Raw genomic sequence first — 41,592 nt, 5'->3', positions numbered from 1 at the left:
TGTGGACGCCCTCGTGAAGCGGTTTTTGGCTCGTCGTACCAGGCCTGGATAGCCGACTCATCAAGCCAGAATGTCAGTGAACCCCGATTGACGAGAGCCTTGTTGTAGGCGTTCCAGTTGGTGATCTTGAACTTTTGCTTTGCCACGGGAAACCGCTACAGGATCAGGAATGTGGTGATCTGATCCTGATTGCAGTTAGAAGTTCGATTTATTCAACAAAGCCCCTCTGAGGCCCTCAATAAATTCACCTTGCTTGTTGGCAGTGGGGCGCGATAGCTGCCAGCAATCTCCCCTGTTTATCTCAAAAAATAACAAGCGGCTGGATTAGCGGGCGTTTTTTGATTAGATTCACTGCTAATCATTGTCTCGCTTGTTAACAAGGGAATGTGGTCATGAACAGGGTTAGTGGTTTACTGGCGTTATGCCTGGTTTCTTTTTCTTCTCTGGCTGACTGCCAGCCCCTCCTTGCCGAGTTGGCTAAACCCTTCGCCGTCAAAACGACCATGAATACCGAACTCTCCACCTGCAAGGTGTGGCCCTATGCCCCGGACAAAACCATTGCGGTGCTGATGCTGGAGCCCAGGGAAGAGGCCCAACCCGACTTTACCGACTATGACGTTGTCGTTTTGGTGGTCGATAGCCAGACCGGCAAGGTGCTGGCCAGCAAATATCATCCCAAGGCGATTATGGATGACGCGATCTATACCAGCAGCGTGACCATCGACACTGCGCGCTACCAGCTGTCCCCCACGCTTCGTGCCTTCGGGGTGCGCTTTGATCACCGGGGATCCTCTTCGGTTAATCCCATCAGCATCGAACGACTTAACCTCTATACCCTGCAAGAGCAGCAATTAACTCTGGTGCTCAATAATCTCACCATGAATGAATATGGTGGTGAGTGGGATGGCCAGTGTGCCGGGGATTTCGTCGTGACCAATCGTGCATTGGCGCTTGGCAAGCGTGCGCACAACGGCTTCCAGGATCTGCAGATACAGACCTTGGCGACGCACAAGGAATCGAGCAAAAAAGGGCCGGATTGCGTGGAGCGCAACCAAATCGTTGCCAAGACCCGCATTGAGCTCAAGTTCGATGGTAAAGCGTATCCGGTCGAACAGGATAAGCTGCTCGATCATCGTTTTTAATCCGTGCCTGGTCGTTAGCAACCATGAAAAAATCTGCTTCTACGAACTGTCCTTTATCCGCCACGATCTCAACGCGCCCAGCGAAGGTAAGCTGCAGCCCCCTCAACGTACGCCACCGTGGATCAATCGCAGGCGGTGCTGCTGGGGATAATCGTCGTTGATGAGCCGCCGTTGCAGCAACCAGCTAAGATGTTCGCAGTCGTGCAGAACGGCGTCAAACAGCAACCCGACCACGCTGCCGCTGTGCGCCACGTTGAGGCCATAAATTCCGCTGTGTTCCACTATTGTCAGTAGATCGTCAAACCTGGGTTTAGGCAATAACTGCTGGCTGGCACGGGCGCTGAGCGTGGTGGCCTCACCCAGCTTGCTATGGTCGCGATCCTGCATCGCCTGAGAAAACAGCGCCCAGGACTGTGCCAAAGTGTCGGCATGGCCCAACAGGATTTGGCGACGGTCGCGGCGGTGGTAATCGGCCGTATTCAGCCATTGCGGGCTTTCCAGCAGCAGAATATCGATGTTTGGCAACCATGCGCCGGGGATTTGGGTGGCCGCCGTTTGATGATCGAACAGCGTCAGTTGCCGGAACAGCGTGCTGTCGGTGGGCTCCAGCCCGACGCACAGCGTGGCTAATGTGCTTTCATCCAGGTTGTAGCCGAAATGGCGCGCCGTGGCCTGGGCGGTTGCGGCAATATCGGCGGTGCTGCTGGCCATGCCTTTCGCCAGCGGAATGGTGGAGTCGAAATCAATGCGTAACCCCTTGGCCGCACTGGCGGGGATGCCAATATGTTGCAGCACGTTGAGCAGCATTTGGCGCATCAACGGGCGCTCATGGTCGCTGGGTTTACCGTCGCTAACGCAGACGTGGCTAAACCAGTTGATCGGGCAGGACACCAGCTTTTCACCGCCCAGGATCCACCCCTGGATCAGCTCACCGCAGGAGGCGGGGCATTTCGCCTCAGCCATCCGTCAGCACCTGTTGCAGCGCTGTGACCAGTTTACGGTTGGCCGCTTCGCTCTTGATCGCCACCCGATAATAATCGGCAGAAAGACCGGGGTAGTTGGCACAGTGGCGGATCAGGATGCAGTGCTGCAATAACGCCTGTTGCAGATCGCAGCCGGGGCGTAGGCAGCGCAGGAAAATATAGTTCGCCGCCCCTGGCCAGATACGCAATTGTGGCAAGGCTGCTAGCGCGTCAAACAGCCACGCTCGCTGCTCTGCCAGCCATTGGTGAGTTTGCTGGATGTAGCTGTGATCGTCGAGGATCACTTCACCCGCCAGTGCTGCATAGGCATTGATGGTCCAGGGTTCGCGCAGCTGTTTCATCTGTTGCAGAGCAGCGCGATCGCTGCTGACCAGATAGCCGAGCCGCAGGCCGGGAATGGCGAAAAATTTGGTCAACGAACGCAGGATATAGAGGCGGGAATACTCCGCCATTTGTGGGATCAGCCCCGGCGTATCCGGCATAAAATCGATAAAGGCTTCATCAACGATCAACGCAATATTGTGCTGGCGACAACAGGCGAGAATGGCCTGTAATAGCGTAGGGTCTGGCATCAGCCCGGTGGGGTTGTTGGGGGTGGCCAGGAACAGGCAGTCCGGCTGGCGCTCGGCCAGCACCTGCAATAGCCGCTCATCGGGTTGAAAACCACCGGCTTCATCCAGTGGGAAGTCTGCGATCTGGCAGTCAATCCGCTGCAAGGCCCGGCGGTATTCGGCAAATCCCGGCGTGAGGAGCAGCGCCGTGCGGGGGCGCAGCCGATTGACGATGGCGTAAATCAGCTCGGTGGCCCCGTTGCCTGCCATGATATTTTCCGGCAGGCAGTGATGAACCCGCGCCAATGCCGCATGTAGACGCCGGTATTCGACATCGGGATAGCATTCGGCGCTGTTCAAATGCTCGATAATCGCCGCCTTCAGGCTGGTAGGCATGCCCAATGGATTGATATTGGCGCTGAAATCAATGATCTCGCCTGGCTCCAGGCCGGTTTTCAACGCCATTTCCAGTACGTTACCACCATGTTCACTCACGGTTTTACTCTCCCCCCACTTCAAGTCTGCGTGCAGGATAACATTGCCAAGGGAATGGCGGTTAATCGCCGTCATTGAAGTCTATGCGCAGTGTTGGATTTTTTACTGTGTCTTGCCATTGACCACGATGCCGTTTTTATCTCAAAAATATGAAGTTACGCAGGCGAACCGTGTAATAAAAGCAACGCTAATTGTCTGAGATCAATGAACTCTCTGGAATGCTGCAATTTTTATGGTGGGCAATAAACTTGACCTTTTTTTATCAATTAACTGGCGTATATTCGGCATATTGTTAACAGCATTAAAACGATTATTGCCAACTGGATAACCTGCAACTTGACGAGACTCAGGTTGTGATTGGGAAGGGGGTGTAACTCCCCCGCAGCCCCCGCTGCTGTGATGCCGACGAGTTCACTGTGACCACTGATCTACGGATTGGGAAGGAGTGGATGAGGATGACGCTAAGCCAGAAGACCGGCCAGTTGGTTGGAACATTCAACTCCTTCGGTGGGAAGTGGGTTGTCATTGGATACGTGCGGCCATTGGCGCTGCACGGCCGTATCTTTTTGACGCCCAAAATCCCGACCGCCAGGCCGGGATTTTTTTATGCAATCAACGGGCAACAAGGCAGTGCTTATCGCGGGTACCGGCAGCGGTTGTGGCAAGACCACGTTGACGCTGGGCCTGTTGCGTGCGTTACAGCAGCGTGGCCTGCGCGTGCAACCCTTCAAGGTCGGCCCCGACTATCTGGATACCGGCTGGCATAGCGCAGTCAGCGGCGTGACCTCACGCAATCTGGATGCCTTTATGCTGCCTGCCGCTACGCTCAACGGTTTATACAACCAGCATATGCACCACGCCGATGTGGCGGTGATCGAGGGCGTGATGGGGCTGTACGACGGCTACGGCATCGATCCGAACTATTGCAGCAGCGCAGCGATGGCCAAGCAGCTGGGTTGCCCGGTGATCCTGCTGGTCGATGGCAAAGCCGTTTCGACCTCGGTGGCCGCGACCGTGCTCGGTTTTCGTCAGTTTGATCCCGCATTAAAACTGGCTGGGGTTATCGTCAACCGGGTCAACTCGGAAACGCATTACCAACTGATCCGCCAGGCCATTGAGGGCTATTGCGGGGTGCCGGTGCTGGGGCGTTTGCCGGTGCTGGAAGAAGTGGCTTTGCCATCCCGTCATTTGGGGTTGGTGCCCGCCCAGGAAAGCCTGACGGACGATCGGCGTTGGCAGCGATTGGCACAGCAGGTTGAGGCGTTTATCGATATCGATCGCCTGTTGGCATTGAGTGTCTGTGCGTCGCTACCGGCTGGTGAGCCACCACGGCTACCCGATCCCGCGTTAGCGCAAGGGTTGACCTTGGCGCTGGCGGAAGATGAAGCCTTCAATTTCTACTACCCGGATAACCTCGATCTGCTTGAGCAGGCGGGCGTACGCATTCAACGTTTCAGCCCACTGCACGATAGTCGTTTACCCGATTGCCAGATGATTTACCTGGGCGGTGGCTACCCCGAGGTGCATGCGGCCCGGCTGGCGGCCAATGTTGACATGCATAGCGCATTGCAGCTCGCCCACCATCAGCAAATCCCAATGTATGCCGAGTGCGGTGGCCTGATGTACCTCGGCAACGGCTTGACCGACAGCGCCGGAGTACGCCACCGGATGAGCGGTATCCTGCCAGGGGAAAGCCATATGGGTAGCAGCCTGACCCGTTTCGGTTATTGCCAGTGGCAAGCGCGTAGCGACACCCTGCTGGCGGCCCGTGGCGAAATGCTGCTTGGCCATGAGTTTCACTATTCCGACTTTACCACCGCACTGACCCCGGCGTTTGACTGTGCCAAATGGCGCGACGGAGTAGCCGTTCAGCGTTGGCAAGGGGGATATCAGCTTGAACAGACTCAGGCCAGCTACCTGCACGTGCATTTTGCCCAGCGGCCTGGATTACTCGACCGCTGGCTGATGGCCGCGAGGCGTGCGCTATGACGCTGCTGGCCTGGCTCGTTGCCTTTCTGCTCGACAGCCTGCTCGGCGATCCACCGCACTGGCCGCATCCGGTGCGCTGGATCGGCAACCTGATCGCCTTACTGCAACGGGCTATCCGCCGGGTATGTCATAGCGAACCGGCTCTCAAGTTTGGTGGTGGGGTGTTATGGCTGGCCGTTGTCGGGCTGGTCTGGCTGGTCAGTTGGGGCTTTTTAACGCTGATGGGGCATATTCATCCGTGGTTAGGTTGGCTGGCGGAAGTCTGGCTGATCTACACCTTGCTTGCGGGACGCTGCCTGGAACAGGCGGCGATGGAGGTTTACCGGGCGTTACAAAATGCCGATATCGCGGAGAGCCGCCAAAAGCTGTCGTGGATTGTCGGGCGCGACACCTCGCAGCTGGAAGAGCCGCAAATCGCCCGTGCGGCGGTGGAGACGGTGGCGGAAAACAGCGTGGATGGCGTGATTGCGCCGCTGTTCTTCTTGTTGCTCGGTGGAGCACCGCTGGCGATGGCGTATAAAGTGGTCAACACCCTCGACTCGATGGTGGGCTATAAAACGCCGAAATACCGCGCTATCGGCTATGTTTCGGCGCGGATGGATGACCTCGCCAACTGGCTACCGGCCCGGCTCAGTTGGCTGCTGCTGAGCTGTGCGGCCCGGCTGAACGGCTTGGACTATCGCCAGGCGCTGCGCATTGGCTGGCGTGATCGCTATCAGCATACCAGCCCCAACTGTGCCTGGTCGGAAGCCACGGTGGCCGGGGCGCTGGGAGTGCGGCTTGGCGGCCCCAATGATTACTTTGGTCAGCGGGTCGAAAAACCGTGGATCGGTGAGGCGCGCCGGGAGATCGCACTGGCAGATATTCCCCGCTGCACGCGCCTGATGATGACAACCTCGCTGTTGGCACTGCTGCTGTTTGCAGCGTTGCGCCTGCTGTGGCTTGGCGCTTGAAAGGGACAATCATGGACTACCTCAAACAACCACAACGTATTGAACAGCAAAGTTTCCAGATAATTGGCGAGATCATCGCCAATGAACGGCCAGACTACCGCTTTAGCGATGCCTGGCAGGAAGCGGTGATCAAACGGGTGATCCACACCACCGCCGATTTCGACTGGCTGGATATTCTCTGGTTTTCGCCACAGGTGATGCAGGCGTTAATCGATGGGCTACGCCGTGGCTGCACGCTGTATACCGACACCACGATGGCGCTATCCGGCATCAACAAAGCCCTGCTGCAAAAGCTGGGATGCGAATGCCGCTGCTATATCAGCGATCCGCGAGTGGTTGCGGCAGCTAAGGCTCAGGGGATCACACGCTCAATGGCCGCTGTGGATATCGCGCTGGCGGAAAGCGGGGAAAAGCTGTTTGTGTTTGGCAATGCGCCTACCGCGCTGTTCCGGTTGTTGGAACAGCAGGCCGAGCCGACGGCGATCATCGGTGTGCCTGTGGGGTTTGTTGGGGCAGCGGAATCCAAGGCGGCGCTGAAAAGCAGCGGTTTGCCCAGCATCGTTGCCTGTGGGCGTAAGGGCGGCAGTAACGTTGCCGCCGCTATTATCAATGCCACGCTGTATCACCTGCGGGAGGGGAGATGAATGCGGTAGAGCTGCAAGACAGCGTTTGGCACCAGGGCAAGCGTTATCGCAAAGGCTATACCACCGGCTCTTGTGCCACGGCGGCAGCGAAGGTGGCTGCGCTGATGGTGCTGCGCCAGCAGGTTATCCATCAGGTTTCGATCGTGACGCCTTCAGGTGTGACGCTCAATCTGAATGTGGAGCAGCCGTTGATTGAAGGGCAGCAGGCCACGGCGGCGATCCGTAAAGACGGTGGCGACGATGTGGATGCCACGCACGGCATGTTGATTTTCGCCCGCGTTAGCCTAACGCAAGATCATCAGCAGATCCTGCTACAGGGAGGCGAAGGTGTTGGTACCGTTACCCGTAAAGGGATTGGCCTGCCGGTAGGCAGTGCGGCCATTAACCGTACGCCGCGTCAAACTATCGAAGCTGCCGTGCGGGAAGCGATCGGCCCACAGCGGGGCGCACTGGTTGAGATTTTTGCTCCGGAGGGTATTGAGCGCGCCCGCAAAACCTACAACGGTCGATTGGGCATCCTCGGGGGGATTTCGATCATCGGCACTACCGGGATTGTCACCCCGATGTCGGAAGAGAGCTGGAAACGTTCGCTGGCGCTCGAACTGGAGATGAAGCGGGCGGCGGGGCAAGACCGGGTGATCCTGGTGCCGGGCAACCACGGAGAACGCTTTGTGCGCGAACAGTTGGGCCTGGACGGCCAGCAGGTGGTGACTATGAGTAATTTTGTCGGCTACATGCTGCAGGAGACGGTGCGGCTGGGATTCCGCCAGGTGCTGCTGGTTGGCCACCCAGGGAAACTGATCAAGGTCGCGGCAGGGATCTTTCACACCCATAGCCATATTGCCGATGGGCGAATGGAAACTCTGATCGCCCATTTGGCACTGATGGGGGCACCCGTTGAGCTGCTGCGGCAGGTGGAGCAATGCAATACCACGGAGGCGGCGTTGGAACTGATTAGCGAACAGGGTTGGCAGGAGGTGTTCCCGCGTATTGCACAACGCATATGCCAGCGGGTGCAGGAGATGCTGCGCTTTAGCTCTCATCTCCCTGGCTGCGATGCCATTCTGTTCTCGTTTGACCAACAGATCCTGGGCAGCAACCGGCCAGTGCAGGAGATTGTGGAGGCGATGCGATGATCACCGTGGTGGGCGTTGGCCCCGGCGAGAGTCACTTCCTGACGCTAGAGGCACAGGCGATTATTGCCGCCGCCGAGGTGCTGGTGGCGGGCGCTCGTCATCTGGACACCTTTGCGACTTCACAGCATAACACCCGGCGCCTGGATGCCGATCTGGCCGGACTGCTGGCCTGGCTACGTCAATCAATGGCACAGCGGCACATCGTGGTACTGGCCTCTGGCGATCCGCTGCTGTACGGCATTGGCAAGTGGCTGGCTGCTCATTTCTCACCCGCCGAGCTGCGCATTATTCCCGGGATCAGCGCGATCCAGTATCTGTGCGCGCAAATCCCCTTGGACATGAACGATATCTATCTCACCAGCAGCCACGGCCGCACGCCGGATTTTGACTGGCTGTTGCAGCACGACAAGGTGGCGATGGTGACCGATGCCATCATCGGGCCGCGAGCTATCGCAGACGCCATTTTGCAGCGCGGTTTGACGCGCCGCCTGATTATCGGTGAAAACCTTTCGCTGCCCACGGAACGTATTTATCGCCTACGACCCGAGGCAGTGGCGCAGTGCTATGACATCAACGCAGTGGTGATCCTCAATGAAAGATGACGTTTTTTTACGTGGTCAGCGGGTGCCTATGACCAAAGAAACGGTACGGCTATTGGCGTTGGAACGGTTGGAACTGGCCAACGCGCGGCACCTGATCGACATCGGCGCTGGCACAGGCAGTGTTGCTTTGGAGGCGGCGCTGCGTTTCCCTGCTTTGCAGGTCACCGCAATTGAACGTAACCCGGCTGCGTTGGCGTTGATTGCGGAAAACCGCCAGCGGCTGGGGTGTGAAAACGTCACCGTGGTGGCCGGTACGGCACCTATGACTCTGGAGGCCAAGGCCGATGCCGTGTTTATCGGTGGCAGCGGTGGGCAACTGACGGAGCTAATCGATTGGGCGTTGGCGCGCTTGCATCCCGGCGGCCGCCTAGTGTTGACGTTTATTTTACTCAACAACCTCAGCGAGGCGCTGGCCTGCCTGCAAACACGCGGTGTATCGGCGATAACCGGGGAGCAGATCCAGTACTCGGCCCTGACGTCGTTAGGCAGCGGCCACTACTTCAAACCCAACAATCCGACCTATCTCATCTCTTGCTACAAGGAAGGTAACGATGTCTGAGCAACCCCATTGGGACACACAGAAAGTCTGGTTTGTCGGTGCGGGGCCGGGGGATCGCGAATTGATCACCTTGAAGGGTTACCGGCTGCTGCAACAGGCGCAGGTGGTGATCTACGCCGGATCGCTGATTAATACCGAGCTGCTGGAGTATTGCCAACCCCAGGCCGAACTGCACGACAGCGCGGGGCTGACGCTGGAGCAGATTATCGCGCTGATGGTAGATGGCGTTCGCGCTGGCAAGCTGGTGGTCAGGCTGCAAACCGGCGACCTCTCGCTGTACGGCTCGATCCGTGAGCAGGGCGAGGTTCTGGGGGAACAGGGCATTGGCTTTGTCTCGGTGCCAGGTGTGAGCGCCTTCCTTGGTGCTGCCGCCCAGTTGGGGGTGGAATATACCGTTCCCGAAGTGGCGCAAAGCCTAATCATTACCCGTATCGCAGGGCGTACGCCGATGCCGCCGCTGGAGCAGTTGGCGTCCTTTGCCGCCCACCAGACCTCGATGGCGATTTTTCTTTCCGTGCAGGAAATAAATCGGGTGGTGGAACAACTGCTTGCTGGTGGCTATCCCCCGCAGACGCCGGTTGCGGTGGTTTATAAGGCCACCTGGAAAGAGAGCCAAACGGTGCGCGGCACGCTGACGGATATTGCCCAGCAGGTACGCGATGCCGCCATCCGCAAAACGGCGCTGATCCTGGTGGGCGCTTTTCTGGGGGAGGAATACCACTATTCCCGCCTCTACGATGCAGGGTTCAGCCATGAATATCGCCAAGCCTGAGTCCATCGCAGTTTTTTGCCTGACGCCGAACGGTGTGCGCTTGGCGCAACGTTTGCAGGCGCAACTGCCGCTCAGCTGTTTTACCAGTGAAAAGCTGCTGGTCCCCGGCTTCCTGCCGTTTAACGCCAGCTTTGGTGCGACGCTGCGTGAAGCATTCGGCCGCTATTCGGCGCTGGTCGTGATCGGTTCTACCGGCCTGACGGTGCGGGTGATTGCCCCGCTGATCCAGGACAAGCTGACCGATCCGGCGGTGGTGGTGATCGACGAGCGTGGGCAACATGCGATCAGCCTGCTGTCAGGTCATGTGGGTGGGGCCAATGCCCTGACGCTGAGGTTGGCGGGGCTGTTGGGGGCCGATCCGGTGATCACCACTGCCACCGATGTCAATCAGATGGCCGCGCTGGATACGCTGGCGGCGCAGTTAGATGCCGGGATGTCGGATTTTCGCCTGGCGGTGAAAACCGTTAACCAGCTGCTGGTTAGCGGGCAACGGGTTGGGCTGTGGTGGGATGAACCTTTGCGGGATGAGCCGGCGCGTTGCGATACCCGGGGTTTTGTCGCTGTTGCCGATCTGGAAGCGTTGCCAGAGTTGGATGCGTTGGTCTGCGTCAGCCTGCGCGATCGCTTACCTGAGCTACCGCTGCTGGTCTACAAGCTGGTGCCACGCCGGGTGGTGGTGGGCATCGGTTGTCGCCGGGGTACCTCGTTGGCGCTGCTGACTCAGCTATTGGAACGGCAGTTGGCAGACCAGCATTTTGACCCTCTGGCGCTGCGGGCGATCGGCAGCGTCACGCTGAAAAAAGACGAACTCGCCTTGCAGCAGTTGGCGCAAGCGCGGCGGATACCGTTCGAGCTGTTCAGTAGCGACGAGCTGCGCCAGCACGAACGGCGCTTTCCGGCCTCTGAGTTTGTGCGCGCCACGGTCGGCGTCGGTAGCGTTTCACAGCCGGTGGCCTGGCTGATGAGCGCAGGAAAACTGGTTGGCGATACCCTGCGTGAGCAAGGGATCACCATGACATTGGGAGTGTCACATTGATGTTAAGCGTAATCGGCATTGGGCCGGGCAGTGAAACGATGATGACTCAGGACGCCATTGAGGCGATCCGTGAAGCGGAAATCATCGTTGGATACAAAACCTATACCCATCTGGTGAAGTCCCTGACCGGGGATAAACAGGTGATCAAAACCGGCATGTGTAAGGAGATTGAGCGCTGCCAGACGGCGATCGATCTGGCTTTGGCTGGCCATAAGGTTGCCTTGATCAGCAGCGGTGACGCCGGCATCTACGGCATGGCCGGGCTAGTGCTGGAGTTGGTAGGTCAGCAGCAGCTGGATCTGGAGGTGAAGCTGGTGGCGGGGATCACAGCGAGCATCGCTGCGGCCTCTTTGCTGGGTGCGCCGCTGATGCATGATTTCTGCCATATCAGCCTGAGCGATCTGCTGACCCCATGGCCAGTGATCGAAAAACGTATTATTGCCGCCGCGCAGGCCGACTTTGTGATCTGCTTCTACAACCCACGCAGCCGTGGCCGGGAAGGGCATCTGGCCCGCGCCTTTGAACTGATGAAACCGCATAAATCCCTCGCTACGCCGGTTGGCGTGGTGAAAGCGGCGGGACGTAAAAAACAGGAGAAGTGGCTGACGACGCTGGGTGAGATGGACTTCACCCCGGTAGACATGACCAGCCTGGTGATCGTGGGCAACCACACCACCTATTGCCGCAACGGGCTGATGATCACCCCAAGAGGCTATGCCCTGTGATCCATATTTTCGGCGGCACCAGCGATGCCCGTGCAATCTGCCAACTGCTCGATGAAGCGGGGGAGCGCTATAGCCTGTCGGTGGCCAGTGAGGCAGGGCGGCAACTGGCGGGTAACATTCTCGGCGAAGTGGTGGTCGGGCGCATGGATAGCGACGAGATCGCAAACTATCTGCAACGGCACGCTATTCGCTGGGTGATCGATGCTTCTCATCCCTACGCAACGGCGCTGAGCGAGAACGTGCTGGCGGCCTGCCGTCGGCAAGGCGTGCGGTTGACCCGCTACCAGCGGCCCAGTGAAATTGATCGGTTATCCCATCCGTTATTACACAAGGTTGATGATGTTGCCCAAGCCTGCCAATTGGCCCAAAGCCTGGGACCGAGGGTGCTGTTGACCACTGGCAGCAAACAGTTGGCGGATTACCGGTATGGGCTGCCAGAAAAAGTGCTGCTGGTGCGGGTGTTACCCACTGCTGAGGTGCTGGCGCAGTGTGAAGCGCTGGGCCTAGGGGTCGACAACATTATCGCCCTGCGCGGCCCGTTCAGTGCGCAGTTCAATCGCGCGCTGTATGAGTTTTGCCAGCCGGACGTGGTGATCACCAAAGAGTCCGGGAATGAAGGCGGTTATCTGCAAAAGGTCGAGCCGAGCCTGGCTTTGAACATTCCCTGCATTGTCGTGCGCCGCCCGCAGCCGTTGGCAAGTGAAGGCTGGGGCGAACAGGTCAACTCGCTGCAAGCCTTTGCCCAGCGGCTGTCTGGCTGGCAACAATCACAAGGAGAAACAGGATGAAAAAAGCGCTGTTGGTGATCAGTTTTGGCACCAGTTACGAGAGTACCCGGCAAAAAAATATCGAAGCCTGCGAACAGCAGTTGGCCGCCAGCAATGGTGACCGCGACCTGTTTCGCGCCTTTACCTCTGAAATGATTATCCGCAAGCTGCGCCAACGCGATGATTTGTCGATCGACAATCCACAACAGGCATTACATCGCCTGGCGGCTGCGGGCTATCAGGATGTTGCCATCCAGTCGCTGCACATCATTAACGGCGATGAGTACGAAAAAGTGGCAAACCAGGTGCGCGCCTGTGGTCAGCTGTTCCAGCGACTGGTGCTGGGCAAGCCGTTACTCACCGGTTATGACGATTATCAGCAACTGCTGTTGGCGTTACGCGGGCAGATGCCACCGCTGGCCGCCGACGAGCGCGTAGTGTTTATGGGGCATGGGGCCAGCCATCACTCGTTTTCTGCCTATGCCTGTCTTGACCATCTGATGACGGCGCAGAACTTCCCGGCCTTGGTGGGGGCGGTTGAAAGCTATCCGGAAGTGGACGGGGTGATAGCCCGTTTGCAGCAACAACGGGTACGCAAGGTGCATCTGATGCCGCTGATGCTAGTGGCTGGCGATCATGCCATCAATGATATGGCCTCGGATGAGCCGGATTCCTGGCACTCACAAATTACGGCAGCCGGTATCGAGACTCAAAGCTGGCTGCAAGGATTGGGCGAGAACCCACTGATCCGCCAGATGTTTGCCGATCATCTGGCCGCAGCGCTGTGCCAGAGTGAGTTGGAGGCGGTGGAATGAGCGGAAAACTGTATGCCATGGGCGTCGGCCCTGGGGCCAGCGATCTGATCACCGTGCGTGCCGCCCGGCGGCTGGGGAAGCTGGATGTTTTGTATGCTCCAGCCGGTCGAAAAGGGGGCGACAGCCTGGCGTTATCGATCGTGCGGGAATATCTGCTGCCGCATACCGAGATCCGCACCTGCCATTTCCCGATGAGTGGCAATGACAGTGAAAAACAAGCGGTGTGGGATGAGGTGGCCCAGCAGCTTGAGGCGGAGGTCGCGCAAGGGAAACTGGTGGGATTTATCACCCTGGGCGACGCCATGTTATTCAGCACCTGGGTGTTTCTGTTGGCGCGTCTTGGCCGCCCGGAATGGCTGGAGATTGTGCCGGGCGTCACCTCGTTTGCGGCGATTGCTGCCCGTGCTGCGCTGCCATTAGCTATGGAATCGCAGTCGTTGGCCGTGATGTCTTGTACTGCGCCAGAGGCCGAGCTGGAGCAGGCGCTACTGACGCACGACAGCGTGGTGTTGATGAAGGTGTATGGCCGTCTGCCGCTGGTGCAGTCGCTGCTGGCTCGCCTGAACCTGTTTGAGCACGCGGTACTGATGGCGGAGGCCTCCTTGCCAGGGGAGCAGTGCTGGCGGCGGCTGAACCAGGTTGCTGCCGATCTGCCATTACCCTATTTCTCTACCGTGGTAGTGAACAAACATTGGCTCACCAAGGAGTAACAGATGGAAACACAAACCGGGAAGCTCTCGCTGCTAGGATTGGCATTCGCGCTGCTGATGATGGCGCTGCCACAAGACGCGTTTGCCATGCATATCATGGAAGGTTTTTTACCGCCGCTATGGGCGATGGCCTGGTGGCTGCTGTTTTTACCCTGCCTGTATATCGGCATGCGGCGGCTTAAACAGATCGTCAGCGACGACAGCAACCAGAAGGTGTTACTGGCGCTGTGCGCGGCGTTTATCTTCGTGCTCTCGGCGCTGAAGATCCCTTCGGTTACCGGCAGCTGCTCCCACCCAACCGGCGTCGGGCTGGCGGTGATTTTGTTCGGCCCAGGCGTCGTGGCGGTGCTGGGGGCGATTGTACTGCTGTTCCAGGCGCTGCTGCTGGCCCACGGTGGTTTGACTACGCTGGGCGCTAACGGTATGTCGATGGCGGTGATTGGCCCGGTGGTAGGCTATCTGGTGTGGCAACTGGCGTGCAAATCCGGGGTGCGGCGGGACGTGGCCGTCTTCCTGTGTGCGGCCATTGCCGATCTGGCTACCTACTTCGTAACCTCGATCCAGCTGGGGATGGCTTTCCCGGATCCACAGTTTGGCGTCTTCGGCTCCAGCGTGAAATTTATGGGGGTGTTCTGCCTGACACAGATCCCGATCGCCATTGCCGAAGGGCTGTTGACGGTAATGATCTATGACCAGTTAACCAAACGCCGGATCATACCGGCAGCGGGGCATTGAGATGAAAAAGACCCTAATCCTGTTGGCGATGGTGATCGCCCTGGTTATCCTGCCGTTCTTTATCGACCACGGCGGTGAGTATGGTGGCTCCGACGGTGAGGCCGAAGCTCTGATCCAGCAAACCGCCCCGGACTATACGCCGTGGTTTACGCCGCTGTATGAACCCGCCAGCGGGGAGATCGAGAGCCTGCTGTTCACCCTGCAAGGTTCGTTGGGGACGGCGGTGATTTTCTATATTTTGGGCTACTATCGGGGTAAACGCCGTGAGCCTGCTGGGGATTGATCGGCTCAGCGAACAAAGCCGCTGGCGGCAACGGGAGCCGATGGTAAAACTGCGGCTCTACGGCCTGTTTTTACTGTTGGCCATGGTGTTGTCGCCGCTCTATCAGGCGCTGTTGCTGCTGATGATTGCGGTATCGACCTGTTACCTGCTGCGCATTGGCCCGTTGCGTTATTTGCGCTGGCTGGCGATCCCGCTGTCGTTTCTGCTGATCGGCGTATTGACCATTATGGTTTCGCTAGCCCGCCAGCCGGATAGCCTGTGGTGGGGAGTGCAACTGGGAAGCTGGTGGTTCGGCATCGACAGGCTCGGGCTACACACCGCTAATCAGACGCTATGGCGCAGCCTGGCGGCCCTGGCGGCCACCTTCTGGTTTATGTTGAACACGCCGTTCCCCCAACTGATCCAACTGCTGAAACGTTGCCATGTGCCACGGCTGCTGACCGAACAGATCCTGCTGACCTGGCGGTTTATCTTTATCTTTGCCGAAGAGGCTGCGGCAATCCATCGCGCCCAGTCGCTGCGTTTTGGTTATATCTCGCTGGCGAGCAGCTATCGTTCGACGGCCCTGCTGGTGAGTATGCTGTTTACCCGCGTGATGATCCGCTATCAGCAAATGGTGATTGCGCTGGATACCAAACTCTACCAAGGGGAATTCCACCTGTAATGCTGACTACCCGACATTTGTGCTTCAGCTATCAAGATGAAGCGGTGCTACAGGATCTGACCCTGGATTTTAGCCAACATGCCGTAACCGGTCTGCTGGGGGCCAACGGCTGCGGTAAATCGACGCTGTTGATGAATTTGACCGGTATACTGCGCCCGCAGCAGGGCGCGGTATTATGGCAAGGGGAGCCGCTGTGCTACGACAAAGGCAGTCTGCGGGCACTGCGCCAACGGGTCGCCACCGTGTTTCAGGATCCGGAACAGCAAATATTTTATACCGATATCGACAGCGATATTGCGTTTAGCCTGCATAATCTCGGCCTGGATAAGCCGCTGATCGCTCAGCGGGTTGACCGGGCGTTGACGCTGGTGGATGCGCAGGGTTTTCGGCATAAAGCTATCCAACATTTAAGCCACGGCCAGAAAAAACGGGTAGCGATTGCCGGTGCGCTGGTGATGGAGGCGGAATATCTGCTGCTGGATGAACCCACCGCCGGGCTGGACCCGTCGGGCAGGCAACAGATGATCGCCATTATCGAGCGCATCGTGGCTGAGGGAAAACGGGTGATTATCTCCAGCCACGATATCGATTTGATTTACTCTATCTGCGATCACCTGTATGTGCTCTCCCATGGGCGGCTAGTCAGCTTAGGGGAACCCACCCAGGTGTTTATGCAACAGGAACAGTTAGCGGCCGCCGGGTTGGTACAACCCTGGTTGGTGAAATTACACGGCGAACTCGGTTTGCCGCTGTGCAAGACGGAACAACAGCTGTTTGCGCTGCTTCGCCAGCGTAACGCGGAGAAAATGTGATGAAACGGTGTGTCATGGTGCAGGGAACCGCATCCGATGTGGGTAAAAGCGTGCTGGTTGCCGGCCTGTGCCGGATCTTCATGCAGGATGGTTATCGCTGTGCGCCGTTCAAATCGCAGAATATGGCGCTCAACTCTGGCATTACCGCCCGTGGCGAAGAGATGGGCAGGGCGCAGATCTTTCAGGCTGAGGCCGCCGGTATTGCCCCCGATGTGCGGATGAACCCGGTGCTGTTGAAACCGACCAGCGACTGCAAGGCGCAGGTGGTGCTGATGGGTAAAGTGGCCTGTAATATGGACGCGGTCAGCTATCACGAGTACAAGCCACAGTTGCAGCAACAAATCAGCGAGGTGTATCACAGCCTGGCCAGCAGTTACGACATTATGGTGCTGGAAGGGGCCGGTAGCCCGGCGGAAATTAACCTGCGCGATCGCGACATCGTCAATATGGGCATGGCGGTGATCGCCGATGCGCCAGTGCTGTTGGTGGCCGATATCGATCGCGGCGGTGTGTTTGCCGCCATTTATGGCACGCTGGCACTGCTAGAGCCGGAAGAAAAAGCGCGGGTGAAAGGGGTGATCATTAATAAATTCCGTGGTGATATTGCCTTACTGTATTCGGGCTTGGAGCAGATTGAAGCGCTGACCGGTTTGCCAGTGCTGGGTGTGATGCCCTGGCTGAATATCGATCTGGAAGATGAAGATGGCGTGGCGTTGCAAAATGGCAAATATGCCCTGACAGGCATCAGCCATGAGCTGGATATTGCGGTGGTGCAACTGCCCTATATGTCCAATTTTACCGATTTTAATGCTTTGGCGGCCCAGCCAGACGTGGGGCTGCGCTATGTTTCGCACCCGGCGGCGCTGGCCGGCGCCGATCTGATTATCCTGCCAGGCAGCAAAAACACTCTGGGGGATCTGCAATGGCTGCAACAAAGCGGGTTGGCGACGGCGTTGCAGGCGCAGCACCGGGCCGGAGTGCAGATCGTGGGTATCTGCGGCGGCTACCAGATGCTCGGCAAGCACATTGTTGATGGCGTGGAATCAGGAATGGAACAGATGGCGGGTTTGGGATTGCTGGATGTCACCACCCACTTCGCACCGCAAAAAGTCACTACGCAGGTGACAGCGCAATGTCAGCCTGGGTTGCCCGGCCTCTGGTCTGGCTGTGGTGAGCAGGACGTTGTTGGCTACGAAATCCATATGGGGACCACCCAGCTTGGTTCGGAGGCTACGCCTTTTGCCCGCCTTTCCCTGCGTAATGGCCAGCCGGACAGCGCCTTTGACGGGGCAGTGAACCCCGCCGGTAACGTGTTGGGCAGCTATATTCATGGCTTATTCGACAGTGGGTCTTTTTGCCGAGTGTTGCTAAACGAGCTGCGTCAGCGTAAAGGGCTGGCGGTTTACGACGGCCCGGCTTTCGATTATGCCGATTACAAGCAGCAACAGTTTGATATCTTGGCCGATAAGATGCGGGAACATATTGATATGGGTAAGATTTATCGTTTGATGACCGAGCATCAGCAAGCGGTGGCCCAATGATCCTGATCACCGGCGGGGCACGCAGCGGCAAAAGTTCGCTGGCCGAAAGGTTAGCGAGCAGTGTCAGTGACCGGGTGTTGTACATCGCCACCTCGGTGGTCACCGATGAGGAAATGGCCGAACGGGTCAAGCTGCATCGCCAGGCCCGCCCTGCGCATTGGCGCACCTGGGAGGGGAGCCAGCAACTGGCCAGCGTGATCGACCAACAGGCGGCGGCGGGAGATGCGGTCATCCTGGAGTGTATTACCACGCTGATCGCCAACCTGATGTTTGAGCTGACCGGGGACACGCCGGTGGAAAGTATCGACTTTGCCATGGTTGAAACGGCGATCCATCAGCAGATCGATGAACTGCTGGTCGCCTGCGCCCGCAGCCCGGCGGCGATCTATCTGGTCACCAACGAACTGGGGATGGGCATTGTGCCGGAAAACCGTTTGGCACGGCACTTCCGTGATATTGCCGGGCGTGTTAACCAGCGCTTGGCCGCCGCCGCTGAGTCGGTGTTATTGGTGATTTCTGGTATTGAGGTCAAGATTAAATGAGTTTGCGACTGTTTTGGGCCACCCTGCAATTGATGACGCGTATCCCGCTGCCCGCCAGTTGGACACACGGGTTGGCGATGGATAATTACCAGCGCGGCATCGTCGGTTTCCCCTTGATTGGCCTGATCGTCGGTGCAATCGGTGGCACTGTCTTTACCCTATTGGCTCCTTGGTGTGGGGGGCCACTGGCGGCGTTGGGCTACGTGTTGGTGTTGGCTCTGGTTACCGGGGCCTTCCACCTCGACGGATTGGCCGATACCTGTGACGGCGTGTTCTCGGCCCGCATCCGGGAAAAAATGCTGGAGATCATGCGCGATAGCCGCCTTGGCACCAATGGTGGGTTGGCGTTGATCTTTATCGTCGTGGCTAAGGTGTTGGTGATTAGCGAGCTGGCACTGCGTGGAGTGCCGATGTTGGCCACGCTGGCCGCGGCAGGCGTGGTTTGCCGGAGCCTGGTGGTATTGATGATGTATCGCCAGCCCTATGCCCGTGAAGGTAACGGGCTGGGGAACCTTTATATTGGCAAGATTAGCGGCGGGCAAACGCTGTTCACCCTGGCGCTGGGAGCCGCTTTGGTCGCCTTGTTGGCACATGGACAGGGGCTGTTTGCGCTTGGTTGTGCGCTGATCGCCATATTGTTGCTACGGGCCTATCTGCGCCGCCGTCTGGGTGGACAAACCGGTGACACCCTGGGCGCGGCGATAGAAATTGCCGAGTTGGTCTTCTTACTGGCACTGCTGTGAGTGAGCGTGATGCGGCTATTTTTGGTACGACATGGGCAAACGTCGGCGAATCGGCAAGGCGTATTTTGTGGCATGACCGACTTGCCGTTGACCGAACAAGGTGAGCAGCAGGCACGGCAGGTCGCACAATGGTTGGCCGGGGTGCCTTTTACGCAGGCGATCAGCAGCGAGTTATTACGCGCCCGCCGTACCGCCGAGATCGTGCTTGGGCAGCGGGAGCTGGCGATCCAACCCGACGGCGGCTTTAACGAAATGAATTTTGGCGACTGGGAAATGTGCCATCACCAGGATTTGCAGCAGCAGGATAGTGCTGCCTGGGCCGACTGGGTGGCGGATTGGCAACTAGCCTGCCCGCCAGCGGGGGAGTCCTTTCCACTATTTTCGCAGCGCATCGGCCAACAGGCCCAACGTCTGCTGGACGAACAGGGCGATGGCGATCGTCTGCTGGTAGCGCACCAAGGCTCTCTGAGCCTGCTGCTTGCCGGGTTGCTGAAGCTGCCTGCCGCCGGGATGTGGCATTTCCCGTTTACCCAGGGAGCCTACAGCGTGGTGGAACTCAACCAGGGGTTTGTCACGCTAAAAGTATTTAACAGCCAGGCTCATTGGCAGCCTGCAAGCAGAGAATAAAGTTATGCAAACATTGTCATCGTTAATCGACCTGATTAAGCCGTTGGACGCGGCCGCCATGCAACAGGCAGCCGCAAAGATTGACGGCCTGCTTAAGCCACCGGGCAGCCTTGGCCGCCTGGAACAGTTGGCAACCCAGTTGGCCGGGATGCGCGGTTTTAGTGGGATGGTCGCCAGCCGCAAGCAAATTATCGTCATGATGGCCGATCACGGCGTTTATGCCGAAGGGGTGGCGGTGTCACCGCGTGAAGTGACGGTGATCCAGGCGCTGAATATGGTAAAAGGGAATACCGGCGTCTGTGTATTGGCGGCCAATGCCGGTGCCGAGGTGAAGCTGGTAGATGTTGGTATTGACAGCGAACCCTTACCGGGCCTGATCAACATGAAAATCGGGCGCGGTAGCGGCAACATTGCTCGCGGGGCGGCAATGACGCGCCAGCAGGCAGAAAAGTTACTGTTGGCCACGGCTCAACTGACGTTGGAACAGGCGGCGCTTGGGGTGAAGTTGTTTGGCGTTGGTGAGTTGGGGATGGCCAATACGACGCCAGCAGCAGCGTTAGTTAGCGTTTTTACCGGCCGCGATCCGCAGGAAGTGGTCGGCATGGGTGCCAATTTCCCCAGCGATCGTTTGCACCACAAAGTGGACGTGGTACGTCGGGCGATTGAGGTAAATCAGCCGGATACCCAAGACGCGCTGGACGTGTTGGCGAAGCTGGGTGGATACGATCTGGTGGGAATGGCTGGCGTGATGCTGGGGGCTGCGGCCGCCGGTTTGCCGGTGATCCTTGATGGTTTTCTCTCTTATGCCTCTGCGCTGGCGGTCTGTGGTATTGCGCCACAGGCTCGTGATTATCTGCTGCCATCACACTTCTCTGCGGAGAAGGGGGCGGCTGCAGCCCTTGAGCACCTGCAATTGGCGCCTTATCTGCATCTGGATATGCGGCTGGGTGAGGGCAGCGGTGCTGCCATCGCCATGCATATCGTGGATGCGGCCTGTGTGATGTTTAATCAGATGGGATCGCTGGCGGACAGTAATATCGTTATTCCCGGCCGCGCGAGCTGACCGGCTGATTATCTGAACGGGCGCAGCATGATTTGCTGCGCCCTTACGGGTTATGCGGTTTGCAGGCTGGTTGCCTGACCAAACAGGCGCTTGAACAACCAGTAAATTACGCTGGCCGCCAACAGTGAGTTAATGGTTGGCACGCCCCATTCCGTCACCAGACCGATTACGCTACCAACGATGCTGGCGATAATCGCTGCCCAACCGATCAGTGGCGTTTCCTGCGGCAGTTGGCCAAGCTGGCGGCTGGCGTCCAGAGCATCGCGGTGGCTGCGCAGCAGGAAATAGTCCACCAGCATGACGCCGAGGATTGGTGGGAATACCACGCCCAGCACGGTCAGGAAATCCACAAACCGATCCAGGATCCCCAGTACCGAAAGCAGCGTGCCTAACAGACCGATAATTACCGTGGTTGCGGTATATTTCAGCTTTTTACCGGTAATCCCTTCCACCGCATTCACCACGCCCAAGGACGACGAATAGAGATTCAGATCGTTAACGCGCAGGGTGGAGAATACCACAACCAGCAAACCGATACCGCCTGCGCTCTGGGCCATGATCGTCACCACATCTGCGGTGCCGAGCGTTTTGGCGATAAAAATGGCCAGGCCGTTAACCACGAATTCACCGGCAATAATGGTCAGCAGCGTAATGCCAAATACGTGGCGCTTGTTTTTGGAGTAGCGGGTCAGGTCTGGGGTCATCAGGCTGGCAACAATGGCGCCGCCGACCACGATGGTGATGCCCGCGCTGATGGTCAACGCTTCCCCTATCGGTGCCAGCAGAATGGCCTCATGCAGTTTCTGCCCGGAGAGGACGTGGTAGGAAATAAAGAACACCAGCAGGATAAACAGCGGCACCGCGATGCGTGCAGTGATGCGTAGCGCTTTAAAACCAAAAGCGACCAGCACCGTTAAAAACAGGCCCGACAGTGAGGCTGACAGGGGAAAGCCCAGGCGATCACCCAAGGCAAAGTTAAGCGATTTGGCAAAGATGGCGTTCTGAATGCCAAACCAGCCCAGCAGGCTGACGGCCACCACCAGGCCGATAAGCACCGAGCCTATGCGGCCAAAGCCACACCAGCGAGCCAGCAGGCTACCGGAAATGCCTTCTCGCATTCCTGCCAACCCAAGACCGAACGTCACGACCCCAAAGATCAGGCTGCCGATAAAGATGGCGATAAAGGCATCGGTCAGGGTCATTGAGTTGCCCAACACGGCACCCAACATAAACTGGTCCAAGGCCGTTAGCATACCCATATGCACGATGGCGACGCTGAGAAAGGAGACCCTCTTATCCTGTGGTACCCGGCTCAATGGGTAGTCTTCAATTTTAATCACGATAATCTCTCGTTAACGTTTAAATAAATTGGATGCCTTTTTCAATCAGGCGTACTGGAATGTAGCTGTCCAAATTCACCAGTTTGCAATACTCTTCGAACTGTTGGAGCGTATGCACATCGGCTTTTTGGTAGATGTTGTAGATTCTGTTTTCTATGGTTTTATTGCTGACGTCATATAGCCTGGCAATCTCTTTATTGGTATAGCGTTGCAGCATCAAAAATATGATATCCAGCTCCGACTGGGTAAAAATCTGGATGCTGACTTCGGTAGTCAATACGCTGGGTTTTTGCTGGTTGATATATTTTAACGGTGAAAAAGTGTCCAGCGGACGGGCGTTCCACATAGTGCCAACCAGCTCTTGCTTATCATTATAAATAGGCAGTTTTTCGCTGATAAAGGGGACTAAGGTGTCGCTACCGTACCAGAAGTGCGTTTCGATGACGGCTACGCGATCCCGCGCCCCTTCGGTTTTTCGATCGTGTTCTTGCAAGTCAGGGGCGAATTCTGCCCAATCGGCGGGGAATTCGCCATCAAGCTTGCCCGCAATATCGAAATTCAGAGGTGTGTTGGTATAAAGATAGGCCGCCTTATTCATATAAATATGGCGTGAGGATAAATCTTTAATGCCCCAAGGCTCATTTAAATGTTCCATCATGGTGATGAGACCTTTTAAATATAATTCATTGCTCTGCCAAAATGAATCCATTTGGAACCCCTCATACTCAGCGCTATCAGATGTTTTTCGCTAAATAGATGCGAGTATGGCGATGCGCATAGCCCGCCAGGTTGCCGTAAGGCTGATACCCCAGTTTTTCGTAAAACGCCTGCGCCTGAAAGCTGAAGGTATCGACATAGGCCATATGGCAACCCCGTTTCTGCGCTTCCTGCTCCGCTCGCAGCATCAGGTCACGGCCGTAGCCTTTTTTGCGATGCTCGTCACCCACCCACAGATACTGGACTTCTAATCCCCCCCACCAAGTTCTGGCGACCAGCCCGGCCACAATCTGCCCGTGATCGTCGGTGACGGTCAGGAATAACGGATGAATATCTACCGCATCATACTGATGGTTGTGCGCCCAGAGGCTGTCAATCACGAACTCTTCATCCTGCGGATTAGGGGTGTCCGTTACGTTAATTTTCATGGCCAACCTTTCCTTTTCATGCTAATAATTCAAGTGTTCATTAAAGTATTTGTATTGATTAGCTTTAGTTAACATTTATTGGAAATGATTACAAGGGTGTTTTTCACCTGTATCCCTGGTGGCAAAAAATGGGTATGTTGAGGGTAAGAGAAGGGAATAATTGTCCTTTCTCAAGAGTATACCGAATAGAAAATATTGTGCTTCACCAGGGAGTCGCCCTTTAGGGCAGAGGGGAGTGACTAGAGCAAGCTAACTTGCCAACAGCATTACGCCTCACTGAACATGTAGTAAGACTTATCATCACCTCGTAGTCATCGTTGCGCAAATTAGCGGATTAAACCCCGCTACTTTGCCGCACAATCCGTGCCGTTATCGTATAATTACCTGTTGAGCACCGCGTTTCGTGGTGTTCCTCGCTTCAAGTGGCTCCACTGAGGTATTATGGCTGACCGACCGATTTAGCGGCCAGCCTACAACAGGTGAGAAAGTATTGATGGCATTATGAAAACACGTAAGCCACGCCGCCCACATGGGAGGTGGATCTATTACATTCTGCATGAAGATATTCTGTGGCCATGCCCAGTCAAATGGGAGTGGGAGGAGAATTTCGAGGCTTGGTTGCCTTTTTACTACTCGCCCACCCTGGAGTTTGTGGCAGGCGATCCGGCGAAAGCCGTCAAGGTGACGAAACTCCAAACGCCCGGCTTGCAACCGAAACGCCTGGAGTACGCTTAATTCGTTCGGGGGGCGGTGGTTATTTAACTGTCATCTGAATGCCGATACTTGCCAAGCCATTCTTTCCGGTCTGAAACGACCTTTCCTACCCAATGTAAAGCCGTTTTTCTGGCAGAACTCAATTGAGTAAATCGTGAACGGTACGGCGCACGTAGTGGGTCATTTGTGCCAGGTCTTCAGGCGCGACCGGGCCACCGCCAGCCAAGACGACCTGTTGTTCGATCTGAGTGATCTCTTGTTCAACCCGGTTGGCGATTTGTACCTTGACGATCTTGTCTACCGATGACAGCAGTACCTTCAATACCACTTTCAGCGCAATGTTTTCGCAGAATGAATCGTAGGAGTGGGCTGCTGGCGGCGCTTCTACCGCCGGTGGCGGCGTGCGTGGGGCCATAGCCTTGAAACTGTCTACATTTTCAATAATAAGATCCATGTCTCTTATTAGTTCATCAAAATCTTTAGACACTGACTTATTTCCCTTTGCAGTACGCAAAAAATAGAACGCCTGGTCTTGTTTGGCTGGCAGGCGGACAGAGCTTGAATCGACCGGACGTTCAACGGGTGAGCGGTAGGTTGAGCGGCATTTTAACCCTGCTCGGGTTCCGCAAACAAGATAGGGATGATTGATGATTAACCTTCTATGTATCACTGGCAGTGATAATTTTTGCTGCCCATACAGAGTGTATTGCCGCATGTAGCTCCGCTAACAGGGAGGATGTGATAAGTAATGCGAGTGGCATTCAGATAAACGCCAAGAGAGCAATCCGACAGGCACCTTAGAGGCTAAACTTGAGGGGTAGACATTAACCTAGGGAGGCGATATGGAACCCGAATGTGGAATTAGGCGAGTGATACTTTCTGATGGCGCTATCAAACATGTGGTGGTGGAAGACGCTATGGGCAACGAGCGCCCCCTGGCTGCCAAAGATTACATCTCTGAGGGGATACAGCCGCCGTTGGAAACGCTGCCGGAAGTCCCGGCGCAGGAAGAGTAACAGGACCTGGAGGATTTGTTGCCAACCCTCCGGCCGTGGGCGGGGAGTCATGCTGCTCATCCGGCAGGCTGTTGCCCATTGCCAGCCTTTCCCCATACTGGCAGAAATTGTGCATTTTATTGCAGCCATCAGGAAGGGCAAGTCAGGGTTGGCGCTGATTGGCGCAGGATTGATTGTGCCGGGGGTGGTTGTCAGTGAGTTGCGTATTCGGCTCAAGCTAAAGTCAGCAGCATTGACGTAGGGCACCGTATGCTATGCCTAGTTGAATGCCACACCTGAGAAAACGCCGCGTGGGAACGCGGCGTTGCAATAACCAGGTTAGACCGCCTTTTTACGGCGGACAAACTGATAACCGATCCCCAGAATGATAAACCACAGCGGTGTTACAACCAGCGCCTGGCGTGTATCCTCGCGCAGCGTCAGCAGCACCAGTACGAAGACGAAAAACGCCATACATACCCAGCACATCAGCTTACCGGCAGGCATCTTGTAAATCGATTTTTGGTGCAGAGCCGGGCGTTGCTTACGGTAGACCAGATACGAGCACAGAATGATAGTCCAGACGAACATAAACAGAATGGCAGACACGGTGGTGACCAGCGTAAACACGGTCATGACGTTCGGGATCAGATAGATCAGCACCACGCCGCCCAGCAGACAGATACAGGAGAAGGTCAGGCCGTTTGCCGGTACCGCACGCTTGGACAGGTTGGCAAAGGATTTAGGTGCATCGCCTTCCTGTGCCAGACCGAACAGCATACGGCTGGTGGAGAATACGCCGCTGTTGGCGGAAGAGGCGGCAGAGGTCAACACCACGAAGTTGATCACGCTGGCGGCGGCTGGGAGACCGATCAGCACGAATAGCTCGACGAACGGGCTCTTATCGGCCACTACCGAATTCCACGGTGTTACCGACATGATCACGATCAGCGCGAAGACATAGAACATGATGATGCGGATCGGGATGGAGTTGATGGCGCGTGGCAGCACTTTTTCCGGATCTTTGGTTTCGGCCGCAGTGGTTCCCACCAGTTCGATACCCACAAAGGCAAACACCGCAATCTGGAAGCCAGCAAAGAAGCCGCTAATGCCTTTCGGGAACATGCCGCCGTCATTCCATAAATGGGAGAAGGAGGCGACGCTGCCGGTTGGGGATTCGAAGTGCATTGCCACCATCACCAGACCGGCGATGATCAGACCCACAATCGCGACAATTTTGATCATCGCAAACCAGAACTCCATCTCACCGAACATTTTCACCGTTGCCAGGTTCAGGCTGAGTAGCAGCAACACGCACAGTAAAGAGGCAATCCATTGGGAGAGATCGGGGAACCAGAACTGCGCGTAGGCGGTAATGGCCACCACATCGGCAATGCCGGTGACCACCCAACAGAACCAGTAAGTCCAACCGGTGAAGAACCCTGCCCAGGGGCCGAGTAGATCGGCGGCAAAGTCGCTGAAAGATTTGTACTGAAGATTAGAGAGCAACAGTTCGCCCATCGCGCGCATCACGAAGAACAGCATAAAGCCGATGATCATGTATACGAAGATAATGGAAGGCCCGGCCAGGCTGATGGTCTTACCGGAACCCATAAATAAACCTGTACCAATGGCACCGCCGATAGCGATCAGCTGGATATGTCGGTTTGAGAGGTTTCGCCTTAGGTGATCTTCTGATCCGGGCGTGGCGTCCACTGCTATTTTAGAATGATCTACCATCGTATGCTGTCCTGTTTTTACCTGTCGTGAGTGGAATGGCGAGCTCTGAAGTGGCTCTTTTTTATCTGTATTAGCCGGTTTTTCCGGCAAAAACTAAGGTAACTCAATATCACCACCTTTGTGCAACATATTTACAACATAATAAGGTGGGATAAAAGCCGATTGTTCTTTACTCAAGGGAGGCAAATCGGACGTCTAGGGGGCGGAAGATTACTCTTTACCAGGGCAAATGAACAGTGCTGATAGCGGTTATCTTATTGATTAAAATAGAGGTTATAAAATTCGCATGAGAAAAACTAATGCTAAGAGGCGATTAAACTAATCTTAATGCCTGCCTGTATTGAGGGGGCGGTAGTAAGGGTTTTTGCGCGCGGAGCAGTTGAGTTCTAATCAGTTTATTGCTGCAACTGGTGCGGCTTGGCAGAGGATCGCCGGGCGTGCTGCGCACATTTGGTTGGTTTTGCGGTACAAATCACAAAAGTAAAAATCATTGGTTGAGTAAAGCTGGCCAAGCTACCGGGAACACCTGTCGATCACAAAAGCATCATAAATAGGTACAAGCTCCCATTGGCCAGCGGTAAGCTATGCTCATCACGGTAATACAGAGAGGGGATTGAATATGTACAAGACCATTTTGGTACCGGTAGATCTTGCCGAAGATGTATTGACTGAACATGCGCTCGAACACGTGGTGTATCTAGCCAAGATGTCCGGGGCTAAGGTGCATTTCTTCCATGCCTTGCCGGATGCTTCGGCGTTTGTGACCGCTTATTCTTTTGGCATCAAAGAGTTTGAAAATCAGGCTGAAGTGAAGGCGGTAGAGGGGTTGAAGAAGCTCATGGCGGAGATCGACCTGCCGTTGGAACGTCTTTCTTATACCATCAGCTTCGGTTCGCCACGTGACGAGGTGTTGCAACTTGCCGAGGAAATCGAAGCCGACCTGATCGTGATTGGTTCCCGCCGTCCTAGTGTCAAAACCTACCTACTCGGCTCGAATGCGGCCGCCATTGTTCGCCACGCCAAGATCTCGGTGATGGTAGTCAGATAATTAGTAGTTAGAGGATTAATCAAACCCGGCCCGCGTCTTGCGGGCCAATTACCCCAAAGAAAAACAGTGCTTGGCAGCATGCACGTGTAGATGCCTGGGCGAAGGGAGAGGGAGTGTCAGTTAATTCCTGGTCCATAGGGCTATTTATTCGCGATACGAACAATACTGGGGTAATAAAAATCCCACAATATTATTAATGTTTAAATGGGAGTAATCCTATTGCCGTTTAATTAAATGATGATTGATTCATTAGAATGAATGTTGATTAAGCCGATGACGCAATTTTTCGGTTACGAAACTTATCATTCAACCGCTGAGGGCGTGGTGCTAATTACACTGCCAAGCCGTTATCAGACCCCAAACGGGGCCTGATAACGCATGGCTTATTGGCGGTAGGCGTGCTTGATCTGCTGAATACTGTTCTTGAATATTTCAGCCTGATCCGGGTCATCCACCTGAGCGGCAAAACGTTCCAGATTGATGATCACTTTACCGGCATCGGCCTGGCCAATTGCCTTTAATATCAACGTTAAAGTCGCTTTTAGGCAGGCGACTTCGGTGGCCAGCGCTTCCGGGTTTGCAGACGTAGTGAAGTCAACGTTGCTCATTTTATCTCCTGAATTTTAAGGCATAAGCCTGAAGTGAAATGTGAAATGCGGTTTGATGCACAACTACCGGCTGCCGACTCACCCAGGCAGACCCCGTACCTCATTTAGGGCGCGGAGTATAGCACAGCATGGGCTTTTCGTATCGCGTGAGGCCGAGTGGCGGTGGCTTTATGCCCGGAAGAGCAGGTGGGCAGGGCATTTTTTTCGCTAGTGGTGTAATTCCTTCGCATACTCATTTATAGTGAGTTAAGGGATAGGGACTATCAGGTAGCGTGAATTTCATAAAGTATACTGGCTTAATTCGATGTGATGAATAACTATTTCATCTGCAAACTATTGACATTTAAGTCGGATACTTTCTCTTGAAATGTCACCTTTTTCGCCGCCAACGACGGTTATGTATTCTGAATAAGGGTTTACCTACAGCGGTTTGTACGTGATTAAAAATGGCGTAATTTTGTTATTTTTTTGTAATTCATATGGTTACGTTTGATAATTGTCAGGGGGTTATTATCTGGTTTAGGAAAATAGCGATTAAATTTCCCGCCAGATGGCGTATCATCGTGGTATTGTGTTGAGCCTAATAGGCTTGATGGTTTTTTATCCGCTAACGAGTGGATTAATCGTAACAAAGGTGGCGCAGGGGTCTACAAACCTGGTCATAGTTAACCGAGAGTAAGTATTAATCTGTATTCATTCTTTGCTGAAAACCAAGTAATATCTGTTTAGATGACAGTGGCTGATTGATTGCGTTACTCCCCTATTTTGGAGAATTTTCCTTGATTAGCGTTCTTCTTGTTGATGACCACGAACTGGTGCGCGCAGGGATACGACGCATTCTTGAAGATATCAAAGGCATTAAAGTTGTTGGCGAAGCACAATGCGGTGAGGATGCCGTAAAATGGTGCCGCGGCAACTCTGCCGATATCGTTTTGATGGATATGAATATGCCGGGTATTGGGGGGCTGGAAGCCACCCGTAAGATTGTACGTTACACGCCCGATATCAAGGTCATCATGTTGACTATTCATACTGAGAACCCGTTACCTGCCAAGGTGATGCAGGCTGGTGCGGCTGGCTATCTGAGCAAAGGCGCTGCACCGCAAGAGGTGATTAACGCGATTCGTTCGGTACATGCCGGCCAGCGTTACATCGCTTCCGACATCGCGCAGCAAATGGCATTAAGCCAGTTGGAGCCACAGGCGGAAAACCCGTTCAGCACCTTGTCTGAGCGTGAATTACAAATTATGTTGATGATCACTAAAGGGAAGAAAGTGAATGAGATTTCAGAACAACTGAATCTCAGCCCTAAAACAGTGAATAGTTATCGTTATCGTATGTTCACCAAGCTGAATATTAGCGGGGATGTTGAGTTGACCCATCTGGCGATCAGACACGGGCTGTTCAACGCGGAGACATTGTCAAGCAGTGAATGATCGTTTTGATGCACAGGCATTTCTTAAAACCGTAACCAGTCAGCCTGGCGTTTATCGCATGTATGATCTGACGGGTACGGTGATCTATGTGGGTAAAGCCAAGGATCTGAAAAAACGTCTCGCGAGTTATTTTCGTACTCAGGTCAGTAGCCGCAAGACGGAAACGCTGGTCAAAAATATCGCACAAATTGACGTTACCGTTACCCATACGGAAACCGAGGCGCTACTGCTGGAGCATAATTATATCAAGCTGTATCAGCCCCGATATAATGTTCTATTACGCGACGATAAATCCTATCCGCTGATTTTTTTGAGTGCCGATAGTCACCCACGGCTAACGGTGCACCGTGGTGCCAAGCATGCCAAAGGTGAATACTTTGGCCCATTCCCCAACTCTTACGCCGTCCGTGAAACGCTGGCGCTGCTGCAAAAACTGTTCCCCGTGCGTCAATGTGAGAACAGTGTCTACCGCAATCGCTCCCGTCCTTGTCTGCAGTATCAGATTGGCCGTTGCCTGGGGCCATGTGTTGCCGGTTTGGTGAGTGAGGAAGAGTACCGTCAGCAAGTGGACTATGTTCGCCTGTTTTTGTCCGGAAAGGATCAGCAGGTGCTGCACCAGTTGATTACGCGGATGGAAAATGCCAGCAAGCTGCTCAATTTTGAAGAGGCTGCACGTATCCGCGATCAGATCCAGGCGGTACGGCGGGTGACGGAAAAGCAGTTTGTCTCAGGAGACAGCGACGATCTGGATGTGATCGGTGTGGCCTTCGATGCGGGTATGGCCTGTGTGCATGTGCTGTTTATTCGCCAGGGCAAGGTGTTAGGCAGCCGCAGCTACTTCCCGAAAGTACCGGGCGGTACAGAACTGAGTGAAGTGGTGCAAACCTTCGTGGGCCAGTTCTATTTACAAGGCAGCCAGGCTCGCACCTTACCTGCAGAAATCCTGCTGGACTTTACGTTACCGGAAAAAGATCTGCTGGCTAGCTCGCTAAGCGAACTGGCTGGTCGCAAGATCCAGATCCAGAGCAAGCCGCGTGGCGATCGTGCCCGTTATTTGAAGCTGGCGCGTACCAACGCCTCGACGGCGCTGGTCACCAAGCTTTCTCAGCAATCGACCATTCATCAACGGCTGGCAGAACTGGCGAAAACGCTGAACCTGACCGAAATTAATCGGATGGAGTGTTTCGATATCAGCCACACGATGGGGGAGCAGACCGTCGCCTCCTGCGTGGTGTTCGACAGCAACGGTCCGTTGCGCTCGGAGTATCGACGCTACAATATTACCGGTATCACGCCGGGCGATGACTATGCCGCAATGGCGCAAGTGCTGAAACGGCGCTATGGTAAGACTCTGGAAGAGAACAAGATCCCGGACGTCATCTTTATTGATGGCGGGAAAGGGCAACTGGGTATGGCGATTGACGTGTTCAATTCGCTGAACGTGACCTGGGATAAGCACAAACCGTTGCTGATCGGCATTGCCAAGGGCAGCGATCGCAAAGCCGGGCTGGAGACGTTGTTCTTCGTCCCTGAGGGGGAGGGGATTTCGCTACCTTCGGACTCACCGGCACTGCACGTGATCCAGCATATTCGTGATGACTCACACAACCATGCGATCACCGGTCATCGCCAGAAACGGGCGAAAGTTAAAAACACCAGCGCCTTGGAACTGATCGACGGCGTTGGGCCAAAACGGCGTCAGGTGCTGTTGAAGTATATGGGTGGACTTCAACCATTATTGAACGCCAGCGTTGAGGAAATTGCAAAAGTGCCGGGTATTTCACAAGCATTGGCAGAAAAGATCTACAATGCATTGAAACACTGAGGGCAATGTAGCAACATACTCTTAATTTCCACTCCAGCCAGATAGTTACCAGCATTATGCAATTGAATATACCGACTTGGCTTACCCTGTTCCGCGTAGTTCTGATCCCATTCTTCGTACTGGCGTTTTATCTGCCGTTCGTCTGGGCACCGATGCTCTGTGCGGTCATTTTCGTGTTTGCTGCTGTAACCGATTGGTTTGACGGCTTTCTAGCCCGTCGCTGGAAGCAGACAACTCGCTTCGGTGCGTTCCTCGACCCGGTTGCCGATAAGGTGATGGTGGCGGTGGCCTTGGTGCTGGTAGCGGAGCATTATCACACCTGGTGGATCACTCTGCCTGCGGCAACCATGATCGCCCGCGAGATCATTATCTCGTCGTTGCGTGAATGGATGGCGGAAATCGGCAAGCGCAGCAGCGTGGCGGTTTCGTGGATTGGTAAAGTGAAAACCATGGCGCAGATGATGTCATTGGTTGGCCTGTTGTGGCGGCCAGAGCGAACGGTGGAGTATCTGTCGTTCGGCTTGCTGTACATCGCAGCCGTGTTGACTTTCTGGTCAATGTTCCAATATTTGAACGCGGCACGCCGCGATTTGCTGGAACCTTGATCGAAGCGATGTAAAAATCGGCAAACGAACCTGATGAGACAACAATTTTATTGACTCATCACGCCAGATAAGTAGAATGCATCGCATCAGACGGCAGCGGTGAGTTGCCAAAAGAGTTAAAAAAATCAGCAAGTTCTGATTAATGCGGGAATAGCTCAGTTGGTAGAGCACGACCTTGCCAAGGTCGGGGTCGCGAGTTCGAGTCTCGTTTCCCGCTCCAAATTTAGTAAAGCTGGTAATTACGAGCTTAGCCTGCAAAGGTAAACAGAATTAAGGCGCGTTAACAAAGCGGTTATGTAGCGGATTGCAAATCCGTCTAGTCCGGTTCGACTCCGGAACGCGCCTCCAATTTTCCCGAGCCCGGGTGGTGAAATCGGTAGACACAAGGGATTTAAAATCCCTCGGCTTATGGCTGTGCGGGTTCAAGTCCCGCCCCGGGTACCAGGAAAATAAACTAAGAATAATCAAAGCAATATGTAGTAATGTCGTACCGCCGAGAGGCGGTTTTTTTGTGCCTGAAATTCGCTGAAACCTCTTAAGAAGAGGCTTTCGGAAGGTAGAAGCCGAAAGCAACATACTTTTCAGTTTTGTTGATTACACTCGCCAACGGTACCTCCTGCAACTTTTTCTCATTACACTGACCCCAAAGCGGCCAACTCGATTTATGAGTTTGCTCCCTGGCAAATGCTGCTGGCCAGCGTACCGTTGGCGACCGCGTTCTGCTTTGTTGCTGTGAATGCCGCCAGCATGTGGTTGTCGAGCACCAGCATGTCGACGGCGATGCTTGGGGTGCCGGTGATAGGCTTACTGATGTCCGTTGTCTTCCTGGGGGAGCAATTGACTCTCACATTGGGTATTGGCCTGCTGGTCATTATATCGGGTATTTTTATTGTGACGGTAAAACCATCGGTAAGTGGCATTAAGAAGCCGCAGCGTTGTCAGCATGGCCAAGTCACCTTGGCCACTTTATATTTACGAGATTATTGCCGGGGCTGCAACCATAGAGCGAAAGAGGTTGATTAACTTTTGGTGACGATCTCATAGGTGATAACATCGCTATAGTCGCCGGGCTCCTGATTATCACTGCCATACAGATCAAACGTGGGAGTAAAGCAGGTTTGGTTAGCGCTGCTGTCAAACTTTACGGTGGAATGATTGCTGTTAGGTAAGATAAATTGTTTGCCTGCCCCCTCCAGCGTTAGGGTATAAGGCAGGGTATTAGTGGGTTTCAGACTGTGTTTCAGCACGAAGCGATTATTGACGATCCCATTAGCGCTAGTCGCATTAACAATAAAATCCTCGTCTTTACTCTCAGTAGATAGGTAGTTGATACACAGGCGGTCTGCGCTGTTGGTCAGCACTTTTTGCTGTTTTCCTGTACCTATTTCCCCCAAAGCCCAGTCTGGGGCGTTCATGGTAAGGTTTACGATAGCGGGCGGTTTGGTGGTGTCAGTTATCAGTGGGCAATCTGGTATTGTCACTGAAGATGAAAAATAGACTGCCCCTTTTTCATCTAGTAAGAAGCCCTCGTTATAAACATTGGCAGCTTGTAAGGCGACACTGGCCACGTTGGGTTTATAAATCTTGAGCATCACGTCCGCCTGGTGCTTGTCGTAATTGTCCCACCCGTAGGTGATTTCAGTGCCGTAAAACAAAACACCGGAACCAATGGAAGCAATGCGAGTTGCCCGAAAGCCCATCATAGTAATATGCTCTTGCGGAAGCGATGTGTTTACCATGTTGCCGTTGTGGTCAAATTGAAAAACAAGGATCCCCCGAGACATAGCGTTCCCCCAGTTCTTTCCCGGTGCGAGAGTTGTCATCTTATCCCACGCGACGGTAAATCTAACATCCCAGTGGTCATCGTATTTAGCCACAGAGCAGTTACTGATATTAGAAATTATCGGATAGGGTTTATTTTCTAACGCAGCTAATGCACAGTTTAAACTGGCGTCAACCAGCAGTAATGCAAAAAGAGAAATCAGGTATTTCATCAGAGTTCCTTGCTGAGTCAGCAGTCTAGACATGCAGTTGGTTGAGTAACGGGTACAGTTCCAGGCGATTGTGAAGCCCCATTTTTTTCATCACGTTGTAGCGCATTTGGTTGATGGTTTTGGGTCTTAAACGGTAACTGGCCGCTATTTTTCCATCATGCCAACCCAGTTTGATCAATTTCATCAGCCGGATTTCAGCTGTAGACAGTGGGCGAATGATTGATGCCGGGGAAGGTTCGCGGGTACTATGGCTCAGGTATGGCTCCAGCGTATCCAGGGTGATATTCAGCGGTTCGCAGCGATATAATGAGTTGCTACGGCGTTGCATATCGTCGCATGCGGGGAGGTGATAGATATACAGCGTCTGGGGAAGATTATAGGCACTTTGCCAATCTTCCTGGCTGGAAAAGGCTAGCGTGCGGATCACTAGATGTGCTTTAGCAAGTAAATGTCTATCATTGATCGCAATACGAGCACGGTACGAGTGGTGTTCTTTTATCAGGCGTTTCAATCCCTCTGCATACAAACGGTTTTGATCGAAAATAATGATATTCATGGCTATTTTTCCGTGCGTTGGCCTGCAAGGCAGTTGCCATATCCAGGTAGTATGATGTGTCTACCTTGCAGCCGCTGTGGTGTTCCTGGATAGATGTTGATATCTGCGGGTGCTTTGGCATCGATTTGTACTGCTTTGAGTGCGACATGAACATTGCCACTGGCTGTGAGAAGTACGCCCTCGCTTTCGCACTGGACATCAAGCTGTCGTTTTTGCTGTTTTGGCTGCTGGCGAATCAGTGCGCTGAAACTCAGGTTTACAGCGATACTGGCGGCAGGTCTTTCTGCTGCAGTGCCCTGAAACTGCACCACCGGGCGAATATTAAGGCGATACACGGTTTCGCTATCGACGTTTTTCAACGGGCGTAAGGTGATCACCTTTTGCTGCTGTGGGCTAAGCGTTAGTTTGAACGGCGCCGCATACAGCGTAGGCTGGTAGAGCGATCCCAAGGGAATACGTTGTTCATCAATAAAGGGAACACCTGGATTGGTCAGTAACTCGGTCATGATGGTGACGTATTCCATCCGATCGCCGTTGTTGCTGATGGTGATGGTTTGCGCTGTGTCACCTTGCAGCTCAATACGTTTGGGCGAAATATCGATTGCCGCAGTGCTATCCGATAGGTACGCGCCACCCAGGCAAGCTAACAAGATAATTAGAGACCGTTTCATTGTTCTGCTTTTGCCACCGGTTCGAAAGTGAGTTTCAATTCCCCTTGATAAATACCCGCGGTGGTTTTGAAATCGCCTTTGGGTGGCAAAGCATCAATGTGGAGACGGTAATCGCCGATGCTGTCTTGCAACGGTTGTGCCGCTGGGGGATTATGGAATACGGTTGGTCGGCCGACTGCCAATGCCTGAACGCTACCTTCCACACTCGCCATGCCGATCTCAGCGGCCTGAAATTGTAGGGTCGGCGTTTGCGTATGGCGGAGTATTAATGCTTCATCCACAGTTACCTGAAAAGTGCCGTTGCTGGAGGTGATCCGCAGTGGCAGCTCGATTTTGTAAGGGGAGTTCGCTGCGCCATATTGAAACATCTCCATTTCCTGTTGGTACCAGCCACCGTTGGCGTCAGTGACGACCAGTTGGTTGCGCTTCACGACGGTTGCGCTGATGCTACTGGTGGTTTTCCCTTTCACCATGACCACCGCGGCGTCGGCCCTGGAGCTCAAGGCTGAGGTCAATAATGCCACGAGTAGCGTACAGGCTGTTGAACAACTTATTTTCATCGTTGACCCCCTGCCTGATAAATCACTACGCCATAGCCAATACTGATCCGCAGCGGCGCACGGGTAGCGGCAACTCCATCGGTGACAACATGCATTTTCTGTTGTGGCCGGAAGGTGATACGCCATACCTGCGTTTTCTCCGGTTGTGCAAGCACGCGCAATTGCATATTTCTTTTTTGCCCAGGGCCGAGGGTTAGGCGAGAGGGCGTCACCAGCAGTGAAGGTGACTCGGTATTGCCTATATCGACCAACGTTTCTGGCTGAGATCCCGGGTTGGTCAGCAGCTGTTGCGTGACATCCAGATACAGAGGCCCATCGCCCTGGTTTTCTACCACCAGCTCTGGTAAACGAGCCTGCGGTTTGATGGTCAGCTCAGCTTGCGAGAGGCTTAATTTCCCCCCCGCATAGCTGTTTGGTATGAACAGCAGGGGGGCCAACAGGCCAAATCTGCAGCAGAAATTTACGGACATGCTATTTCCACCCGCTTACCGTCCAGTTCTCCGCTCAGTTGCCTGGTTTTCAACGTTTGCGGCGTGCCGGGGAAGAGTGCCAACACGTTAGGTACAGCTTGGCTGGACGCCGTTTTAATCTGGCTCAGTAGCAGGCGAACATTACCGCGGTTATACAAAGTGAGTTCACCAGCGCTGCAACGGTGATCAAATGCACTACGCTGATTAGCCGGGGCAGGAAGATGGCGAATCAATACGCCATAACCTACCGAAAGCGTTAAAGGGGCGGTAATTTTGTTGTCTGGTGTTCCGCTAATATTCAAAGATTTAACCGGCACCACATATAAACGATATACCGTCTCGTTGGCAGGTTCTTGCAGTGAGGTGAGCAGGATATCGCGTGACTGATTAGGGCCGAGCGTCAACTTATTGGGTGTAGCCATCAGTTCTGGATGCGGGAGCTGGCTAATGAGCGTCTTATGTTCCTGTACTTCGCCGGGGTTGTTCACCTTTGCCAATGAGATGGAGAGGTAAAGTGGAGCATCGCCAGTGTTACGCACCGACACGCGTTGTTCGTGGTGATTGAACACTTTGAGGCTGACGGGGGTTACCATTAATTGTGGCCCTGCGGTTGCGCTCAGGCTGACCAACAGGGTAATGAGAGAGAGTATCTTCTTCATAAAAGCTCCGGTAAGGCGATGTTCGGCACTACAGTGGCGAACAGGGGTAAACGTTGTTATGCGGCTTGCTCAGATCGCAACGAAAGCGACGGCGATTATTTTCGACGTCGATGGTTGGCAACAGCAGTTTGCTGGCAATGGAGAACAGGCCATTAGGGTAGGCAATATCGCCGGTTTCAAGAATGGTTCCGCTCACCGGTTCCCCTTGTGCGTCTTGCAGAAAACCATGGTAAAGCAGGTTGATATCAACGCTGGCCTTGGCGCTATAAACCTGGCCGGGATGGGCTCGGGTAATGTTGGCGGGGATTTCAACGTTCATATCCTGTGTGCTTCCCTGGCTATTGACTCGCGCAAAAGCAATATCCTGATAGCTGCTGATCGGTACCGCGTAAGTGCCACCACTGCCAACGGGAGAACCTTCAACGTCAAAGCCGTAGTCCATTCCTTGCAACGCTGGAGTCGAGATCAGCATTGCAGCACCACTGTTGCTGTAGCGGCCAAAAGCCATCCCGTGGGCGTTGGCAGCGACCATACCGCGGTAGTTCAAGTCGGCATTATTGCTGTTGTTGTGGTGCCCGAGATTGAGTGATACATCGCCACGGCTACCTTCGCGGGTGGCATACAGATTAACGTTGTTGGTATTGCTGATACGGCTGACCGTGGTACCCAACGTAGTGGTGCCATAGGTATCGGTATCGGCATGACGATAATCTCCGCTGAGCTGGGTTTGCCCTCCAGAACGGGCGGCAGAGAAACTGCCCTGTACGCGATCCAGCGTCCAGGTGGTGTTGAAGTAAACTCCGTAGTTCGCTGCGGATTGCTGGAACCCTCCTTTTTGCACGCCCAACGAGAAGGTCGACCATAACCCGTTGGGGCGATAGTTCCAGCGTGCTTCAAGTTGATGCGCTTCGCTGTTGGAGTAACGGCTGTAGTTGTAAGCCAACAGAGCACCGCCCAACCCACGGCTGTAAGAAAAAGCGCTGCTTGATGAGCCATAGCTATAATGTGAAACGTGATTATTTAGATAACGGCTGTAGGAAAGGTTACCCAGTTCATTACCGTTTAGAGCAAGGTTGAGATAACCCCCGGTGCCTTTTTCACCACTCATCACTCCCAGAGTTTGGGTGACCTGGATATCCCCAATTGTTTCAGGACGGCTGATATTCCCTTCAGCGGCCCATTTTCTCTGCGAGCCTCTGATAGCGGTGCCATTGAAGAAAAACCACCGAAGATCGCGGCTGAGCCCTGCTTCCAACAAATGCCCATCTGTACTCAGATCTCTGCCTGCCGTCAGGTGCCACGCGACATATCCCGGAAAACCATTGAAGTTGACGTTGCTAATAGGATGATTTTCACGGTTGATGATATTACCATTGCGATCGACCAGACGGATCTCAACCGAATAGTAACCGCCGGGTAAATCGTCGAGATTGATCGCATTGCGTCCCAATACCGCCGGGCGCTTGAGGATCATGCGCCCATTACGATAGAACTCATAGTTACCCTCATCGGTTGAGAACAACACCAGTTCCCCGTTGTCGTCATTGACACGCAGGTTCGACTGGCTGCCCAAGGTAACAAATTGATCAAAACTGGGGGCAAGCATGGTGCTCACGCTACCTGAGTTATAGTCGATGCTGTTCTGTCTGCCTGCTCGCAGATAGGTCGAGGCGAGGTTTTTCTGCAGATAGAACGTCGAAATACCCTGATTGTGACTACGGTTGTCGATCATTCGGGTGCGGCTGGCGTACCAGTGGAGATAGGCAAAACTCTGCTTTGGCATGCCCAGCCAGGCATTACCATTGATGTTCATGGCGCGATAATTATCGCTGGCCGCTCGGATATCCACGTTTTGGTTATGTACCAGGCTCCAGGATGTGGTTGGCCGGATATAATCACTTTCACTGCTGCGCAAGGTGATGGCGCGACGTGCTTTATCCACTGTCACGTGTTCGCCAGCAATCATCAGATCACAGCCGTTCTGGCACTGTTTATAGTCCAGTTGATCGAGTATTTTCTGTAATTTGGCTATGACCTCAGGCGTGACGGCGTTGCGGCGATATTTTTGGTGATCAAAACTCAATTTGTTCAACTGCGGTGAATAGCTAATAAAATCGGGTAAGGTGTTACCATCCATGGTGGCAACGTATTTTGCTGAGTCATCAATTTCAGATTCGCTAAAGCCTGCGGGAACACCGTAAACGAATTTAAGCTGATCGCTGGCCTGAGCCTGAATGGTGATCATAAACGTCAGGAAGGTTGACTGGCATAACACCAGGTAACTTCTTCCTTTTACAGAAAGTGTGTTTTCCTTGATGCTCATTAAGTATGCATTCCCTGCAGATTCAAGCTATGACCGGTTTTAATGGCCACTTTGGCAACGCAAAGTGGCCTGGCAGGGGTTATTCCCCTCCTGCTGCGCTAACGCTAGGCTCAAACAACATCACTAAATCGCCGCTGTAGTTGCCGTTGGTGCTCCTGCTGTCGACAGCAGTAGGCGCGTCCATCGCGATATTAAGATTGTAAACCTGGTCATATTCGGTGCCGGACTTTGTCGTTTGTTTGACTTCAAGCGCGGTGCCGGTGGCTAATTCCTTGGCGCCAGCGCTGGTATCAATGGTGACTTTGGCATTTGGCATTTCATAATTACCATTGCTCATTTTCAATGGCTGTGCCAACGTCACCTTAAATGACTCATTTTTACTCCAAATACGGATCGGTAGAGTTTTAGCAAATTTCTGCTGCTTATAATCCACCGGCTTGATTTCTTCAACGTCATACCAGCTGGAACCATCGGGTTTAGACACAAACAAAGAATCGTTAATTTGAGCCGTCAGGTGAATGGTTTTGGGTATCTGATTACTTGGTGCTGCGTTGGCAACGCCAGAACCGATAAACAGGCTCATACCTAACATCAGTGTTAATTTATTAAATTTCATTACATTTCTCCATGTGGGGATCCACTTATCCTTCGAGAGGATGTTGCATCATATATTCAAGCGAACAAGGCCTGATAAGAAAAAAACAAATACGAATAATTATTCTCTTCTATATCTGACTCATTGGATATTGCCATTTGCTTGATTTAACACGCGGCTACTTGTTTTTATCCGGTTTGGCCTACAACACTTGGCATTTTCCAGATGCTAAGTACTTTAAGCGAAAATGGTTTTCATTGGGACATAATTAATATAATTAACATTTAATAAAATCATATGCTAAAAATTACCTAAAAATCACGCAATTTCAGTATTATATGCTTTGGACAGGTCGTAACAAATGAACTGGCTAGGTATTAAGATAATCGGTATTATTTTAAATGCTCGAGTTTAAAGTGCGGTCATGCCGCATGTGACTAGGGATTGATTTGCGGTAAGCGATTGCTGGTTTCTGAATGTTAGGTAATAAACCTTGGTGGGTTTTTTTTAGTGAAATTTACGGGGCGTAAAGAAGGAGTAAGTGATATTTTATCTGAGTTGAAGGCAGGCGAGTTATCGAGCTTGTTAAGACCCAGGGGTAACCGATGCATCAGGATGAACTACTAGACCATGTATGGGAGAAAAAATGGCTATCCTGCATCCAATCACAGCCTGAACCATAAAATATGGCTACTTCTTATAAGCGAAACTATCGGACACCTTGCCGTCGATTAGATTCCCTAAAAGATAGAGTGCGGTGACTCCCATCGCCAGGGCGCTTGTAACGATTGTTGAATGGCCTAATTTTTGCGTTAACAGCAGTACCATGAACGGTATGATGAAATTGCCAAGGCCAAGAACAAACCTGGCTAAGGCAATAAAATAGACGTCGTTTGGCAATCCTTGGTACATGGCGACGGGATTGAAAAGCCGGGCGGGCAAGGGCACCCCTTGATTATTACTGTTGAAGTTAAGGGCGCGCAGAGCAATGAGGTATCCGAACCAGATAACTACGGCCTTCCTGAATAGTCATGGCAAGTTGGCATGTTCGTGGGGGGAAGCCAACAGAACGAGGCCGCTGACAAAATCTTGATCGGCTTCATGCTGTGCCCATTGAGAGAAATAAAAAGGCCAGAGTCGTTTGGCTAACGAGCTCTGGCCTGTTTGTTCAGAGTGGAGAATTAATCCAGTTTAGGATGCTGGTCGATCAGCGTTTGCTTTTTCTTCTCCAAATCGGCGATTTGCTGGCTGATATCTTCGACTTTCTGCTCGATATTATCGTAAGTTTCCTGCAGCAGCTCTTTGGCTTCTGAGCGGTCAGAGGCGGCAGGAGCAGCACCGCGCAGCGGCTTGTTGGCCGTTTCTTTCATATACAGGCCGGTAACCAGGCCAATCGCTGCCACCACCATCAGATAATAG

48 protein-coding genes, 3 tRNA genes, 1 pseudogene and 1 riboswitch (1 of these 53 only partly in view) are annotated in these 41,592 nt (G+C 54.0%); of the genes and pseudogenes, 33 read left to right on the top strand and 19 right to left on the bottom strand.

The window, feature by feature from the left end; genetic code table 11:
- A pseudogene (locus KAJ71_RS11480) lies at window positions 1-146 on the bottom strand (IS5/IS1182 family transposase); the annotation flags it as partial.
- A gap of 246 nt (window positions 147-392) precedes the next feature.
- Here KAJ71_RS11480 and KAJ71_RS11475 point away from each other — a divergent pair.
- Window positions 393-1,142, top strand: a complete 750-nt coding sequence (locus KAJ71_RS11475; protein ID WP_248945854.1) for a PA3715 family protein — start codon at window positions 393-395, stop codon at window positions 1,140-1,142.
- 102 nt (window positions 1,143-1,244) lie between these two features.
- On the opposite strand, the gene KAJ71_RS11470 is transcribed toward KAJ71_RS11475, so the two are convergent.
- Together KAJ71_RS11470 and cobD are read right to left on the bottom strand one after the other, a co-directional pair.
- The gene (locus KAJ71_RS11470) at window positions 1,245-2,105 is read right to left on the bottom strand and encodes a GHMP family kinase ATP-binding protein (RefSeq protein WP_248945853.1); all 861 of its coding nucleotides are present in this window, start codon (window positions 2,103-2,105) and stop codon (window positions 1,245-1,247) included.
- Window positions 2,098-3,171 (bottom strand): threonine-phosphate decarboxylase CobD, encoded by a 1,074-nt coding sequence (cobD, locus tag KAJ71_RS11465; protein ID WP_248945852.1) that lies wholly within the window; start codon window positions 3,169-3,171, stop codon window positions 2,098-2,100. The genes KAJ71_RS11470 and cobD overlap by 8 nt, the downstream gene beginning before the upstream one ends.
- 304 nt (window positions 3,172-3,475) lie before the next feature.
- Window positions 3,476-3,668: riboswitch (cobalamin riboswitch) on the top strand.
- A gap of 109 nt (window positions 3,669-3,777) precedes the next feature.
- On the opposite strand from cobD, the gene KAJ71_RS11460 reads away from it, so the two are divergent.
- Genes KAJ71_RS11460 through cobT form a run of 21 tightly spaced genes read left to right on the top strand, consistent with a single transcriptional unit; the run spans window position 3,778 to window position 20,889 of the window.
- Complete coding sequence (locus tag KAJ71_RS11460; protein WP_248945851.1) at window positions 3,778-5,160, top strand: cobyrinic acid a,c-diamide synthase CobB; 1,383 nt, start codon at window positions 3,778-3,780, stop codon at window positions 5,158-5,160.
- Window positions 5,157-6,113, top strand: coding sequence for an adenosylcobinamide-phosphate synthase CbiB (cbiB, locus tag KAJ71_RS11455; RefSeq protein ID WP_248945850.1), 957 nt, complete (start codon window positions 5,157-5,159; stop codon window positions 6,111-6,113). Before KAJ71_RS11460 ends, cbiB begins: the two co-directional genes overlap by 4 nt.
- Window positions 6,114-6,124: 11 nt before the next feature.
- A complete protein-coding gene (locus tag KAJ71_RS11450; RefSeq protein ID WP_248945849.1) occupies window positions 6,125-6,757 on the top strand; it encodes a cobalt-precorrin-8 methylmutase in 633 nt (210 codons plus the stop codon).
- A complete protein-coding gene (gene cbiD / locus KAJ71_RS11445; protein WP_248945848.1) occupies window positions 6,754-7,893 on the top strand; it encodes a cobalt-precorrin-5B (C(1))-methyltransferase CbiD in 1,140 nt (379 codons plus the stop codon). The genes KAJ71_RS11450 and cbiD overlap by 4 nt, the downstream gene beginning before the upstream one ends.
- Window positions 7,890-8,495, top strand: coding sequence for a cobalt-precorrin-7 (C(5))-methyltransferase (locus tag KAJ71_RS11440; protein WP_248945847.1), 606 nt, complete (start codon window positions 7,890-7,892; stop codon window positions 8,493-8,495). Before cbiD ends, KAJ71_RS11440 begins: the two co-directional genes overlap by 4 nt.
- On the top strand, window positions 8,485-9,054 hold the full coding sequence (locus tag KAJ71_RS11435) for a decarboxylating cobalt-precorrin-6B (C(15))-methyltransferase (RefSeq protein WP_248945846.1): 570 nt from the start codon (window positions 8,485-8,487) through the stop codon (window positions 9,052-9,054). The genes KAJ71_RS11440 and KAJ71_RS11435 overlap by 11 nt, the downstream gene beginning before the upstream one ends.
- The gene (locus KAJ71_RS11430) at window positions 9,047-9,826 is read left to right on the top strand and encodes a cobalt-precorrin-4 methyltransferase (RefSeq protein WP_248945845.1); all 780 of its coding nucleotides are present in this window, start codon (window positions 9,047-9,049) and stop codon (window positions 9,824-9,826) included. Before KAJ71_RS11435 ends, KAJ71_RS11430 begins: the two co-directional genes overlap by 8 nt.
- Window positions 9,807-10,862 (top strand): cobalt-precorrin 5A hydrolase, encoded by a 1,056-nt coding sequence (gene cbiG, locus KAJ71_RS11425; protein ID WP_248945844.1) that lies wholly within the window; start codon window positions 9,807-9,809, stop codon window positions 10,860-10,862. Before KAJ71_RS11430 ends, cbiG begins: the two co-directional genes overlap by 20 nt.
- Window positions 10,862-11,587, top strand: a complete 726-nt coding sequence (locus KAJ71_RS11420; RefSeq protein WP_248945843.1) for a precorrin-3B C(17)-methyltransferase — start codon at window positions 10,862-10,864, stop codon at window positions 11,585-11,587. The genes cbiG and KAJ71_RS11420 overlap by 1 nt, the downstream gene beginning before the upstream one ends.
- Entirely contained in the window at window positions 11,584-12,375 is a 792-nt protein-coding gene (locus KAJ71_RS11415) for a cobalt-precorrin-6A reductase (RefSeq protein WP_248945842.1), read from the top strand. The genes KAJ71_RS11420 and KAJ71_RS11415 overlap by 4 nt, the downstream gene beginning before the upstream one ends.
- Window positions 12,372-13,169: a sirohydrochlorin cobaltochelatase gene (gene cbiK / locus KAJ71_RS11410; protein ID WP_248945841.1), complete on the top strand. Its 798-nt coding sequence runs from the start codon at window positions 12,372-12,374 to the stop codon at window positions 13,167-13,169. The genes KAJ71_RS11415 and cbiK overlap by 4 nt, the downstream gene beginning before the upstream one ends.
- Window positions 13,166-13,879 (top strand): cobalt-factor II C(20)-methyltransferase, encoded by a 714-nt coding sequence (locus tag KAJ71_RS11405; protein ID WP_248945840.1) that lies wholly within the window; start codon window positions 13,166-13,168, stop codon window positions 13,877-13,879. The genes cbiK and KAJ71_RS11405 overlap by 4 nt, the downstream gene beginning before the upstream one ends.
- A 3-nt stretch (window positions 13,880-13,882) precedes the next feature.
- Window positions 13,883-14,614 carry a cobalt ECF transporter S component CbiM gene (gene cbiM, locus KAJ71_RS11400; RefSeq protein ID WP_248945839.1) on the top strand — a complete coding sequence of 244 codons (732 nt, stop codon included), beginning with the start codon at window positions 13,883-13,885 and terminating at the stop codon, window positions 14,612-14,614.
- Between the two features lies 1 nt (window position 14,615).
- The gene (locus KAJ71_RS11395; protein ID WP_248945838.1) at window positions 14,616-14,897 is read left to right on the top strand and encodes an energy-coupling factor ABC transporter substrate-binding protein; all 282 of its coding nucleotides are present in this window, start codon (window positions 14,616-14,618) and stop codon (window positions 14,895-14,897) included.
- Complete coding sequence (locus KAJ71_RS11390) at window positions 14,884-15,561, top strand: energy-coupling factor ABC transporter transmembrane protein (RefSeq protein ID WP_248945862.1); 678 nt, start codon at window positions 14,884-14,886, stop codon at window positions 15,559-15,561. Before KAJ71_RS11395 ends, KAJ71_RS11390 begins: the two co-directional genes overlap by 14 nt.
- A complete protein-coding gene (locus KAJ71_RS11385; RefSeq protein ID WP_248945837.1) occupies window positions 15,561-16,373 on the top strand; it encodes an energy-coupling factor ABC transporter ATP-binding protein, CbiO family in 813 nt (270 codons plus the stop codon). The genes KAJ71_RS11390 and KAJ71_RS11385 overlap by 1 nt, the downstream gene beginning before the upstream one ends.
- Entirely contained in the window at window positions 16,373-17,914 is a 1,542-nt protein-coding gene (locus tag KAJ71_RS11380; protein WP_248945836.1) for a cobyric acid synthase, read from the top strand. The genes KAJ71_RS11385 and KAJ71_RS11380 overlap by 1 nt, the downstream gene beginning before the upstream one ends.
- Complete coding sequence (cobU, locus tag KAJ71_RS11375) at window positions 17,911-18,456, top strand: bifunctional adenosylcobinamide kinase/adenosylcobinamide-phosphate guanylyltransferase (RefSeq protein WP_248945835.1); 546 nt, start codon at window positions 17,911-17,913, stop codon at window positions 18,454-18,456. The genes KAJ71_RS11380 and cobU overlap by 4 nt, the downstream gene beginning before the upstream one ends.
- The gene (cobS, locus tag KAJ71_RS11370; RefSeq protein ID WP_248945834.1) at window positions 18,453-19,199 is read left to right on the top strand and encodes an adenosylcobinamide-GDP ribazoletransferase; all 747 of its coding nucleotides are present in this window, start codon (window positions 18,453-18,455) and stop codon (window positions 19,197-19,199) included. The genes cobU and cobS overlap by 4 nt, the downstream gene beginning before the upstream one ends.
- 9 nt (window positions 19,200-19,208) lie before the next feature.
- Window positions 19,209-19,826 carry an adenosylcobalamin/alpha-ribazole phosphatase gene (locus KAJ71_RS11365; protein ID WP_248945833.1) on the top strand — a complete coding sequence of 206 codons (618 nt, stop codon included), beginning with the start codon at window positions 19,209-19,211 and terminating at the stop codon, window positions 19,824-19,826.
- Between the two features lie 4 nt (window positions 19,827-19,830).
- Window positions 19,831-20,889 carry a nicotinate-nucleotide--dimethylbenzimidazole phosphoribosyltransferase gene (gene cobT, locus KAJ71_RS11360; RefSeq protein ID WP_248945832.1) on the top strand — a complete coding sequence of 353 codons (1,059 nt, stop codon included), beginning with the start codon at window positions 19,831-19,833 and terminating at the stop codon, window positions 20,887-20,889.
- Window positions 20,890-20,939: 50 nt separating this feature from the next.
- On the opposite strand, the gene KAJ71_RS11355 is transcribed toward cobT, so the two are convergent.
- Genes KAJ71_RS11355 through KAJ71_RS11345 form a run of 3 tightly spaced genes read right to left on the bottom strand, consistent with a single transcriptional unit; the run spans window position 20,940 to window position 23,374 of the window.
- Entirely contained in the window at window positions 20,940-22,229 is a 1,290-nt protein-coding gene (locus KAJ71_RS11355; protein ID WP_248945831.1) for a cytosine permease, read from the bottom strand.
- Window positions 22,230-22,248: 19 nt separating this feature from the next.
- Window positions 22,249-22,938, bottom strand: coding sequence for a helix-turn-helix transcriptional regulator (locus KAJ71_RS11350; protein WP_248945830.1), 690 nt, complete (start codon window positions 22,936-22,938; stop codon window positions 22,249-22,251).
- Between the two features lie 25 nt (window positions 22,939-22,963).
- Window positions 22,964-23,374: a GNAT family N-acetyltransferase gene (locus KAJ71_RS11345; RefSeq protein WP_248945829.1), complete on the bottom strand. Its 411-nt coding sequence runs from the start codon at window positions 23,372-23,374 to the stop codon at window positions 22,964-22,966.
- A 501-nt stretch (window positions 23,375-23,875) separates the two neighbouring features.
- Here KAJ71_RS11345 and KAJ71_RS11340 point away from each other — a divergent pair.
- Complete coding sequence (locus KAJ71_RS11340) at window positions 23,876-24,109, top strand: hypothetical protein (protein WP_248945828.1); 234 nt, start codon at window positions 23,876-23,878, stop codon at window positions 24,107-24,109.
- 118 nt (window positions 24,110-24,227) lie between these two features.
- Here the strand turns inward: KAJ71_RS11340 and KAJ71_RS11335 are convergent, their stop codons facing one another.
- On the bottom strand, window positions 24,228-24,542 hold the full coding sequence (locus KAJ71_RS11335) for a hypothetical protein (protein ID WP_248945827.1): 315 nt from the start codon (window positions 24,540-24,542) through the stop codon (window positions 24,228-24,230).
- Between the two features lie 388 nt (window positions 24,543-24,930).
- On the opposite strand from KAJ71_RS11335, the gene KAJ71_RS11330 reads away from it, so the two are divergent.
- A complete protein-coding gene (locus KAJ71_RS11330) occupies window positions 24,931-25,104 on the top strand; it encodes a hypothetical protein (protein WP_248945826.1) in 174 nt (57 codons plus the stop codon).
- A 49-nt stretch (window positions 25,105-25,153) separates the two neighbouring features.
- The gene (locus KAJ71_RS11325) at window positions 25,154-25,345 is read left to right on the top strand and encodes a hypothetical protein (RefSeq protein ID WP_248945825.1); all 192 of its coding nucleotides are present in this window, start codon (window positions 25,154-25,156) and stop codon (window positions 25,343-25,345) included.
- A gap of 77 nt (window positions 25,346-25,422) precedes the next feature.
- Here KAJ71_RS11325 and cycA read toward each other — a convergent pair whose 3' ends face one another.
- Entirely contained in the window at window positions 25,423-26,823 is a 1,401-nt protein-coding gene (gene cycA, locus KAJ71_RS11320; RefSeq protein WP_248945824.1) for a D-serine/D-alanine/glycine transporter, read from the bottom strand.
- A gap of 619 nt (window positions 26,824-27,442) precedes the next feature.
- Here cycA and KAJ71_RS11315 point away from each other — a divergent pair.
- Window positions 27,443-27,871 (top strand): universal stress protein, encoded by a 429-nt coding sequence (locus tag KAJ71_RS11315; RefSeq protein ID WP_248945823.1) that lies wholly within the window; start codon window positions 27,443-27,445, stop codon window positions 27,869-27,871.
- A gap of 383 nt (window positions 27,872-28,254) precedes the next feature.
- On the opposite strand, the gene KAJ71_RS11310 is transcribed toward KAJ71_RS11315, so the two are convergent.
- Window positions 28,255-28,479: a DUF2594 family protein gene (locus tag KAJ71_RS11310; protein ID WP_025121413.1), complete on the bottom strand. Its 225-nt coding sequence runs from the start codon at window positions 28,477-28,479 to the stop codon at window positions 28,255-28,257.
- Window positions 28,480-29,258: 779 nt separating this feature from the next.
- Here KAJ71_RS11310 and uvrY point away from each other — a divergent pair.
- The 7 genes from uvrY (at window position 29,259) to KAJ71_RS11275 (ending at window position 33,368) form a co-directional block, all read left to right on the top strand.
- Window positions 29,259-29,915 (top strand): UvrY/SirA/GacA family response regulator transcription factor, encoded by a 657-nt coding sequence (gene uvrY, locus KAJ71_RS11305; protein ID WP_248945861.1) that lies wholly within the window; start codon window positions 29,259-29,261, stop codon window positions 29,913-29,915.
- Window positions 29,908-31,740, top strand: coding sequence for an excinuclease ABC subunit UvrC (uvrC, locus tag KAJ71_RS11300; protein WP_248945822.1), 1,833 nt, complete (start codon window positions 29,908-29,910; stop codon window positions 31,738-31,740). The genes uvrY and uvrC overlap by 8 nt, the downstream gene beginning before the upstream one ends.
- A gap of 56 nt (window positions 31,741-31,796) precedes the next feature.
- A complete protein-coding gene (pgsA, locus tag KAJ71_RS11295; RefSeq protein WP_024528495.1) occupies window positions 31,797-32,345 on the top strand; it encodes a CDP-diacylglycerol--glycerol-3-phosphate 3-phosphatidyltransferase in 549 nt (182 codons plus the stop codon).
- 144 nt (window positions 32,346-32,489) lie between these two features.
- A tRNA-Gly gene (locus KAJ71_RS11290) sits at window positions 32,490-32,565 on the top strand.
- 54 nt (window positions 32,566-32,619) lie between these two features.
- Window positions 32,620-32,693 (top strand) — tRNA-Cys (locus tag KAJ71_RS11285).
- A 10-nt stretch (window positions 32,694-32,703) separates the two neighbouring features.
- Window positions 32,704-32,789, top strand: a tRNA-Leu gene (locus KAJ71_RS11280).
- Between the two features lie 240 nt (window positions 32,790-33,029).
- Window positions 33,030-33,368 carry a DMT family transporter gene (locus KAJ71_RS11275; protein ID WP_248945821.1) on the top strand — a complete coding sequence of 113 codons (339 nt, stop codon included), beginning with the start codon at window positions 33,030-33,032 and terminating at the stop codon, window positions 33,366-33,368.
- Here the strand turns inward: KAJ71_RS11275 and KAJ71_RS11270 are convergent.
- The 10 genes from KAJ71_RS11270 to proP form a co-directional block, all read right to left on the bottom strand.
- Complete coding sequence (locus tag KAJ71_RS11270; protein WP_248945820.1) at window positions 33,365-34,339, bottom strand: hypothetical protein; 975 nt, start codon at window positions 34,337-34,339, stop codon at window positions 33,365-33,367. The genes KAJ71_RS11275 and KAJ71_RS11270 overlap by 4 nt on opposite strands.
- A 25-nt stretch (window positions 34,340-34,364) precedes the next feature.
- Window positions 34,365-34,895, bottom strand: a complete 531-nt coding sequence (locus KAJ71_RS11265) for a LuxR C-terminal-related transcriptional regulator (RefSeq protein WP_248945819.1) — start codon at window positions 34,893-34,895, stop codon at window positions 34,365-34,367.
- Window positions 34,896-34,897: 2 nt separating this feature from the next.
- Window positions 34,898-35,566, bottom strand: a complete 669-nt coding sequence (locus KAJ71_RS11260; protein ID WP_248945818.1) for a fimbrial biogenesis chaperone — start codon at window positions 35,564-35,566, stop codon at window positions 34,898-34,900.
- On the bottom strand, window positions 35,563-36,126 hold the full coding sequence (locus KAJ71_RS11255) for a hypothetical protein (protein ID WP_248945817.1): 564 nt from the start codon (window positions 36,124-36,126) through the stop codon (window positions 35,563-35,565). Before KAJ71_RS11255 ends, KAJ71_RS11260 begins: the two co-directional genes overlap by 4 nt.
- A complete protein-coding gene (locus KAJ71_RS11250; RefSeq protein ID WP_248945816.1) occupies window positions 36,123-36,596 on the bottom strand; it encodes a hypothetical protein in 474 nt (157 codons plus the stop codon). The genes KAJ71_RS11255 and KAJ71_RS11250 overlap by 4 nt, the downstream gene beginning before the upstream one ends.
- The gene (locus tag KAJ71_RS11245) at window positions 36,587-37,255 is read right to left on the bottom strand and encodes a pilus assembly protein (RefSeq protein WP_248945815.1); all 669 of its coding nucleotides are present in this window, start codon (window positions 37,253-37,255) and stop codon (window positions 36,587-36,589) included. Before KAJ71_RS11245 ends, KAJ71_RS11250 begins: the two co-directional genes overlap by 10 nt.
- Window positions 37,256-37,283: 28 nt before the next feature.
- On the bottom strand, window positions 37,284-39,578 hold the full coding sequence (locus tag KAJ71_RS11240; protein ID WP_248945814.1) for a TcfC E-set like domain-containing protein: 2,295 nt from the start codon (window positions 39,576-39,578) through the stop codon (window positions 37,284-37,286).
- 79 nt (window positions 39,579-39,657) lie between these two features.
- Window positions 39,658-40,194, bottom strand: a complete 537-nt coding sequence (locus KAJ71_RS11235; protein WP_248945813.1) for a CS1 type fimbrial major subunit — start codon at window positions 40,192-40,194, stop codon at window positions 39,658-39,660.
- Window positions 40,195-40,863: 669 nt separating this feature from the next.
- Window positions 40,864-41,115, bottom strand: coding sequence for a hypothetical protein (locus tag KAJ71_RS11230; protein WP_248945812.1), 252 nt, complete (start codon window positions 41,113-41,115; stop codon window positions 40,864-40,866).
- A 239-nt stretch (window positions 41,116-41,354) separates the two neighbouring features.
- Window positions 41,355-41,592, bottom strand: the 3' end of a protein-coding gene (gene proP, locus KAJ71_RS11225) for a glycine betaine/L-proline transporter ProP (protein WP_248945811.1). Its footprint extends 1,265 nt past the window's final position; only the last 238 of its 1,503 coding nucleotides appear in the window; its start codon lies beyond the right edge, outside the window; the stop codon is at window positions 41,355-41,357.

Origin of the sequence: Serratia silvae (assembly GCF_023282985.1) — a bacterium.
Taxonomy (GTDB): Bacteria; Pseudomonadota; Gammaproteobacteria; order Enterobacterales; family Enterobacteriaceae; genus Chania; species Chania silvae.
The sequence above is the reverse complement of the archived record's forward strand: the minus strand, read 5'-3'. Positions and strand labels throughout refer to the sequence as shown.

Bases quoted from the DNA above. Each gene is read 5' to 3' on its own strand.
- KAJ71_RS11265 (WP_248945819.1), bottom strand. From the start codon at position 34,895: ATGAATATCATTATTTTCGATCAAAACCGTTTGTATGCAGAGGGATTG.
- cbiD (WP_248945848.1), top strand. From the start codon at position 6,754: ATGAATGCGGTAGAGCTGCAAGACAGCGTTTGGCACCAGGGCAAGCGT.
- KAJ71_RS11460 (WP_248945851.1), top strand. From the start codon at position 3,778: ATGCAATCAACGGGCAACAAGGCAGTGCTTATCGCGGGTACCGGCAGC.
- KAJ71_RS11335 (WP_248945827.1), bottom strand. From the start codon at position 24,542: ATGGATCTTATTATTGAAAATGTAGACAGTTTCAAGGCTATGGCCCCA.
- KAJ71_RS11440 (WP_248945847.1), top strand. From the start codon at position 7,890: ATGATCACCGTGGTGGGCGTTGGCCCCGGCGAGAGTCACTTCCTGACG.
- KAJ71_RS11435 (WP_248945846.1), top strand. From the start codon at position 8,485: ATGAAAGATGACGTTTTTTTACGTGGTCAGCGGGTGCCTATGACCAAA.
- KAJ71_RS11245 (WP_248945815.1), bottom strand. From the start codon at position 37,255: ATGAAGAAGATACTCTCTCTCATTACCCTGTTGGTCAGCCTGAGCGCA.
- KAJ71_RS11380 (WP_248945836.1), top strand. From the start codon at position 16,373: ATGAAACGGTGTGTCATGGTGCAGGGAACCGCATCCGATGTGGGTAAA.
- KAJ71_RS11250 (WP_248945816.1), bottom strand. From the start codon at position 36,596: ATGTCCGTAAATTTCTGCTGCAGATTTGGCCTGTTGGCCCCCCTGCTG.
- KAJ71_RS11475 (WP_248945854.1), top strand. From the start codon at position 393: ATGAACAGGGTTAGTGGTTTACTGGCGTTATGCCTGGTTTCTTTTTCT.
- cbiK (WP_248945841.1), top strand. From the start codon at position 12,372: ATGAAAAAAGCGCTGTTGGTGATCAGTTTTGGCACCAGTTACGAGAGT.
- cobU (WP_248945835.1), top strand. From the start codon at position 17,911: ATGATCCTGATCACCGGCGGGGCACGCAGCGGCAAAAGTTCGCTGGCC.
- KAJ71_RS11260 (WP_248945818.1), bottom strand. From the start codon at position 35,566: ATGAAACGGTCTCTAATTATCTTGTTAGCTTGCCTGGGTGGCGCGTAC.
- cbiB (WP_248945850.1), top strand. From the start codon at position 5,157: ATGACGCTGCTGGCCTGGCTCGTTGCCTTTCTGCTCGACAGCCTGCTC.
- KAJ71_RS11235 (WP_248945813.1), bottom strand. From the start codon at position 40,194: ATGAAATTTAATAAATTAACACTGATGTTAGGTATGAGCCTGTTTATC.
- KAJ71_RS11325 (WP_248945825.1), top strand. From the start codon at position 25,154: ATGCTGCTCATCCGGCAGGCTGTTGCCCATTGCCAGCCTTTCCCCATA.
- pgsA (WP_024528495.1), top strand. From the start codon at position 31,797: ATGCAATTGAATATACCGACTTGGCTTACCCTGTTCCGCGTAGTTCTG.
- KAJ71_RS11470 (WP_248945853.1), bottom strand. From the start codon at position 2,105: ATGGCTGAGGCGAAATGCCCCGCCTCCTGCGGTGAGCTGATCCAGGGG.
- cbiM (WP_248945839.1), top strand. From the start codon at position 13,883: ATGGAAACACAAACCGGGAAGCTCTCGCTGCTAGGATTGGCATTCGCG.
- KAJ71_RS11420 (WP_248945843.1), top strand. From the start codon at position 10,862: ATGTTAAGCGTAATCGGCATTGGGCCGGGCAGTGAAACGATGATGACT.
- cbiG (WP_248945844.1), top strand. From the start codon at position 9,807: ATGAATATCGCCAAGCCTGAGTCCATCGCAGTTTTTTGCCTGACGCCG.
- KAJ71_RS11345 (WP_248945829.1), bottom strand. From the start codon at position 23,374: ATGAAAATTAACGTAACGGACACCCCTAATCCGCAGGATGAAGAGTTC.
- KAJ71_RS11310 (WP_025121413.1), bottom strand. From the start codon at position 28,479: ATGAGCAACGTTGACTTCACTACGTCTGCAAACCCGGAAGCGCTGGCC.
- cobT (WP_248945832.1), top strand. From the start codon at position 19,831: ATGCAAACATTGTCATCGTTAATCGACCTGATTAAGCCGTTGGACGCG.
- KAJ71_RS11430 (WP_248945845.1), top strand. From the start codon at position 9,047: ATGTCTGAGCAACCCCATTGGGACACACAGAAAGTCTGGTTTGTCGGT.
- KAJ71_RS11240 (WP_248945814.1), bottom strand. From the start codon at position 39,578: ATGAGCATCAAGGAAAACACACTTTCTGTAAAAGGAAGAAGTTACCTG.
- KAJ71_RS11255 (WP_248945817.1), bottom strand. From the start codon at position 36,126: ATGAAAATAAGTTGTTCAACAGCCTGTACGCTACTCGTGGCATTATTG.
- KAJ71_RS11330 (WP_248945826.1), top strand. From the start codon at position 24,931: ATGGAACCCGAATGTGGAATTAGGCGAGTGATACTTTCTGATGGCGCT.
- cycA (WP_248945824.1), bottom strand. From the start codon at position 26,823: ATGGTAGATCATTCTAAAATAGCAGTGGACGCCACGCCCGGATCAGAA.
- KAJ71_RS11270 (WP_248945820.1), bottom strand. From the start codon at position 34,339: ATGAAATACCTGATTTCTCTTTTTGCATTACTGCTGGTTGACGCCAGT.
- KAJ71_RS11450 (WP_248945849.1), top strand. From the start codon at position 6,125: ATGGACTACCTCAAACAACCACAACGTATTGAACAGCAAAGTTTCCAG.
- KAJ71_RS11395 (WP_248945838.1), top strand. From the start codon at position 14,616: ATGAAAAAGACCCTAATCCTGTTGGCGATGGTGATCGCCCTGGTTATC.
- cobS (WP_248945834.1), top strand. From the start codon at position 18,453: ATGAGTTTGCGACTGTTTTGGGCCACCCTGCAATTGATGACGCGTATC.
- KAJ71_RS11340 (WP_248945828.1), top strand. From the start codon at position 23,876: ATGAAAACACGTAAGCCACGCCGCCCACATGGGAGGTGGATCTATTAC.
- KAJ71_RS11350 (WP_248945830.1), bottom strand. From the start codon at position 22,938: ATGGATTCATTTTGGCAGAGCAATGAATTATATTTAAAAGGTCTCATC.
- KAJ71_RS11275 (WP_248945821.1), top strand. From the start codon at position 33,030: ATGCTGCTGGCCAGCGTACCGTTGGCGACCGCGTTCTGCTTTGTTGCT.
- KAJ71_RS11365 (WP_248945833.1), top strand. From the start codon at position 19,209: ATGCGGCTATTTTTGGTACGACATGGGCAAACGTCGGCGAATCGGCAA.
- KAJ71_RS11385 (WP_248945837.1), top strand. From the start codon at position 15,561: ATGCTGACTACCCGACATTTGTGCTTCAGCTATCAAGATGAAGCGGTG.
- KAJ71_RS11315 (WP_248945823.1), top strand. From the start codon at position 27,443: ATGTACAAGACCATTTTGGTACCGGTAGATCTTGCCGAAGATGTATTG.
- KAJ71_RS11405 (WP_248945840.1), top strand. From the start codon at position 13,166: ATGAGCGGAAAACTGTATGCCATGGGCGTCGGCCCTGGGGCCAGCGAT.